Source organism: Flagellimonas crocea (genome assembly GCF_033441595.1).
Lineage (GTDB): Bacteria > Bacteroidota > Bacteroidia > Flavobacteriales > Flavobacteriaceae > Flagellimonas > Flagellimonas crocea.
The window spans coordinates 57672-115342 of sequence record NZ_JAUZVX010000001.1; the positions used below are offsets into that span (position 1 = coordinate 57672).

Below are 57671 nucleotides of genomic sequence, written 5' to 3' on the forward strand. Positions count from 1 at the left end.
AGGAACTCTGGGCCTGCACAACCTGTAACGCATGTGTACAAGCCTGTCCCGTAAGTATAGACCCATTGTCCATAATCGTGGAAATGCGAAGATACTTGGTGATGGAACAATCAGCCGCACCCATGGAGCTGAACAATATGATGTCCAACATAGAAAATAACGGCGCACCTTGGCCCTACAACCAAATGGACCGTTTAAACTGGGTTAACGAATAAATCAAAAACTATGAGCGAACAATTGAAGGTCAAGACCATGCAGGAGTTTATGGCGGAAGGCAAGCAACCGGAAATATTGTTCTGGGTCGGTTCCGCGGGTAGTTATGATGATCGGGCCAAAAAAATTTCAAGGGCTTTCGTAAAATTACTGAACAAGGCGAATGTGGATTTTGCCGTTTTGGGTACGGAGGAGAGCTCTACCGGGGATGTTGCCAAACGGGCCGGTAACGAATTCTTGTTCCAGATGCAGGCCATGATGAACATTGAACTGTTGAACGGATATGAAATCAAAAGAATAGTTACTTGTGATCCGCATTCCTTCAACACCCTTAAAAATGAGTACCCTGGTTTGGGCGGGAGTTATGATGTGGTACACCACACCCAATATCTAAAGGAACTGATAGACGGTGGGCGCCTGACCCTTACGGGCGATGGATATAAGGGAAAGCGAATTACCTTTCACGACCCGTGCTATTTGGGCAGGGCCAATTCTGTTTTTGATGCACCTCGGGAGCTACTTGCCAAGACCAATGCGGAATTGGTAGAAATGAAGCGACATAAAAAAACCGCGCTGTGCTGCGGAGCAGGAGGAGCACAAATGTTCAAGGAACCGGAGAAAGGTGATATGGATGTCAACGTGTTGCGTACCAAAGATGCCCTTGAGACCAATCCAAATATTATTGCAACAGGCTGTCCTTATTGCAATACCATGATGACGGATGGAATAAAGGCACACGAAAAGGAAGAAAGTGTCACTGTATTGGACGTGGCCGAGATTTTGGCCAACTCCCAAGGATTATAAACCAAATATAAAAATGTCAGGTCGAGCGAAGTCGAGACCGAAATACATAAAAATATGCTAGTGGATTTTAATGAGTTGCCCGATAATTCCAGAATTTGGATCTATCAGGCCGATAGAAGTTTTACCGAAGAAGAACTGCAGGAGTTGGAAGGGAGTCTTACGGAGTTCTTAAAAGAATGGACGGCCCACGGCAGTCACTTGCACGCTGGGTTTGAAATTAAATATAAGAGATTCATTGTGATAGGTTTAAATCAGACCAATGCAAGCGCATCCGGCTGCTCCATTGATGCTTCTGTACATTTTATCCAAAACTTGGAGCAAAAGTACAACGTGCAATTGTTGGACAGAATGAACGTTTCCTTCAAGCAAGGCGAGTTCATTACCTACAAACCCCTGAAGGATTTCAAGAAAATGGCCAAGGCCAAATCCGTTTCCGCAAGTACCATTGTATTCAACAATTTGGTGGCGACAAAACAAGAGTATTTGGAGAATTGGGAAGTGCCGGCAAGCGAAAGTTGGCATTCCAGATTTGTATAGGATATTCTTAAATTATCTTAATTTGTATGCTTCCCTCGATGAAATGCAATATTTTTATCAGCAAAAAGTTCAAGTCCTAGACTAGATTTTTATGCGGATAAAGCTCCTTTTCCCCCTTTTTATATTATTTTGTTTTCATGCAGCTGGGCAGTACAACCCTTTGATTGTCAAAGACTCCGTAGCACAAATGGCATGGGTCGAAAATCAGTATAACAAGATGTCCTTACAAGAGCGTGTAGGGCAATTGTTCATGGTAAGTGTTGCATCGAACCAAAATAAAACCGCGACGGACAAGGTCAAGAATCTTGTTAAGGAAGAGGGAATCGGTGGTGTTATTTTTTTGGTTGGAGGACCTGTGCAGCAGGCCCAATTGACCAATGAGTACCAGGCGGCATCAAAATTTCCGCTGTTGATCGGTTCCGATGCTGAATGGGGGATGGCCATGCGACTGGATTCTACCTACGCCTTTCCGTGGAACATGACCCTGGGTGCCGTTCAGGATAGTTTGATTATTGAAAAAGTGGGCCATCAAATTGGAAAGCACGCCAAACGCCTCGGAGTGCACATCAATTTTGCTCCAGATTTGGACATCAACAATAATCCACAAAATCCCATTATAGGAAACCGTTCTTTTGGTGAAGACCCCAAAAATGTGGCCAGAAAAGGTAGGGCATTTGTTCGGGGAATGGAAAGAGCCGGTGTGCTTTCCAGCGGCAAACATTTTCCGGGACACGGCGATACCGCGACAGATTCCCATAAAGCCTTGCCCATTATAAATTCTTCCGTTGAACGCTTGGACTCTATTGAACTTTATCCCTTCAAAAAAACAATGGAAAGCGGACTGAGCTCCATTATGGTGGCACACTTGGATGTTCCCAGTTTGGAGAGTAGGGAAGGGCATCCCTCCACACTTTCCAAAAGTATTGTGACAGGGGTCCTTCAAAATCAAATAGGCTTTGAAGGCCTTATCATCACTGATGCCCTGAACATGAAGGCCGTTTCTCAATTTGCACCGGAAGGCAAAGTGGAACTGGAAGCCTTTTTGGCGGGGAACGATATGCTTTTAATGCCGGAAAATGTCCTCAAGGCCAAAGAGACCTTGATAAATGCCTACGAACAGGGAGAGATTACGGAGGAGCGATTGGCCAAATCGGTCAAAAAAATATTGATGGCCAAATACAAAGCAGGGCTATACAATTACCAACCTGTTGATTTAAATGATTTATACGAGGATTTAAACGGGATTGAAAACGATGTAATCTATGAAAAAACCATTGAAGCGGCGATTACGGTGGCCAAGAACAATTTTTCTTTGATGCCCATTAAAAAACTGGAGAACAAAAAGATTGCGTACGTGCATTTTGGGGATGATTCCGGAACCCCATTTTTGACCGCTTTGAACAAGTATTACAAAGTAACCCATATTGAGGCCAAGGATATATCGGAATACCGGGATAAACTGTCACAATTCAATCTGGTTATTATTGGATTGCACAAAAACAATGATAGTCCATGGAAGGATTATAAATTTTCCAAAAATGAGCTTTTTTGGTTAGAGGAAATATCTAGGCTTAGAACCAGCAACACGATTTTGGCCCTGTTCGCCAAACCATACGCCTTATTGGATGTCCTCAATTTTGATACTATTGATGGAGTAGTGGTAGGTTATCAGAACAGCAAAATTGCACAAGAGAAGGTAGCCCAGGTCATTTTTGGGGCCATCGGTGCCAGTGGCAAACTTCCTGTTTCTGCCCATGGGGAGTTTCCTGTGGGAACCGGGGTCCAGTTGGAACCAATACAGCGTCTGGGGTATAGTATTCCGGAAAGCGTGGGAATGAGCTCCGAAATGTTGGCCGAAGTGGATACCCTTGTGCAGCAGGGGCTGGATTCTTTGATGTTTCCTGGAGCACAGGTGCTCGTGGCCAGAAGGGGAAAGGTAATCTACAACAAAAATTTTGGGAAACCGACCTATGAATCCGACAGAAATATCACCGAGGAAACCATTTATGATCTGGCTTCCCTGACCAAGATTCTTTCCACCTTGCCCATGATCATGAAAATGGAGGAGGAGGGAAAAATAGCATTGAACGATACCTTCAAAGACTTGATTCCTGCGTATGCCGATACCGATTTAAAGGATGTTACCGTGCTCAAAGCATTGTCACATTATGGTCGATTGCCATCTTGGATAGCCTTTTATTTGGATACCTTGACCAAGGATCGCAAACCATCATCGGAATTTTACAGGCAAAACCCTTCGGATGCCTTTCCATACAAAGTGGCGGAGCATTTGTATCTTACAAGGTCCTATAAAGATTCCATATATAGCAGAATTGGAAGACAAAGCCTCAAATCCAATCGATATAGATATAGTGATGTGGGCTACTATGTTTTCAAAGAATATATAGAAAAGACTTATGGAAAGCCCATAAACGAGCTGGTAGATGAGTTTTTGTACAAACCCATGGGATTGCAGCGAACCACTTTCAACCCGTTAAAAAAATTTAGCAAGGAGGAGATAGTTCCTACGGAAGAGGACGACTATTACAGATATCAAACAGTGCAAGGGTACGTGCACGATATGGGTGCGGCCATGCAGGGTGGTGTAGGCGGCCATGCAGGCCTTTTTAGCACTGCAAATGAGGTGGCCAAGATTATGCAGATGTACCTGCAGGGAGGGTATTATGGAGGAGACCGATTTTTTGATGCGAGGACGGTAAAAAGATTCAATACCTGCTATTTTTGTAATAAGAATGTGCGAAGGGGCGTTGGATTTGACAAACCAGAGCTGGACGAAAAAGGGCCTACCTGCGGATGTGTTTCCAGAAAAAGTTTTGGACACAGTGGTTTTACAGGGACGTACACATGGGCCGACCCGGATGAAGAAATAGTTTATGTATTTCTCTCGAACCGAACCTATCCTTCCGCAACCAATACACTATTGATTAAATCCGGTCTGCGAACACGTATTCAGCAGGCCATTTATGATTCTATTATTAATTAGGTAATAAATAATTGCCTTAGATTTGTTGTTATGAAAATAGCGATTGTGTGTTACCCAACCTTTGGAGGTAGCGGTGTGGTTGCCACAGAATTGGGAATTGCCCTTGCCGAGCGGGGTCACGAAGTACATTTTGTTACCTATCGTCAGCCCGTACGATTAGAGCTTTTGGGCAACAACATACATTTTCATGAAGTGCATGTTCCAGAGTATCCCTTGTTCCATTACCAACCTTACGAGTTGGCACTATCCAGCAAGTTGGTGGATACCATCAAAATGTACGATATCGAGTTATTGCATGTGCATTATGCCATTCCACATGCCTATGCCGGGTACATGGCCAAAAAGATGCTTCAGGAATATGGGATTTTTATACCTATGATCACTACCTTGCACGGTACGGATATTACTTTGGTGGGCAAGCACCCGTTCTATAAGCCGGCGGTCACTTTCAGTATAAACAAATCAGATGTAGTGACTTCAGTGTCCGAAGCTCTAAAGAATGAAACCTTGAAGTTGTTTGATATTGAAAAGGACATTGAAGTAATCCCCAACTTTATCGAAACTACCAAGTATCGGAACAACTATACGGACTGTCAACGTACGATGATGGCCAAGGAAGGTGAGCGGATCATAACCCACATCAGTAATTTTAGAAAGGTAAAGCGGATTCCTGATGTGATCAAAATATTCCACCGTATCCAGAAAGAGATTCCCGCAAAACTTATCATGGTAGGCGAAGGACCTGAAAAGGAAAAAGCGGAAGATTTGTGCGATTCATTGGGGATAAAGGATAAGGTCTTGTTTTTAGGTAACAGCAATGAGATTGACCGTATTCTTTGCTTTTCCGATTTGTTTCTTTTGCCCTCCGAGACAGAAAGTTTTGGTTTGGCCGCATTGGAGGCCATGATCAACAAGGTTGCCATAATTTCCAGTAATACGGGTGGTATTCCAGAGGTGAATATTGACGGCGTTTCCGGGTATTTGGCGAATGTGGGCGATATTGATACCATGGCTGCAAAGGCCATCGAAATCTTGAAGGATGACGATGTATTGAAGAGGTTCAAGGAAAATGCATTCAATGTAGCGTCCAAGTTTGATATCGTGCATATACTTCCGTTGTATGAAGACCTTTATGAAAAAGCATTTAAATCCCGTTTTAAAAACACATTTTAGTCATTAGGTATATTTTTTTCATAGCGTTGACCTGCCTGCTTTCATGCAAGGCACAAAAAAATGGACATTCACCCGTTGGAGAACACATTGATGACCTAACGTTGGTGGATCAAGATGACTTTATCAATATTGATTCTTTTGAAACTCGGGTCATCCGCGATACGAAGTCATTGAACAAGTTTTACAAGGAAATCAACAAAACCCGAAAACCGGGCTTGCCAACACCGATGGTGGATTTTTCCAGGGATATGTTGGTCTTGGTTTGTTTGGGCGAACAAAAAGGGAAAAAGAATCCGGTTTTGTCCAAGTTAAAGGAAACGGATGAAGAAATTTCTGTTGCCGTTGAAATCGTGGGCAACGATGAAAACGAAGAAATCAAGGATTCTCCCACCTACTTTCCGTTTTATCTCTACAAAATGCCGTTGGTCGATAAAACCGTGGTTTTCCAAAAGATTGAGGAATAATCATTTCAAAATTATTCATACTTCTTATCGATAAATAACGCACTTGAAAGGGCAAAGTTTCATTTTGGTAAAGCTTCATCTAGCTTTGAAGTCGATTAACCTCAAATCAATAAAAAATGAATACTTCAAAACCTACAATGTTGATCATGGCATTGTTATTTTCCGCCATGGCGTTCGCCCAGGATCTAGAATTAACAAAAAAGGACAGTCTAGTACAGAGCTACTGGTTGGTTACTTTGGGAACCAATATCGTAGATGATTCCGGAGACGAATTTGGTGAACTCTTTGATTTCAGTGAAGGCTGGAACATGGTACCATATCCTTCCAGGGTAAGTGTTGGACGTTATTTTAAGAACGGCCTGGGTCTGGAGGCAATCGGGTCATACAACCGGTACAAGGAAGGCAAAGTAGTGGACAACAATATTAACCCTGAAGATGTTGATTATTGGGGCCTTGATTTTAGGGTGAGCTACGATTTGAACATGATTTTGGGAGAAACCGGTTTTTTTGATCCCTATATTGGAATCGGTGCCGGGTATACGGATGCCAATAATCAAGGTAGGGGAACCTACAATGCGGTTATCGGTTTTAGAACGTGGTTCTCCGACCACTGGGGATTGGATTTTAACTCAACCGGAAAATGGGCGATGGATACCGAAAACGCCACCAACCATATCCAACATGCTTTAGGGGTGGCTTATAGGTTCAACGTGGAAAAAGGTCTTTCCAGAAAAGGTCAAGAAAAATTGGCCATGTTGGAAGAAATGGAGAAAGAGCAGCAACGGGTACAGGACTCCATTGCAAAAGCCGATGAAGAAGCAAGATTGTTGGCCGAACGTTTGCAAAAGGAAAAAGAGGCAGCTGAACTTGCTGCTGCGGAAAAAGCCAAGAAAGATGCCGAAGATGCGAGAAGAGCCAAGCTTCAAAATCAAATCAACAATCTAGGAAATGTTTATTTTAAGTTGAATTCTTCTTATTTGACTTCGAGAGATCAGGATTTGTTGGATCAATTGGTGGCCATTATGGAAGATGAGCCTAGCTTGGCCATTAAAGTCACTGCACATACCGATTCCAGAGGAACGGAAAAATACAATCAGTGGCTTTCTGAACGAAGAGCAGAGCGCACTGTTGAATATGTTTTGTCAAAAGGTATTGCCAAAGATAGAATCAGCCATGAAGCATTTGGCGAGACCAAATTGGTAAATGAATGTAAAGATGGGGTGCGATGCACCGAAGAGCAGCATTCGAAAAACAGAAGGTCGGAGTTTATCATAGTAGAATTTTAAAAGACATAGCAACCATAAAAAGGGCCAAGCATATATGCTTGGCCCTTTTTATATCCATCAATAGATTGTTACTTTTTTCTAGGAATCTCTCTGGCCGGATTGCCAACAACAGTGGTGTTTGGTTCCACCTCTCGTATTACAACGCTCCCAGCCCCGATAAAACTGCCTTTACCAACTGTGCCGATACCTGTCATAATGGTGGCTCCAATACCGACATAGACGTGGTCTTCGATATTTAAATTGGCACCAACATTTACACCGGAAGACATAAAAACACCGTTGCCGATATTTACGTGATGTCCTATTGTGGTGGACATGTTGATCATAAAAAAGTCACCGATTTTCGTGTGGGGCATAATGATGCTTCCCGGGAGCACGTAGTTGGCTTCTCCCATTGATGCATCCGGACCTATACAGGCTGTTCTATGAAAAAAACTAGGGGTTTCATAACCCATGTTTTTGCACTCGGTCAAATAACGCTGTCTGAGGGGATTGTTGCCAATGGGACAATAAATGCGATGTGCCATGCCCTTAAGCTTGCTACCTTGCAAATCCTGAAAAGTTCCCAAAACGGGAATACCGATAATATCCTTGCCAAACAGGGATTCGTTATCATCCACAAAACCTACAACATTTATACCTTCTTCCCTCAGATAGGATGCATAGATTTGACCATGGGTGCCAGCACCTATAATTATGGCGTTATTGTTCATGGGATGTATTGTTTCCTGTGAAAGGTACCATGCCTATGTTTTCTTCGCTGTCAATATCTTTTCTTGTAAGCACTTTTTCAATGGTTCGCAAAATGATGGTTGTATCAGTTTTAAATGAAATATGGTTTACATACCACACATCCAGTTCAAATTTTTTGTCCCAAGAAATTGCATTTCTACCATTTACCTGTGCCCATCCGGTAATCCCAGGCCGAGCTAGGTGTCTCTTCTTTTGTTCCTCGTTGTATAATGGCAGGTATTTTGGCAATAATGGCCGAGGTCCTATCAAGCTCATTTCACCTTTGAGAACGTTGAAAAGCTGGGGCAGTTCATCCAAGGATGTTTTTCTGATAAACTTGCCGACCCGTGTAATTCTTTCTTGATTGGGCAACAATTCCCCATTGGAATCCTTTTTATCGTTCATCGATTTGAACTTGATCAACCTGAAAATTTTCTCGTTCATTCCTGGCCGTTCCTGAAAAAAGAAAGGTTTTCCATTATTGGCGATAAAAAGTAAAATGGTCAACACCAAAATTAGTGGAGATGCAATGCAAATCACTAGAAAAGAAACTACAATGTCAATAAGTCTCTTGAAGAATGATTTGTACATAGTAATAGCGGGATTATGAAGGGTTAAAATTGAAATAAAAATTTAAAAGGGAAAAGGATTGTTCTGAAAAATTCATGGGTTTTCCTCTAAGTCAAGACCTTAAACCTATTTTTTAACGTTTTAACTTGAACTTTATTTTGAATTTAATTTTCATGCAGTTGAAAAACTTAATGTCATAGTGCAGTCAAAGTGTTTTTCATACGTTTCGTCGATATTTTGATTCATTTTCTCCTAATCTTTGAGTGCTGGTATAACTTTGTTATAACCTACGCCTTAGCAAACTAAACACCTGACCTCGATGATCAAAAAATTACTTTTTCCTTTATTTTTTATTGGAGCTTCCATTGCCTTTGGACAAGACTTGCATACAGATTCCAACGCTGTATCCGTATCAAACGAATCTAATAGTACGGCAGGTTGGAACGCCGAAGCTGTTCTAACTACGGAGAGCACCGATGTACAGTCGGGAAGCTTTTCTTTTCGAGTGGTTTCTACCAATAACAACGGCAGATTGTTGGAATACAACTTTAACGCAGTCGTAGGGACAGATTATACAATTCGTATTTGGGCCAAACAGGGTGCTACTGCCAACAGTCCTGCTTTCGCAAACTGGGTTGGTTTAAATGGTTTTGGAACGACTCCTATTGTGGGTACTAACTGGACAGAATATGTATTTAATGTGACGGCTTCTTCCACCACTCCTGCAATTAGAATTTACACTAGTCCTTTTTCCCAAAGATTTGTTGCAGGTAACACGGTACTGGTAGATGCAGTCTCCATTACCGCAGACGGTAGTGACACTGAAGCGCCTAGCTCTGTCACTTCATTGATTTCCTCCAATACCACGTTAAATTCCACTCAACTTTCTTGGAGTGCCTCTACGGACAATGTTGGGGTGACCAATTATGAAGTGTTTCAAGATGGTGTAAGCATTGCCAATACGGGAACTTCGACAACTTTTAACGTAACCGGGCTATCACCTGACACCAGTTATAACTTTACGGTGACTGCAGAGGACGCAGCTGGGAACACATCCACCCCAGGAAATACGTTGGGGGTTACCACGAATGCGGACAATCAGGCCCCTAGTTCCGTTACCGACTTATCATTTTCCAATACATCCACTACGGGTACTCAATTAAACTGGAGCGCTTCCTCCGATAACATAGGAGTGATCAACTACGAGGTTTTTCAAGATGGAGTTAGTATTGCCAATACTGGAACCGCAACCACACTTTCTGTAACTGGTTTATCACCGGATACAACCTATGATTTCACTGTTGTTGCCGAAGATGCTGCAGGAAATACTTCTGCTGCGGGAAATACTGTTAATGTAACTACAAACTCCAATATAGATACGGAAGCACCATCGACTATTACGGATTTATCATCTTCCAACGTAACTTCAACGGGCGTAAATCTGTCATGGAGTGCAGCCACCGATAATGTTGCAGTTGTCAATTATGAAGTTTTTCAAGATGGACAGAGCATAGCGAATACAGGAACAACAACTACGATAAATGTTACTGGTTTAACACCTGAAACAAACTATGATTTTACGGTTTTTGCCGAAGATGCGGAAGGAAACACCTCTTCCGTAAGTAATGTGGAAACGGTTCTCACATTAGCCGCACCGGATATTGAAGTACCTTCAACCGTTACGGATTTATCTTCCTCCAATATTACTTCAACATCCGTGGATTTGACATGGAGCCCTTCCACTGACAATGTTGGTGTTACCAATTACGAAGTGTTCCAAGATGGTGTTAGCATTGCAAACACGGGAACTACAACGTTTTTGAACGTTTCCGGCCTGGCACCTAGCACCAGCTATGATTTTACGGTTTTTGCCGAAGATGCAGCTGGGAATGTTTCAGCGGTCAGCAATACAGAAACAGTAGTTACTACAGGTACCCCAGATACGGATGCTCCAACAGCCATTGTTGACCTTTCTTCATCAAACACTACCGCTACGACCACACAACTTAATTGGAGCGCATCAACGGATAACGTTGCTGTGACCAATTACGAAGTATTTAGAAATGGCGTGAGTATTGCCAATACAGGAACGAGTACCGGGTTTAACGTAACGGGACTAACCCCTGAAACAAGTTATGATTTTACCGTTTTTGCTGAAGATGCGGCTGGGAACGTTTCTTCCGTGAGCAATACGGAAAGCGTTACCACTTCTTCGCAAGGTGTGGGAATCGTAGATTATACCTCGGAGAATTCAAATCTGCCCACAGTGGATTGGACCGCTGGAAACCTTTTTGCAAATCAAAACATAGGTATTGGTACTACAAATACCCAAGGATATCGTTTGGCTGTAGCAGGAAATGTTATTGCCGAAGGCGTTCGCGTGGAACTTCAGGCCAATTGGCCCGATTTTGTTTTTGAAAAAGATTATGAGTTGCCACGACTTGAACAGGTAAAGGCATTTATTTTGGAGCACGGACACTTGCCCAATGTGCCGAGTGCGGAAAAAGTGGAGCAGGAAGGAATTGATCTTGGCTCGATGAATGCCAAACTCCTTCAAAAAATTGAAGAATTAACGCTATACATCATATCTCAGGAGTCCGATATTCAGGAAATGAAGAAGGAGAATGCCAGAATAATGAACGTCCTGGAAAGGTTACAGAACCAGATTGATAATCCTAAGAAATAAGTATTTGCCCTGACTTAATACCATGAAAAAAAATTACTTTGTTGTTATCGTTTTAATATGTCAATTCTTAGTTCAGAATAGTTTTGGACAAAGCATTAGGAAAAGTTTTGACGAAATGACGGATTATGAAAAATCCGAGCTGGTCAATGCTTTTTACGAATTAAGAAATGGCCCGGACCTTTTCAATGACCTTGCCCAATTCCATGGACAATTTTTCAATTTTGACAATACCGCGGACCCAACGCGACTGGATCTGCACTTTAATTTACCGGATGAAGCGGAAAGGGAAATCTTTCTTGCTTGGCACAGACGCCAAATGTTCGAAATGGAACAAGCGGTGCAGGAAATCAATCCCGAAATAAGTTTGGCCTATTGGAACTCTTCCATATACCAAGACCCTAACGATGCCTTATGGGACGATGATCTTTTGGGAACTTTTGATGCGAATTGGAATTTGAATCGTAACCTAGGTGGAGATGGCCCTTTGCCAACCCCGACAACAGTAAGCAACCTATTGGCCGAACCCGATTTTTTTGAGTTTTCTAATGATTTGGAGAGACGCTCCACCCACAGAGGGGCACACGTTTGGACAGGAGGAGCAATGCCTACGCCACTTTCTCCCCGTGATCCCGTGTTCTATTTCCACCACTCATTTGTTGACAAGGTCTGGCACGAGTGGGAGGAAATCCATCAAAGCTCCGCGTTTATCACTACATCCATGTTAAGATACGACGGTACTTATGTTTTTGATGGGGAAACCCTGCCATTGGTAGACCCCAACGATATTACTGATACCAGGGTCTATGGTGTATTCTATGCAGAGAACGGACAGGCAGACATGGATAACTACATTGTGAGCAACACGTACAACCCAGAGGAAATATTTTATTATCAGTTCGCCATCAATGCGGGTGACAATTTTATAGTTCCAGCTGGTGCCGTTGCCAGGTTTGAATCGGTAAACGAAATTAATTTGAATCCAGGGTTTGAAGCTTCACCCGGTTCGTCTTTTCAAGCAACCATTGATACCGAAAATGCAGGGATCGTTTCCAAAGGAAACCTATTGGCAACGACGACTTCAAGAAAATATAATCCTTACCCATATTCGGACAAAATAAATGAACCTATCGTATGGGAAGAAGGTGGGGACTTATTGGATGATAAGCCTATTATTATTACGGCTACCCCAAACCCATTTGCCGAGAAAATAACAATCAGACTCAACAAAAAGAAAGATTGTGTTATAGAAGTATTCAACATGATGGGTATGCTTGTAAAGGAAGAAGCATTTCAGAATACGGATACCATGGTCATCAACGATCTATACGGGCTTGCATCCGGGTTCTATGTAATTAGGGTCACGGACGCCAATGGGGAAATTTTGGTGGTGAAGAGGATTGTTAAGCTCTAATCAATATTAGGGAAACCCAAACTAAATGTGATATAAAATAAAAAGGTGGGCAATTTGCCCACCTTTTTATTTGCTCAATATTAATTGGTAGATCACTTCATTTTATTGTGATCCATATGTGCAGTTTTTGGGTCCCGGTATTTACAGCACTCCGGCAGGCCGTCGTAAACCTTGTCGGGAGCTGTGAAACCTTCGGAATCATGACCAACTTCTGCAATTCTTTTTTGGATGTCTGGAACGGCTATTTTTCGTTCATCAATAATCGCTTCAAATATTTTGGTTTCTGGGCTCCATGAAGCAAATTTCACGCCTTTTAGTTTTATCGCCGCTTTTTCAATGCGGCTTTTGCACATACCGCAATTGCCCCTTACCTCAAAATCAATGGATTTGTTCTTGTCCTGTCCATGTACCAAAACCATGGTGAATAGGGCAAGAAAAGTAAACATAGTTGTTTTCATTTGTGTTGCTTTATAATTAAATTTTATATCTAAATCCTACGTAATATAGACTGCGCAAAACGGGTCCATATAAAAGTGTACTATCAAAATAAGGTCCAAAAGGATCGTTACTGGATAAAATTGGGTTGTTTTGGGTAAAATTACCGATATTTTCACCTCCGACATATAACTCAAATGTGTTCGAAAAAACCCGGGTTATTTGGGCATTCAACAACATGTAGGAAGAAGACCATTCCGGTAGCTGAAAGGCTTCGGGGTTGGTCGACGTATCGGGTATCCTTTGTCTGCCCAACCAATTGCTGGTAAAATCAAACCGCCATTGTTTTTCCCTTAACTTTTGGGTTTCATAATTAAGGTTGATGAAAAAGCGATAGTTTGGCTGTAGTGGTTTTTCCAGTCTCCCAGCATTGTAATCCGTTACGACGTCAAAATACTTGTAAGTGGTTCTCAAGTGAAAATTTTGCAATACTTCGTAATTGAGGTCAACCTGGATACTATTGGAGTAACTTTTACCATCAAGATTGTAAAACGAGATTTCCCTTGGGTTTTCCCAGTCTACCACAACCTGATCTTCAAATTGCGTACGATAATAGTCAATGGAAAAATCCATCACTCGGTTCCACAGATATAATTTTTGAATAAAACTAACCCCGTAGTTCCACGCTTTTTCGGGCGATAGTCCATAATAATTTCCATTGGTCGCTGAAATGTTTATGTCCCTGGCGGAAGCAAACATTTGTTGGTTTTCAGCAAAAATATTGGCTCCACGCTTGCCCCGACCAAAGGATGCCCTAAAACTGGCCTTGTCCCAAAGGGAGTATCGCAAATGGAGCCTCGGTGTAATAAAATTTCCCAAGTTATTGTGACTATCCGCTCTTAAACCTGCCACAAAGCTCAAACCTTCCAGACTGTCGTAGGTGTATTCAAAAAAAGCGCCAATGGAATTATCTGTTCTAAGATAATCTGTGCTGTTCACCTGCTCATCATAGGCATCGTGTGTATAGCTCAGCCCAGTTTTGAACTTGTGTTGGGTGCTTCCTATGATACTATTGAATATAAAATTGGAATAGAAAGAGTTATGGTCTATGTCGTATTGGTTCAGGCCATAAAAGGAATCTTGATCGTGCGAACTATACGCCGTTTGAAAACCGAAACTCTGATAGGGCAATTCGGGAAATACATATCCTGCTTTGGCGGAAACATCCAAACGAGAGGTGTTGATCTCGCTTCCCCATGCATTGGTAGTGAATTTATCCTCGTCAATATCAAAATCTGTCTGTCCCAATTCTTTGGTGTCGGCGAGATACTGTATGTTAGCATAGCTTACCCAGCCACTTTCAGGATCCATAAATTGCCAACGGTTCATAAAGTTGACCTGTTTGGCCAAAGGAGTATCGTAAAAAGAATCCGCATTGTCATCAATATATCCATTGCGCAAGTTGGCATGGACATACAATCCCACCCCAAGTTGATCGGAAATGTTATGGTTTAACCTTGAATTGAATTCGTACCGTTCAAAATTATTGGCGTATAAATTCAGGAAAAGCCGTTGGTCCGTCAATGGTTTTACAAGTTCACTGTTGATATGCCCGGAAATGCTCTCAAATCCATTTAACACGCTCCCGGCACCTTTTGTTATTTGAATACTTTCTATCCAAGATCCAGGGATAAACGAAAGGCCAAACACTTGGGAAGCACCTCTTATCGAGGGCATGTTTTCTTGTGTAAACATCAAGTAAGGACTGTTAAGCCCCAACATTTGTATTTGTTTTGCTCCCAGAACCGCGTCGGAAACATTGACATCTACCGCAGGGTTTGTTTCAAAGCTCTCAGAAAGATTACAACAAGCCGCTTTCAGCATTTCCCTACTGTCCACAGAAACCACATTCTGAACTTTGAACAATGATTTTTGTATGGGAGCAACTTCTTTCTCAACGATTACCTCATCCAAAATAACGTTGGGATACAATATGATATTTCCAAGATTGGGCCGGTTTACGGGAATAGTATCGGAGCGATATCCTACGGAGCTTATCACTAATTTTCTGGAATCGGAATTATACGGAATTTTAAAGTCGCCTTCCATATCCGTAGTGGTCCCCATGGAGGAAGAAAGCCAATAAACGTTGGCATTGACCACAGGTGTCGGTTTTTTATTTTCTTGGTATTCAACTACTTTGCCCACTACTTGTAATTGGGCATTGCAACACATGCTTCCAAGAAAAAAAACAATGCAATAGGAAAAAAAATTCATTAGGGCGATAAGAGGTTTAGGTAGAATTAAAATTAATTCATTCTCCTTGAATCAGGCGTTAACCATAGTTATTTTAACACTAGGATGTAGTTCATAGATTTTTTTGGAAGTTAAAAGATTTAAAATCCAGAAAAGCAATGCTTTGTGCTAATTTTAGAAATGTATAATTCCATAAAATGGTAATGGGTTGAAGGTATTTGTTTTAAGTGCCATTTTTGTTTTAGTGTTGAGTACAATTACTACAAAGATGGTTTTTACCTCAACATCAGAAAAAACATGTCCACCCAAAATTAGGGTGGTCAACAATAGTGGGAAAACTTTAAGCTACGTTTCTTTGTTTTCAATGAAGTTTAAAGACTTGAAACCTCAAGACACCTCTGAATACCATTTGTTAAGATACGACCCTTTAAAGGACGACCCTTTAATGTATTGCGTTTACGAGGGGAAAAATTTTGGGAGGTACTTAACAATACCTGATAAAGACCAAAAGAGGGCAACTTATGTGGTGGACAGTATCTATGATGGAATATTATACGTAAGATTATCGACATCAAACACTAAATGAAAGGAAAAACGAGTGAACTCTCAAACGGGAGTTTTTATTATTATGGCTAAATTAACCGAGCAGCTTCGCAACTTAGTATTTTGGAGTGTTGATATGTTCAAGGGTGGAGATATCAGAAAACACTATAATGAAATAAAAAAGGTTCAGAACAACCCATCTTCCGAATTTTCGGAACAAATAAGGGCTGAAAACCTGGCGAAGCTATTGCAACACGCCGTAAATACTGTACCCTATTATTACGACCTAGGACCGGATTCTTTGGATTTGGATAGATTCCCGATCATTGATAAACAGACTGTTCGAGACAGGTTTGAGCAGTTTAAAAGTTTGAATTATAGGGATAAGCACAACCACGAGGTCATGACCAGTGGTTCCACAGGTAATCCTTTTAAAATATTGCACGACCCTAACAAAAGGTTGAGAAATACGGCTGACACCTTGTTTTTTGCCCAGCGTGCAGGGTATCAAATAGGGTCTAGACTATACTATTTGAGACTTTGGGACAAACAGTACAAGAAAAACAAATTTCTTTCTAAGGTTCAGAATATTGCCATGTACTCGGTGGACGAACTTACCGATGACAATGTTAAAAAGTTAATAGAGGAGCTTGAGACGGATGGTTCAAACAAGAGCCTCTTGGCATACAGTTCGGCATTGGATACGATTTGTGCCTATTTTGAAAGGAACGATAAAAATAAAATCAATGTACCGATAGATTCCATAATAGCCATCGCAGAAAGTTTGAACGATGAAGTAAGGAAAAAAGTAACCAAGTATTTGGGCACGGAACCTATTTCCAGGTATTCCAATAGTGAGAATGGTATTTTGGCACAACAGGAGAAAAACGGTGGAATCGTAAAGCGTTTTGAGATCAATTGGGCCAGCTATCATATTGAAATTCTGGATTTGAACAATGATGAACCCGTTGCACTGGGTACTCCTGGAAGAATTGTGATTACGGACCTGTTCAACTACTCCATGCCCATGATCAGGTACGATACTGGAGACGTCGGTGTAATGGAACAGGATAGCGATACAGGTGAGCTGTTTTTCTCCAGGATCGATGGAAGAAAAATGGATATGTTCACCAATACCAAAGGAGAGTATATATCATCACACATCATACACCACATTTTACAGTTCAAGGGTATTGAGCAGTTTCAATTTATAGAAGAAGAAAGTGGCGAATACCTGATAAAACTAAAAGTTTCCAATTCTTTCGACAAAAGCGAGGACGAAGAGGGAATAAGGAAGAAATATCAGGAGTATTTTGGTGATGATGCCATTATCAAAATCAATTATGTTGATAATATTCCACTGCTACAATCCGGAAAAAGAAAATTGGTGATCAATAACAATATCCATAAAAAGCAAAAATACGTGGCCCACAAAAATGTGGAGGGAAGGATAAATATTGCAAGCATTACCAAACTACCTTAAGGCAGAAAAGTATTTTTAGCTATGGAATAAAGTTCTTAGCGTTCGTTTTCTGGATGATGAATTTTTTACTTAGGAAGTACAGTTAGTTACCTTACATCTACCATTGGCCTGCCTTTTCCGTAAAACCCATGTAAAAAATGATTCTTATCGGATACCTTTCAAGTATTTTTTAAAAATCAGAAGCTAAATTTCACAAATATTTTTGAGCGGTTTCCTCTACCGTTTTCACAAATTTCTTGCAAAGGATGGATTTGTCGAACTTATGCTCTGCAAGTAATCGTGCGTTTCTGCCAAATCTTTCACGTTCCTCAGGATTGTTTTTAAAGTTTAAAATGGCCTGGGCCATTTCTTCTGGACGATTAGGGTCTACAAAAACCCCACAATCGTCCTCTTCCACCATGGTTTTTGTCCAACCTGGTGAGTTTACGATCAATGGCTTTCCCGCTGATAGCGTATCAAACAGTTTGTTGGGGGAATTGGTGGCCAATATGGGCAGGTCCGCAAAGGTGACAAGTGAAACATCACTTAGATTAACGGTTTCGGAAAGTTGTTCCATTGGCATTTTTCCATAAAAACGGATAAAATCCAGACCTTCATTTTTACAGCGCTCCTCCAAAACCGGTTTGGTAGAACCATCACCTACAAATAGGAATTCGATGTCTTTTTCATTCTTCAAGAAATTTGCGGCATCAAGTATATATTCCATTCCGTTGGCCAATCCCATGGTGCCAAAATAGATCACTTTAAACGAATCGGGACGAAGTCCCAATTTTTCCATCCATTCTTTATTTTTCTCTCTGGGCCAAAACTTATCAATCTTGGACATATTGGGTATGGTGGTTATTTTATCCTCGGGTGTTCCGGCATCGCGAACACCATCACGCATACCGGGCGACAAAGCTACCACATGAAGCGCATTCTTATAAATACTCTTTTCAAAACGATAAAGTAATTTGATGAGGAGTTTGTTTTTGACCCCTCCCATTTGTACGGGAACTTCTGGCCAAAGATCCCTCACTTCAAAAATATAGGGTATGCGGCGAAGTTTCTTGCCCACAAGAACAGGAAATCCTACGGTGAGTGGGGTAGAGGTCCCTATCATTAAATCCGGTTTTTGGGTTCGAAGCACATAGAGTGAGGAAAGGAACATGAACTTTACAAACGCGATAAGCCTTTTAAAGAGACTCATTCGATTATTGTAAGGAACGTTCAAATAGATGACCTTGATGCCGTCTATCATCATTTCCGACGGTTTGCCCTTGCCTTTGGTGGTTGTTAGCATGGTGACTTCATGCCCATTTTTTATAAGCTCACGACTGATCCAATATGATCTTGTGCCCCCTGGTTCTTTAGGGGTAACAAAATATTGGTGTATATAGAGTATTTTCATTTATTTACGGATAGTGTTTCTGCTTAGGGCTTTTTATTTAAAAACGCATTTTAACATAAAGATTGGGAAAAAGTACCTTAAACCAACCCATGACAAAAAAGAAAGGTACCCGGTAAGGAAAAAACCTTCTCATAAAAAGCAATCTTGACTTGAATGCAATTCCCGTGGGTTTGTACAGATGTTCAATGCGCTCTTTTAGGCTTTTTGATTCAAAATTATGGTACAAGCCTTTATTGTCCCTTTCACAGAGTCCACAATAATTCCTTGTAACTAGGACCGGGATGTCCTTTTTTCTACATTTTAGGGTGTAATCGTAATCGGCCAGCCCGTGTTCATAACCTTTGGACAGGATGCCTACTTGCTCCACCACAGAGCGGTCCACGAACATAATGTTTGCATTGCCCAGGTCACATTCTTGAAAAGACCCATTAGGTTCAAGGATTTTGAACCGGTACATAAACTTGCTCATAAGTCGCCCGCCTCCATAGGAAAGCTTTCCGGTATCCGGATCTTTTGTTGAGCCGATGTAAACGCCTTTTTGACCGAATTTTTCGACAGCATATTTTTGGGCTTCAGAAAAATCCCCGAATACATTTTCCAGTAAAAATGTGTCATCGTTCAACAGCAAATAGCTGTCATGTTCGTGTTTAACGGCCTCTGCCCAAGAATTTATCATACCGTTGGCCCAAAAAAGATTACCGTTTCCTTGAAGAACAACGGTATCGGGAAATTTGTTTTTAACAGCATCGGCTGTTCCGTCCGTGGAACCATCATCGGTAAGGTAGACGGTTATTTTGAGGTCTCCTTTAAAAGCGTTGTGGGCTTTTTTAAGAGATTCCAACGACCGGATAGTTTTGTTTTTTCTGTTATGGCACGTGAGCAAAACTGCTAAGTTCTCCATTTTGGCTGGCTGGGGCTAGGTTAAAATAGATTGAATTCTACCGTAAAATTATGCAAGAGCGGCTTTAAAAAAAATAAAAACTCGACCAATTGCGATTTAACCCGTTTTAAGATGCTTGAATCATTTCTATGGAAAAGGGCAGAACTCCCAAAAAACTGTTAAAATCATACTTCAAAAGTCCGGATATGAAATTTGACCGTATTTCAAGCTAATACTTGTTTTTTTTCGTTTAAAGTGTTAATAACTATGTTGAAAAGTAATATGATGATGGAAAAAGGTACTAAAATTGAATTCAAACAATGCATTTCATCGAAAAAAAAGCCCTTTTCAGCTAATTTAACAAATGACGACTTATTTTAGCTTTCATAGAGAGCAATGTTACCCCATTAATTTTTAACCCAGATTATCAAAATTATTAAATTGCTATGAAATTTCTAAACCCCACCTCTAGATTTTCTATGCCTATTTTGCTCTTTGTTCTTCTTTCCATAGTGTCTTGTGCTAAAGACAATGACCTTTTCTTAGAGGCTATTTTAGAGGAAGAGGAAGTAATAGACGAAACTGCCGAAGAAGAGGATACCGATACTGAGAATCCTACAGATGAGGAACAGACCGACCCTGAAACAGACAACGAAGGAGACACCGGTGAGGAAAAGCCGGAAGACACCACGCCTCCGGATATTCCAGAAGCTACAGCTCCCTTTACTGTAGATGCGGGCAATAGTATTCCCTTAAACCCGGTAAGCCCAAATAGGATTATTTATGTAGCCGTAAACGGTTCAAGCGGTAACGATGGCTCATCAATGAGCAATCCAATCAATATTGACAAGGCTTTTGACCGCAATTTTGTTCAAGCTGGAGACGTCTTTTATATAAAGGCGGGAGAATATAGTTATGGCTCCAATCCAAGTGGAGGATCTCATTATGATATGTCAAACCTACCCTGTAACCCATCAAAACCATGTTATTGGATAGGATACAGAAATACTCCGGGAGATATTGGAACATCCGAATATGCTTCAGTGTCTTGGGATGATTACAAGTCTGGAACTAGGAACTCCGATGGGACACATGACCTTGACCCTTCAACAATGCCTACGTTTACTGGAAATAAGTCATCTGGTAAATATATAGATAACGAAAGCCTGTTCTCAACCGATGGTGGCGAAGAAGGCTTTGTGTTCAGAAATATACAGATACAATATTTTAGAAGAGGCTTTGATTTTAGAAATTTAAGCTATTCTGTATTTGAGAATGTAGTTCAGGCCAATCACGGGTGGTTTACCGAAGTGGAAGGTCAAGGAGGTTCAAATACGGACCTTCAAGGAACTGGATGGTTGATTTATTCCACCTCGAGTAGCAGTTGGAGCTCAAAAAATGTAATCATGAATTGTGCTTCCTATAATATGGCCTTTAGAGCGTTCACTATTGGGAACAGCAGGGAAACCTTGGTCGCTTATAGTGAGGCGGTAAGTGATATAGATAATGGAAACCCACAAGATTACTACTTCCATACCATAGGAGCGAACAATTTATTTACGAATCTTAAGGCAAAAAGATTGGTCAGTAGCAATCACAGTGGTCATGGTATATGCTTTAATCAGCTCTCTGAAAGAAACATTATGCAGTATAGCGAAATATATGGAACCAATGTTCATTTTGACGGTGCCATCGAATGCTATGCAAACAACATCTCTGTTACTGGTGACAGTAGTTATGGATTGTATGACGGCGGCGGAATCAATATAATGGACGGCGCCGAGTATAACTTGATAGAAAACTGTACACTGAAGAATGGAGGTTCCGGTGTCAGCTTTTCAGATAGTGGCAAAAACCCTTATCCAGAACATTCAGGACAGAACAATGTATTCAGGAATTTGACCGTTACGAATAAATCGTCGTCAATCATCAGCTTGAACTGGTGGGCGGAATCAGAGGATTTATGCAGCAACAATTCATTCCAAAACTGTACCTTCTCGGATTCTCCATATTTATTTTCAATCGCGAGGTCCAACAGCAATTTCTCTATAATCGACAGCAATATATCGGATGTGGACCAGTTGGAAGAGCTGGATACAAGAAATGGCTATTATGAGCTAAATTCGAACACCCAGTTTTTGGATTCCAATTTTTGGAACAGTGAAATGCCATCAGAAAGCAGGTTCATTGTCAGTAATTTGACCAATGATCCCAATTAACGAACAAAGCGGATTTATATATTAAAAAAGGGAGCGATTTATCGCTCCCTTTTTATTTGGAAAATACCGCCCATGTATCAATAAATTCGTAAACTTTGCGTTTTTGTTCAAAGCATACCCACAAACGATGAAAGTTTTACACCTCAACTCCTATTATATTGACAATCACCTATATTCCCAATTGTATGGTTTTTTTGAACCTTATGTGGAACAAAAGGTCTATATACCCATAAAACAGGACAGAAAGCCTGAAAATGTAGTAGAGTTCAAGCGAACAGAACTGATTTTTGAGAAGGTCATTACACCATTGCATAAATACAACTACTTCGGGAAGGTCAAAACAATAACCAAGGATGCTATTGCCAAGAATATCCAAAAAGATGTTGATTTTGTTCACGCCCACAATCTTTTTACCGATGGTGCCCTTGCATACCAATTGAAGAAAAAGTTTGGCCTGGAATATATTGTTGCGGTTCGCGCAACCGACATAGGCCTGCAGTATAAGCTAATGTACCACAGGCGCCCCTTTATTAAAAAGGTACTAAAAGAAGCGAAGCATATTATATTTATTTCGCCTACCAATAGGGACAAGATGCTCCAAATGATGCCCTCAAGCTTTATCCAGAAGATAAAGGATAAAATCAGGGTCATCCCCAATGGCATAAATGAAGTGTGGCTGAACAACACCAAGGAACCCAGTGGAGTTACCTTGGCAGATGAGAGAAACCTTATTTATGTGGGGCAGATTATGAGGAGAAAAAACCTCTTTGCACTCATCGATGGAATAGAGCTATTGCGTAGCAAGTCGGGCAAGGAATATCGTTTGACCGTGGTCGGTGGGGCTAATGTTTACGAAGAAGCTTATTACGAAGAGTTTTTGGCCAAAATAGCAAATTTGGACTGGGTATTCTTTAAGGGCAAAATAATGGAGAAGGACAAGTTAATGCAGGAATACAGACAATCCGATATTTTTGTGATGCCCTCCAAGTCAGAACTTTTTGGATTGGTATATATTGAGGCCCTTTCACAAGGATTGCCCGTCCTATACTCAAAGAATGAGGGTATCAATGGATATTTGGAAGGTAAGGACGTTGGGATGGCAGTTGACCCAGACAACATCGAGGAAATCGCTACGGGCATCGAAAATATTGCCGATAATTACCAAGAATACAAGAATTTCGAAGCTATTATCGCTCCGTTCAATTGGGGCGAGATTGTAAATCAATACCTATCAATGTATGGCCATGAATAAACTGGAAAAACTGGTGTACGATGCAGTAAAGAAGAATCCGAACATCAAGTTGAAGATTCGTAATGCGTACCAATCGTTTTTCGACCTATTGCCCAACAAACCAGACTTTTCAGTAAACGAAATCCAGGCCAAAGAAGGATATTTTTTTGGCTTCCACGATGTTTGTCCATTTTCTTTTGATGACACAAAGCTTTTGGCCAATCACTTGACCATCCCTTTTAGAATGCCGCAGAGAGGCGATATTTTGGAGGTTGGTTATTTTCATTTTGATGGTAAAATGAAGGATTATGTGAAAATTGGTGAGTGCCATGCCTGGAATTATCATAAGGGATGCAGGCTGCAATGGGCAGGTGAGGACCATATCATTTATAATGATGCAGTGGATGAGGACTTGGTTTCCCAAATCTACAATATCAATACCAAAGAGACGCGAACAATACCGTATCCTATAGATAGCGCATCCTTTTGTGGGACCATGGCAACTTCGTTCAGTTATGGCAGACTTGAAAAACTAATGCCAGGCTACGGTTATTCCTATGAGGACGAAACATTCAACGATATCCAGATCCCAGAGCAAACTGGACTTTTTATTGGAGATTTGGTTAAGGGTACGAGAGAACTTGTGGTCACTTTGAAGGAATTGAGCAAAATGGGCGGGTTGAACGATTCGGACCTGAACAGCCATCACTATGTCACCCATTCACTTTTTTCCCCGGATAACCGATATATTTCGTTTTTGCACCGATGGGTCAAAGTGGATGATGTACTTAAAAGATGGTCCAGATTGGTCGTTTATGATAGGGAGACCAAAAAATGTCATATAGCCCCGACCAACGATATGGTTTCTCACTATGTTTGGAACGAGAACAATCAAATTGTGGCATATTGTAGGGTAGGGGACACTGATAGTCATGTGCTGTTTGAGGAACCTACACTGCAAAAATACCGAAGGGTCGCCTATCCTAAATTAAATTCTGATGGGCATCAGAGTTTCTTGAATACGGAGGCTTTTGTTACGGATACTTACCCGGATAAATATCGAATGGCCAATTTGTACAAAGTGGACAGCAATACCAACGAAACGACCTTGCTTGCAAGAATAAACTCCTTAAAAAAGTTTCAGTCCAGAACCCGCAAGCATTGGTGCTGCGACCTTCATCCCAGAATGAACCGAAAAGGAGATGTGGTTTGCTTTGATTCGGTACATACAGGCCAAAGGGCACTTTGCACCATGGATATAAAGGGCATATAGTGGTATTCTCCATGGTAAGTTCTAATGAAACATATAGGTATGTCCAAAAATAGCATCACCAAAAAGCCATTTTTATGGTCCTTTCACTATTTTAGGGCTTTTGCCATCCTTAATATCATATTTATTCATACGTGGCGGTTTCCTCCAAAAACAGAGTATACCGGAAGTTCATCTTTTGTTGATGCTACCCGTGACATGTTGTTTCATGGCAGTACCATATATTTCTTGTTCATATCCGGATTTTTGTTTCATTATTTAAGCACAAAATTTAACATAAGGGGGTATTACGTCTCCAAAATCAAAAATGTGGTAGCTCCTTATGTCTTTATTAGCATATTCCTCATTTTTGCGGAGGATTTTACAGGGGCAAGGGCCAATCTTCCATGGTCCGAATATTTTTTTAAGATTCCACGGCAGCTTATCAACGGAACGGCATCTTTCCAATTCTGGTACATTCCCTTCATAATTCTGGTGTTTGCTATTAGTCCACTGTTCTTAAGGTTAAAAGAAAGGGATTTTGTTCGGCTGGCTCCGTGGATTTTTGTTTTGCCCATCTTGGGAACACGGACCCAGGTATATATTACATTGGGTCAATTCATGTATTTTTTGCCCGTTTACCTCTGGGGTATCTATGTGAGTATGCGCTATGCCCAAGTTATGGAAACAGTAAAGCGGTATAAGCTTCCTTTGCTTTTAACTGCGGTCGCCACCTCTGTGATACTGTTGTTCGTAAATCATGAGTATCAATATTTGGGTATCTTCAGTCCTAGGGAATCTTTGGTTTACCTTCAAAAAATGAGTATTACCTTCTTGATTTTATATATCTCCAGAAACATACAAAACAATAAATACTGGATATTGGATATTATAGCCAAGATCAGTTTTGCCCTGTATTTTTTACATGTGATTTTTGACCGACATTTAAAAAAGATTTACTTCGTTGTGGCAGATTTTACACCGCAAGCATTACAGGTTCCCGTTTCAATAGTTTATGTACTGTTTTTATTGACCGTCAACACACTCTTCTGCCTCTTGGTCAAAAAAATCTTGGGAAACCGTTCACGGTACTTTATCGGATATTGATATTGTCCAAATTATTCCTGGACTAAAGGACTTTGCTCAATTTTTCGATTTTCTTCCTTGTTGGAATACTCATTGAGCAGTCCTTGAATAAAGCAATAGAAAACAAATAGAATAAAGAGCGATTCCAATGCAGGTTCCACAAACAACTGGGAGAATATAGCCACGTTGTATATTAGGATAAGGGAATTGAACAATATGGCATTTTTATTGGCCCGTAGGGCCCTTCGAATATTCGAAATTGATTTTATGGTCACGATTACTAGGAGGATAAAAGAAATAGTTGTTCCATTTCTTGCGGCATCGAACCACATATTGTGTGAGTAACCGAATTCATCCACACTCCAGCCCAATGGTTTTTCATAGAGATTTATCAAAGACTTTTCCCAGCGTACCGTACGTCCACCGGCACTGGCGGCATTCTCACTGTCCTGTAATCTTTGCCCTAGGGATGATAGGTATTCCGCATCCAAATCAACCGACAAATAATTGATGCCGACCGCAACGATGACCACCATTACCAGAATGAACTTGAAATTCGAGACCACACTCTGGCTTTTGATACGATAGGCAATGGCAATCAAAATTCCAAGCAGGACGAGGACCAACTGTGTTCTACTGCCCAATCTGAACACACAGAGCATGGATATTACAAATATGCCAAGGGCAATTAAATTAAAGATTAAGGGCAGCTTTCTTTTGGAGGCTATCAAAAGCCCTGGAATACTCATATTAAAAATAAAAAAGGCTCCCATGGCAGTGGCCAGGGTCTCTTTGCCCGTCCAAAAATTGGGTATGGTCCTTCCCAGCTGTACAAAACCTCCCTCCAAAAGATTCAATCCAACCGATATGAGCCCCGTTACGGAATACAACGTCCCAAATACAAAAAGCAAGTAAAAGTGATTTTTTGGTGTACTTGAATCAACAACCATTCTTTTGCCCAAGAGATAAAAAGCTTGGGGAAAGAAAGCATAAATAAAAAGCCATTGTACCCCTTGTTCTAGATTAAAAGCATAAAAGGCCGCATAGACGAAAGAAAAAATGGTCAACAACAAAAAGGTAGTGTCCACCTCCTTTTTTAAGGCATTCTTATTCAAGAAAACAATCCCCAGAATTATATAGCCGGCCAAAAACCCTTTGTTGAACGGATTTATAAAGTAAAGGGAAAGTAATAGGAATGCAGGAAGACCAATCGTTCTTAGATATTTAAAAGCCTGTTTCATATTGCATTTTAGAGGTCTATCTTTTTTATAAACTTTGCAGGGTTGCCGCCCCATATTTCATTTGCAGGAACAGATTTGGTCACCACCGACCCTGCACCTATAATCGAATTATCTCCAATGGAAACCCCTTTCAAAATAATACTGAATGCACCGATAAAGCATGAATTACCTATGCTTACGGGCCTTGTTTTGGCAATATCCGTCTTTACTTCTTTTCTAAGGTCAGGATTTAAAGAATGAAAATCAGTATCGTATATTTTAACGCTTCCCCCAATTTTAACATGGTTACCAATAGTAATTTCATCGTGGCAAATAATTGCACTATTGGATATCCCGCAATCATCGCCGATTCTTAAAGTGGCATTAGGGTAGACGCGCAATGTTGTTCTAGTATCGCCGCCAATAGGATTTGCCGAAGGGCTACTGTTGAATTTTACTTCTTTTCCAAGAAAAACGGCACCTTGTCCCCTCATGAACAGTCTTCCATTGATGGTTGGATAACTCGTATAGGAAACCTTTTTATACTTCAATAGCAGCCAGTTATAGAGTTTGTTGTGTAAACCAAACAAGGACAATATGAATTTTTTAAACCTTATCATGATAAAACAATTGGTTTTAAATTACACAATACTTTTGTAGATGGACAACAATTGGTCAAGATTTGCTTGTCTGTCATGCCGTTTTTTGGCTTCTTTATGCCCATTTTTGGACAGATGAATTGCCAATTCCTTGTCTTCGATTAACCTTTTTATGGATATGGCAAGCATTTCAACTTCTTCAAAACGGTATAAAAGACCTGTTTCCTCATGAGTGACCATATCAGCGACCCCGCCCACATAGGAGGCGATTACCGGAACTCCAAGCAATTGGGCCTCTCCAAGCGAGTTGGGACTATTTTCTATACTTGAAGGACATACAAACATCGAAGCATTTGTGTATTCCTTAATCATTCCAGCTTCATCCAACGGGCCGGTAAAAACAATCTGATTGTCCAGGCCATATTGTGAAATTAGTCCACGAATGTATTTTCCATATCCCGAAATACTCAGTTTTTGCTTAAGATTGTCACTTTTAACAATGTTTCCTCCTGCTATTCTGAGCTTTAGGTTGGGATAAGAATCTTTTAGCAAGTAGGCCGCCTTTAATACTTGGTGCAACCCTTTCAGCGGTCTTGAAGCTTGTGACAAGAAAATGGTCGGTTCAACATGATCTTGCTTAGGTTCCCATAAAGGGGATTCATAAAAAGAGTCGCGAAGTGATTCGTTGCAAAAATGATATTGGACATTAGGGTTTACAATTTTCGTATGGGCATAATCCCATTGGGTCCTTCCGATTACATGCTTTGTCTTTACTAGGTACTTTTTTTCAATGGATTCTCCCCTTTTTAAAAACTCCTTTTCTTCTTGTTTCAGTGTTTGTCTCTTGAGAATATCCCTTAGGGATAGACTTTTTCGTAAATCGGAATTGCTAAGGTTGGCCAAGAAATATCTCGAGTAAACACTGATCAATCCCTGAATGGAGATAACATAATTTAGTTGAGGACAGGCGTTCATCAATGAAAGGCCATGGGCATATTCCGTTCCGTGAATATGAACAACGTCAGGATTTACCTTTTCAACAATCGATATCCATTTTTTTTCAAGTGAAACATCATATTCATTGATGGATTTCTCACCCATCAAATGAAAATAGGTAATGTTGTTGATTTTCTTCTCGTCATCACTTTTAGCATCTCTTGCGGTAGCTACAAACAATTCTATGTTTGGACTATGGGAGAGGCTTTTTGCCAAACCGTACATCCAACCACCGACTACAGGAGGTCTTTGGCCAAGGGCTATTGCCAAATCAGGAAAAACAGTGTTGGTTACCCACAATATTTTCATTTTGTTTCTTTTTTGTACCATTGGTTATTCGTTGGAAATGCTTTGCTGCACGGCCCTTCCAAAATTAAATCGTCTTTGGAATTCATCAAGTTGTCGCACAACCGTAAAAAATTGTCGGCGGCATTTTTTGGCGACCAACTATGGTTAATGTCATCATAGGCATTCTTGACCAAATCTCCCCAAAGCTTCTTATCGTTCATCAGACTTTCCATCAATTGCGTAGCGTGATCAAGGTTTTCGGATTGAAAGACCATTCCATTATTGAAAGGTTTTACAAGGTAAGGAATTGCACCAATTTTGTGACTTGCTACCAATGCACATCCGTTGGCCATGGCTTCATTGGCCACTGCACCCCATCCCTCATTACGGTCACTGCTAAAAAAGAACGAATGGGAGTTCCTCATCATTTGAAGAACCTTTTCATTCTCGATGTTCCCTAAAAAATGGACACAATTTTCCAGATTGAGTTCTTTGCTCATGGAGGTAAGTCTTTCGAGCATATTGCCGGAACCGACGATATTCATTTTAAACTGATGTCCTTTTTTCTTTAAACTATTGGCCAGCATAATGGCCATTTCTGGATGTTTCCAATCTATCAGCCTGGCTACATAAAGAATGGTGAAAACACTATTCTTTTCTGCTAAAACTTGATCAATGTCCAGTTTTGGTGTTTTGGTGAAATATCCCCATTTGTACATTTTGCCCGGATATGCATTGATCCAATTTAAATCGTTGGCAGTGTATGCACTTGAACAAAGCATATGCAGGTTTTTATTTTTAAATCTCGTATGCTTTTTATACTGATGAAAAAATGCTCTGGGGTTAAATTTTTGAAGTGGACTTTTTTTAAAGATTCGTTCCGAATAGCGAAAAGTAAGCTTATCCTTTTCAAGCCTATTTTTCAGGTAGCTATCAGGTGCGGCACCATGCACTACAACATCAGAATCCGTAGCAAGTTGAAGTGCCTTTTTATGGTCCTCCTCGCTTTTATACGCAGGAAGCACATAGGGAGTATCCTTAAATGGATTGTACCCGGAATCCTTGAAAACTTCGGGCATAGCACTTGTAGCCACGAATGTAAAGTTGTTTCCCAATTTTGCATACAGCTCATCGGCCAATGGTTTTTGGTGATGGTTAAAAAAATTGGAAAACAGGGTTATGGTCATGGTGTTTCGTTTTTACAATAGCTATTTCTTTTTGGGCAATAGTTTGATGAACTTTTTAAAAGGTCCCATAAATTCTGGTACTTTAAAATAGTAGTTGCCCAACATGTAGCAACTGGCATAAAAAAGAGGCCCTACTATAAGTTTTGCAATATCGTTCTCAATGGGAATCAAAAGTAAATAGGTACAGACTCCCAAAATAAGATTGAACCCAACAATTTTATAAAGATCTTTCAATTGGCTTTTGGAACCATAATCCATGATTTTACCGGGATAAAAGGAATCGATAAAGTAATGTATTGCGGTGGCCAATAACTCGGCAAGGGCAACATAGACAATCCCGAATTTTAATGCGGCCAATAATAGAACAAGCCGGATAGGTATTTTAATATATTGCTGTTTCAAGGCCAAATCGGTTCTACCAAGAACGTAGAGCAGGTTTACATTGATTCCACAGATGATGGTAATCAGTCTAGCTACTGCGAAAAGCTGCATGACCGGGACCACGGGCAACCATTTTTCTGTGAGCAGTACCTTTATCATTGGCTCGGCAACCACAATCAAGATAAAGAATACGGGCGCCACAAAAATGGTCACAATCTTTATGATGTTCTTGGAATATTTGATCAAAACTTCCTTTTGATCCTGAATATTGGCCAATCCCGGTAAAAGTACTTTTTCCACCATGGAGTTCACAGTCTTGAAGATCAGGTCTGTAAACTGTGTACCTTGAGTGTAATATCCCAATTCTTTTGCATTGATGACCTTGGCGATCAATAGTGCAGAGACATTGCTCACCGAGGTGTTCATCAACGAACTGATGAGTAGTTTGGAACCAAAGGAAAAAAGTTCTTTGAACGATGATTTTGAAAAGATCCATTCAGGTCTCCATTTGGTCCATAACCAAAGTAGAAGCCCAGTAATAAAAGCCTTTATCAAAGTTTGATAAACCAAGGACCAAGCTCCATGCCCTTGATAGGCAAAATATATGGCCATAGCCCCGGAAACCAAGACTGCAACAAAATTCACCTTGGCAAAGATTTTAAAATCAAGCTCAATGGTGACCAGCGTGGCAGGGACGGTAAACAAAGCATTTAATATAAGCGATAGCGCCAAAACCCGGAGCATGCTCTCAAGCTCTGCTATCTCGTAGAAATCTGCCACATATGGGGATGCAAACCATAATAGTACATAACAGACAATACTGATCAGAAGGTTGAAAACAAAGACTGTTGAAATATCTTCGGCAGTCCTATTTTTTTTTTGGATCAAGGCTTTGGTAAAGCCACTATTGATAAAGACCTGTGAAATTACAATGAACACCAGAAGCAGGCCAATAAGGCCATAATCTTTTGGGGTAAGCAATCGAGCCAAAAATATTCCAAGAACAAACTGTACGGCCTGCGTAGAGACCCTTTCAAAAAAGCTCCATAATGCACCGGAAAAAATTTTGTCCCCTAAACTCAAAGTATATGTTTGTTAATGGGTTCTAAAACTATGAAAGCTTAATTCGAAGTTTGGCGGTACCAATCGTACATTTTGGCCACACCTTCTTCAATATCGATTTTATGTTGCCAACCCAAAGCATTCAGTTTGGAAACGTCGGTCAATTTTTTCATTGTACCGTCGGGTTTTGAGGTGTTGTATACAAACTCACCTTTAAAACCAATTTCTTTCTTTATCAAATTGGCAAGATCAGCAATGGAAATATCCTTTCCGGTTCCGATATTGATGTGTGTGTTCCGGACTTCGTTTGTATCATCAAACGTGTCTTTAAAATCGCGGTTTTCCATAATAAAAACACAGGCGTCCGCCATTTCCCTAGACCATAAAAATTCCCGCATCGGTTTACCGCTGCCCCAAATTTCCACACTTACCGTTTCCGAGGTTTTGGTTACACCGTATTTGTTCAAAATGGCCAAGATTTGATCTTGTCCGCTATTTCCGGTCACACCTTCAATGGGCAAGTAGTCGAGGTCTTTCTTTAGGATTTCCCAATTGTCCTCTTCCAAAGCTTTTCCCAAATGAATTTTTCGTATGAGTGCCGGTAGTACGTGTGATTTTTCCAAATCAAAATTATCGTTGGGTCCGTACAAATTGGTGGGCATCACCGATATAAAATTTGTCCCATATTGGATATTGTAGCTTTCACAGGTTTTTATTCCTGCAATTTTAGCTATAGCGTACGGCTCATTGGTATATTCCAGAACATCTGTCAGTAAATAGTCCTCTTTCATGGGTTGGGGGCAATTTTTGGGATAGATGCATGTACTGCCCAAGAACAGGAGTTTTTTTACTTTGTGAATATAGCTTTGATGAATCACATTGTTCTGAATCATCAAATTTTCATATATAAAATCCGCCCTGTAGGTATTGTTGGCCACAATGCCACCCACTTTGGCAGCGGCCAATATCACATAATCCGGTTTTTCTTCTTCAAAAAACCTTTCCACCGCTTTGGTGTCCTTGAGGTCCAATTCTTTACGGGTGCGAACGACCAAATTACTATAGCCCTTTTTGCTGAGGTTGTCCACAATGGCACTTCCCACCAACCCACGATGGCCAGCTACAAAAATCTTGTCAGATTTGTTCATTTACTCAAAGTAATTAAGAATTCTGTACCCGCCTTCTTTAAGGTATTGATCTTTTTGCATTAGTTTAAGGTCGCTTTGCATCATATCTTTTACAAGATCATTTAAATCATACTCCGGTACCCAGCCTAATTTGGTTTTAGCTTTTGTTGGGTCTCCGATGAGCAAATCAACCTCAGTGGGTCTAAAATATTTTGGATCTACTGCCAAAACCTCTTTTCCAATTTCCAATTGATATTCGGGAAGGCTACAGGATTTAACGTAAGCTTTTTCATCCACACCTACACCTTTAAACTCCAATTCTATACCTACTTCGGCAAAACTCATACGAACAAATTCCCTTACCGGGGTTGTCTTACCAGTTGCAATGACCCAATCTTCCGGCTCATCAGCCTGCAAGATCATCCACATCATTCTTATGTAATCCTTGGCATGCCCCCAATCCCTTTGTGCATCAAGATTTCCCAAAAACAGTTTATCCTGTAGGCCCAAAGCAATTCTAGACGTTGCCCTTGTGATTTTACGGGTAACAAACGTTTCTCCTCTTATCGGCGATTCGTGGTTGAACAATATTCCATTACAGGCATACATATTATAGGCTTCACGATAGTTTACCGTTATCCAATAAGCGTACATTTTGGCAACTGCATAGGGGCTTCTGGGATAGAAAGGTGTGGTTTCCGATTGCGGTATTTCCTGTACCTTTCCGTACAATTCGGATGTGGAAGCCTGATAAATTCTTGTTTTATCGCCTAAACCGAGCAATCTTACAGCGTCCAATATGCGCAAGGTGCCGATGCCATCAGCATTTGCCGTATACTCAGGTGTTTCAAAGGAAACTTGGACATGGCTCATGGCCGCCAAATTATAAATCTCGTCGGGTTGAATTTCTTGAATAAGCCTGATCAAATTGGTGCTATCGGTCATATCACCGTAATGCAGGATAAATTTTCTGCCTTCGACGTGTGGGTCTTCATACAGGTGATCTATACGATCGGTGTTAAAAAGGGAGGACCTTCTTTTAAGGCCATGTACTTCATACCCTTTTTTTAATAAAAATTCACTTAGATAGGCGCCGTCCTGACCCGTAGCCCCAGTAATCAATGCTTTTTTCATTTGATGGTTTCTTATAATATGTAGAGGTTTTTAAAAATAACGAGCGAATATCCATATTCGTCTCGTTGGGTCAAAAATAGTTCTTTAAAATCACACTTTTTTACGATTAGCGAATAAGTAACCCATCAAATTGTGATTGTATGGATGAAATAAATTTTATTTGCAATGGAATTTTAGGATTTATCTTCTTCATTGCTTTTGAAAGTGCCGGAGATAAAAATATTTCAAAAAAAATATCGTTCCAACTAAGCCAAGCCTTTTAGTGTTATATGTTATTTAACTCTTTTGATTTTGCGGTTTTCCTCCCTGTTGTTTTTTTCCTGTACTGGTTTGTTACCAAAAAAAGTCTAAAACTTCAGAATCTGTTGATCGTATTCGCCAGTTATCTTTTTTATGGCTGGTGGGATTATCGATTCTTGTCCTTGATTATCTTCAGTTCTTTGGTGGACTATACCATTGGCAGGGCACTGGGCAAAACCAATGATGAAAAAAGAAGGAAGTTTCTGCTTTGGTTGAGTATTGTGGTAAACCTTGGTTTTCTTGGATTTTTTAAATATTATAATTTCTTTTTGGAGAACTTTAGGTCGGCCTTCAGCTTCTTCGGTCATGAGTTTGATGGCTATACTTTGAATATTATCCTGCCCGTTGGAATTAGTTTTTATACGTTTCAGACCCTAAGCTATACCATTGATGTGTATAAACGGCAACTAGAACCGACAAAGGATATTGTTGCCTTTTTGGCCTTCGTCAGTTTTTTTCCACAGTTGGTTGCCGGACCCATTGAAAGAGCGACGAATCTTTTACCACAGTTTTATGATAAGAGAAGCTTTAGCTATAGGAATGCCGTAAATGGCACAAGACAGATTTTATGGGGACTTTTCAAAAAAGTGGTGATTGCCGATCAGTGTGCTGAATATGTTAACTTGATTTTTGACAATTCAGCGGACCATGGGGGAATCACGCTCATTTTAGGGGCATTCTTATTCGCATTTCAAATTTACGGTGACTTCTCTGGTTATTCGGATATAGCCATTGGTACATCAAAACTTTTTGGGTTCGATTTGATGCAAAACTTTGCTTATCCCTATTTTTCCCGAGACATTGCGGAGTTTTGGAGACGCTGGCATATATCCCTATCTACATGGTTTAGGGATTATCTCTATATTCCCCTTGGTGGAAGTAGAGGGGGGCTATGGATGAAAGTGCGCAATACATTTATTATTTTTCTGGTGAGCGGCTTTTGGCACGGCGCCAATTGGACTTTTATTGTATGGGGTGGACTTAATGCAATTTACTTTTTGCCTTTACTTTTGTCCAAAAAGAATAGGGCGAACATTGACATTGTTGCAAATGATTCTGTTTTTCCAAGTTGGAAAGAAATGGGACAGATTTTGGTCACATTTATCCTTACCATTTTGGCATGGGTATTCTTTAGGGCAGAAGACCTCAACCATGCCTTCTCCTATCTTTATGGAATATTTTCACAGCTGCAAGCCCCGTTGGATTATGCGCCGTGGTCACTTTTTATTTTTCTGTTATTTTTCCTGTTGGTGGAATGGATGGGCAGAAGGGAAAAGTTTGCACTTGAAAGATTGGGCGCAGACTGGAAACTTGGGTTTCGTTGGGCGTTCTATTTTGTAATATGTCTATGTATTATTGGTTGTATGGATAATCAGCAAGACTTTATTTACTTTCAATTTTAAGCTATGAGAAAGTTTTTGGTACAACTTGGTATTCTTTCCAGTATTGTTTTACTGGCCTGTTTTTTGTTGTCCGAGGTTACCTTTTCAGATGATTTTCTGGTTTATAAAACAAAAGATACGGCCTTCAAAAAAATAGGATGGAATCTGAATTTGATCAATAATGAACCAAAAAGGCTTGAAAATAGTATCGTTTTCTTGGGATCTTCCCTTGTCCAAGGCGGAATAAACGATTCCTTACTACAGCAAAGCGGTATTAGTGCCATCAACATGGGAGTTCCCCACAACGGGAACGAAATCGGTCTTTATTTTTTGGAGCGTATAAAGGATAAAGACCCCAAGGAGGTTATATTTTTAAAAGGAAAAACCCCTTTCAATGGTCTTCATAAAATGACTCCTCTACTATACACATCGAGTGAACTTTTTGAAGGTGGTCAACGATTTAATCCAGATTATATCAGTTTTGTGTTCAAAAAAACAAAACTATGTTTGGAATATATCTTTTTCAAGATGCTTCAAAAACAACCGAAAGCCGACCTTGAATATTCTAATTTTTTGTCAAGGCCATACGGAGTGGTCTATGCAACGGATACGGTATCGACCAAGATTTACAACGAAACCGTATTGGAGAACACAAAGAAGAAAAGCGATGAATACTACAACCTTTACCAGAATGATTTTTTATACCAAGATGAAATCAATGGCAGCGCTTTTTCTAACAACCTAAAAATTGCCAAAAGAAAATTGGTGCTCACGGCATGGGTGGAAAACAATTTTATCACCAATATAAAATCGCAAGAAAGTTTTATTGAGTCAGCGATTCAAATATGCAAACGGAACGAAATTAAGGTGGGTAAAATTTATATTCCAAAATTGGTGGATGTCAAGAACTATTCAAATGTGCCCTACAATAGAAATTTTTATAAGCCGGTTCCCTCAGATTCCATCGGAGTATATCATTTGGATTCGTTCCAATTTCTGAAAGCAAAAGAACATTGGGCGGATTTTGACCATTTGGATGAAAGTGGCGCAGATTTGTTCACCAAAGAGGTGCTAAAAACATTACAAAATTAAGATTGTGAAGATTTTTGACTCTTAAGAACTGAGTCTAAATTTTTTAATTCTCTATCAAAACATAGTTCTTGTACCAATCCACGAATCTTGGAATTCCTTCAGAAATAGTGGTGTTGGGATGGTACCCATACTTTGACTTTATTTGACCGATATCTGCCCAGGTTTTTTCCACATCCCCTTTTTGCATGGGCATAAATTCTATTTTAGGCTCTTTTTGCAATGCTTTTCCTATTTCGGTAATAAAATCCATCAATTTCACTGGATTTCCTGCACCTATGTTATACACTTGGTACAGGGATTCCGTATTGATTTTTTTACCATGACCTTCGATAATCGCCAAGATACCGTTTACGATATCGTCAATGTAGGTAAAGTCCCTTTCCATTTCCCCTTCATTGAATACCTTGATAGGCCTGTTATTGTAGATGGCATCCGTAAAAAGATAAATTGCCATGTCCGGTCTGCCCCATGGTCCGTAAACGGTAAAGAATCTGAGCCCTGTTGTTTTTAATCCGTACAGGTTACTATAGGCATGGGCCATGAGTTCGTTGCTCTTTTTGGTGGCTGCGTATAAACTTACAGGCCTGTCTGCCTGTTGGTCCACAGAAAAGGGTATGGAATCGTTAAGGCCATATACGCTTGAACTACTGGCGTAAATTAAGTGTTCTATGTGGTTGTGACGACAACATTCCAAGATATTCAGAAAACCCACAATGTTGCTATCCACATAGGCCTCTGGGTTTTCTAAACTATATCTGACCCCTGCTTGCGCCGCAAGGGAACATACCACGGTAAAATTTTCTTTTTCAAAAAGCTTTGGCAACTCTTCCCTGTCCTCTAAATTCATTTTTACAAACCTGAATTGGGAGCCATGGATACTACTTTCTGTTAAAGTATTATATGCTTTGGTATTGCTGCCTTCTATCCCTAATTCCGATAATCGAGCATATTTTAAATCAACACTATAGTATTCATTGATGTTGTCAAGACCAACTACATCAAACCCTTTTTTAATCAATGAAAGGCAGACATGAAAGCCTATAAATCCCGCTGCGCCTGTGACTAATATTTTCAAAGTTTGATTTTTTTTTCTTGGCTTAAATATATTGCTTTTTAATAAGAACGCCCCGAGAATAGTTGCTATTACTCGGGGCGTTACTAATATTCTGATGAACGGTCTAGGATTCTCCGATTTTATAAAAATCAAAGCCCAATTCCTTCATTTTTTCTGTATCGAGAATACGTCTACCATCAAAAACAAATGCCGGTTTGAGCATATTCTTATAAATTTTCTCCCAGTCGTACGATTTAAATTCGTCCCATTCCGTGAGAATTGCTATGGCATGTGCATCTTCCGAAGCTTCAATAGGTTCCGAAGTAACCGTAAGCAAGTTTCTGTTTTCCGCATCGCTTCTGGTACCCAGATAGTTGAGGTCTTGATATACTTTTTCTTCAGAGACCTGTGGGTCATACACAACCACATTTGCTTGTTCTTCCATAAGAAGGTCTGCAACATAAATTGCAGCGGACTCTCTGGTATCGTTTGTGTCTTTCTTAAAAGCCCATCCGTAAAAAACAATTTTCTTACCAGCTACGGTATTGAACATGGTGGAAATCATTTTATCGGTAAACCTGGTTTTTTGGTAATCGTTCATGATGATTACTTGTTCCCAATAGTCGGCGACCTCTTGCAACCCAAAAGTTTTGGCAATGTATACCAAATTCAAGATATCTTTTTGAAAACAGGAACCTCCGAATCCAACGGACGATTTAAGAAATTTTGGCCCAATTCTACTGTCAAAACCGATGGCATTGGCTACTTCATCAATATTTGCATCCGTTTTTTCACAAAGTGCAGAGATGGAATTGATAGAAGAAACCCTTTGGGCTAGAAATGCATTGGCCACCAATTTGGATAGTTCTGAAGACCAAACATTGGTCTGCAAAATACGTTCCTTTGGCAACCAGTTTTCATAGACACTGCTCAAAAGGTCTTTGGCCTTTTGACCTGAAGGAGTATCATCCCCACCGATCAAAACCCGATCCGCATTCAATAGGTCTTCGATTGCGGTTCCTTCAGCCAAGAACTCAGGGTTGGACAACACCTCAAAACTTACATTGTTCTTTGTATTGGTATTATGGAGGATACTTTTTATGGCTTCAGCTGTTCTTACGGGTAGGGTTGACTTTTCCACTACAATTTTATCACTTGTGGCTACACGGGCAATATTTCTTGCGCATAGTTCAATATACTTTAGATCAGCAGCCTGTCCTTTGCCCTTACCGTAAGTTTTAGTAGGGGTATTGACAGAAATGAAAATCATATCTGCTTCGTCAATTGCTTGATCTATAGCTGTGGAAAAGAATAGATTCTTCCCTCTGGTTTCTTTTACAATTTCCGCAAGGCCAGGTTCGTAAACAGGTAGCTGGTCAAGGTCTTCATGGTTCCATAGATCGATTCTTTTTTCATTGATATCGACCACGGTCACCCTTATATCGGGGCATTTATTGGCGATTACCGACATTGTGGGACCGCCAACGTATCCGGCTCCAATGCAACAAATAGATGAGATTTTTTTCATTAATGGCAAGTTAAAATTCCTGAACAGTTTGCAAATATCAAAAAACTAACGGCAATGCTGTATTTATATTTTAAAAAAAACAATTCATCCCCAAATCTCTACCATTTAACCGATAATAGGAGGTGTTTTCCCACAACTTTTAGAATAGTAAAATTGTTGAGTGGACGAATTAAAAATGAAGCTCATCGAACTGGCTTTTTTTGGGAAATCCTTAATTAATACAGCATTTGAACACTTAATCGAATTTTTCAAACCTTCGGCGAATTGTGATTGCAAATGGAGTGTGGGCCAAGTTTAACTATGTACTTTTACTCTAGAGCATTAAAGCTCTCCTACTTATAACCCTAAACTAATAAATGGAAACCACAATCTCAGAAAAAATCTGGTTATCCCCCCCGCACATAGGAACGCATGAGCAACGCTATGTGCAGGAAGCATTCGATACCAATTGGATTGCCCCACTGGGACCCAATGTTCAAAATTTCGAAAAAAGCATCACTGATTATATTGGAAACAATTCGTACGCTGCCTGTTTGAGCTCTGGTACCGCGGCAATACATTTGGCACTGGAACTTTTGGGAGTAGGTCATGGAGACGAGGTCCTTTGTCAAAGTTTTACGTTTTCGGCATCTGCCAATCCAATCGTTTATCTGGGCGCAACACCCATTTTTGTGGATAGTGAGGTCAAAACTTGGAACATCTGTCCCGAGTTACTGGAGGATGCCATAAAAAATAGATTGAAGGAAGGTAAAAAACCCAAGGCCATCGTGGCGGTACATTTATATGGTATGCCGTATTCAGTAAACGAAATAAAAGCCATTTCCACCAAATATGATATTCCTGTAGTGGAAGATAGTGCCGAAGCTCTTGGCAGTAGTTACAAAGGTTTTAAGTGCGGTACCCTAGGAGAAATGGGCATCTTATCCTTTAACGGAAACAAGATCATTACCACTTCTGGTGGCGGCGCGTTGATTTGCCGGGACCAAAAAATGAAAGAAAAAGCAGTTTTTCTTGCCACCCAAGCAAGGGACAATGCTCCACATTACCAGCATTCGCATATTGGATATAATTACAGGATGAGCAATGTTCTGGCCGGTATAGGGAGGGGACAGATGGAAGTACTGGATGACCGGGTCGAAGCAAGGCGGAACAATTTTGAATATTACAAGGAAGCATTAAAGGATATTGAAGAGATTGCTTTTCTAGATGAGCCAGAAGGGTCTTTTTCCAACAGATGGCTCACCTGTATCTTGACTCCTTCCTTTGCAGTAAGGGAAAAACTAAGAAATGCTCTCGAGCAAGAGAACATAGAATCACGACCATTATGGAAACCAATGCATTTGCAGCCAATCTTTGAAAAATCACGATCATTTGTAAATGGGGTAAGCGAGAACCTTTTTGAAAAGGGTCTGTGTTTGCCAAGCGGTTCCAATCTTTTAAAGGATGATGTAGAGAGAATTTGCAACATTATTAAAAACCAATTGAAATGATCAAAGAATACTTTTATAGAAAGGGCAGACGATATGCATCCAAATGGACGGTGTTGATGATCGATCTTTGTATTGTTGCCGTTTCATTCATTTTGGCCTATTTCATTAGGTTTAATTTGAGTTTCAATTTTGAAGTTCAACATTTATGGACCCAGTTGCCCGTTGTGGTGCTATTATTTTTAGGGGCCTTTTTGATCTCTGGAAGTTACAAGGGAGTTGTAAGGCATACCGGAATAAAGGATGTTTACGCCATTTTTAATGGGGTGTGTATGGCCAGTATAGGCGCCATAGCCGTGGTCTTGGTGAACAGGTATCTTAACGTAGTGGATGGATTTACCATTCCATTGTCAATTATTATCATTAATAGTTTATTGACCTTCATTACACTTGCTACTTCACGATATGTTTTTAAAATATGTTTTGAAGCAATGATGAACACTGGTCAAGCACCATCAAAAAATCTGATAATTTACGGTGCCGGAGAGTCAGGAATCATTACTTACAATACATTGACCAATCACTCCAAAATGGGGGTCAAGGTCATTGGTTTCGTGGACAATAACCATCAAAAGGTAGGAAAGCAGATCAACGGGGTAAAGGTTTATGACAAATCTATCCTTACCGAGGATTTTATAAAGTTCAACAACATTTCCGAGGTAATTTTTTCCATTCAAAGTATTAGCCCAAAGCAGTTGAGAACTTTGGTAAACGGTGTTGTTGACCTTCCGGTCAAGGTGAAAATAGTACCACCTGTTGAAGATTGGATAAATGGGGAACTAAAGGTGTCCCAGATTAAACGCGTACAGATAGAAGATTTGTTGGACAGACCGCCCATTGAGATAAAGAATAGCAAAGTCATGAAGGATTTTGATGACAAGGTCATCATGGTTACTGGCGGCGCAGGTTCCATAGGGAGTGAGCTTGTAAGGCAGATATGCAAATACAATTATCGTTCGTTGATTGTTATAGATCAAGCAGAGTCCGCCCTTTACGACCTTCAACAAGAGCTTAAACAAGCGGGCTTTTTCAATTTTATACCTATTGTAAGTGATATCCGCGACAAAAATAAAATGCGTGTTTTGTTCGAGCAGCACCAACCGGATAGAATTTTCCATGCTGCGGCCTACAAACATGTACCGTTAATGGAACAAAACCCATACGAAGCCGTAAAAATAAATGTTGCCGGAACAAAGACCATAGTGGACCTATCTGTGGAATACGATGTGGAGAAATTTGTTTTTGTATCGACTGATAAGGCTGTTAATCCCACCAATATAATGGGAGCGACCAAGCGTATTGCGGAAATGTACATCAGTTGCAGACAGCAAGAGGGAAAAACCAAGTTCATTACCACCCGTTTTGGGAATGTACTAGGTTCCAACGGATCTGTGATACCATTGTTTAGAAAGCAAATTGAGAAAGGCGGACCGCTTACCGTTACCCATAAGGACATTACAAGGTATTTTATGACTATTCCGGAAGCATCTCAGTTGGTGTTGGAAGCAGGAGCCATGGGCAAGGGAGGTGAGATTTTTATCTTTGATATGGGCGAATCCGTGAAAATTATGGATTTGGCCAAAAATATGATACGGCTTTCCGGATTGCATTATCCAGATGATATCGATATAAAGATAACAGGCCTAAGACCGGGCGAGAAGCTTTATGAAGAACTTTTGGCCAACGGGGAGAATACTTTGCCCACCTATCACGATAAGATAATGATTAGCAAGGTAAGGGAGATCGATTACCCTAAAATAAGGACAATGATAGACGAATTGTGCATATCAAACCTTTTCTTTAAGGACAATGTGGTGCAGCTAATGAAAAGTATAGTGCCCGAATACATTTCAAACAATTCCGATTTTTGTAAATTGGACAAAAAGAATCCAACCGAAGAATTAAAAAAAACCTCGGACATTGGACTTCCTCAATTCAACAACTAAATTATGTACAAACCAATGAACCAATTTAGATTCATTTGCTATTTGGGAATCGCATGTTTGCTTTTTTCCTGTACCTCGTCCAAAGATGTGGTATATTTTCAAGATGCCACCCAGTTTGAAACCTTGGTGGACGACAACACTTTTTCCACAAAATTTAAAGTAGACGACCTTTTGAGCATACATGTTTCCGTACTGGATCCAGAAGCCAGTGCCCCGTTCAACTTATATCGAGGCGCACAAGAAGGCGGAATGAGGCCGGAGCAGGTGGATTATTTGGTAGACAAAAATGGTGAGATTGATTTTCCGGTAATTGGCAAGATCAAGATAGCCGGACTTTCTCCCGCTGAAACCCAAAAGCTTTTGGAAGAGAAATTATCTGATTATTTGGTCAACCCCATAATCAATATTCGCATCAAGAATTTTACCGTAACAGTTTTGGGGGCAGTGAACCGTCCAGGAACGTATCCAATAAACGGCGAACAGATTACGATAATGGAAGCCTTGGGATACGCTGGGGATATCAATATCAAAGGTAGGCGCGACAATATTATGGTAATCAGGGATTTTGATGGTACCAAAGTGTACAACAGGATAAACCTGAACAGTAAGGAAGCCTTGGAGTCACCGGTATATTATCTTACCCAGAACGATGTGGTATATGTGGAACCCAACAAATCCGGAAAGACCGCATCCAATCTGGACCAAAGAGCCTCTATTGCGGTTTCAATAATTTCGGTACTGGTTACCTCGACTGTTGTACTTTTGACCAGAAATTAAAAACAGCTTAAGCCCCAAATTAAATCATTACATGAGCGATTCAGCAACCAACAGTTCTGGTAGAGAATTTGATTTAAAAGAAACCATCTCCGTTTATCTTAAAAAATGGAAATGGTTTGCCATATGCACCATTATTGCATTGGTGCTTGCCCACTTGTATTTACGGTATGCAACACCGGAATACGTAGCTTCCGCCAAAATCCAAATTTTGGAGGATAGAAATGCATCTTCCGAGCTCAGCGTTTTGGAAGACTTGGATATTTTTTCGGGTGGTAAGGCCAAAATTGAGGATGAGGTCGAAATTCTGAACGCAAGGGACAATTATGTGAGCTTGGTAAGAAGACTAAGGCTTAACATTAGGTATTTTGTTACGGGCAATATAAAAAGTAAAGAACTATATGGTGAGAAAGAATACCCGTTCACCATAAACTTTATCGCAGCCGATTCCATTGTGAACCGATCCAAACACGAATTCTTCATTGATATTATCTCCGAAAACGATTTTGGATATGCGGAAGAAGAGGATGCATCCTTCAAAAAGTATACGTTCGGAAGCAATATTCATACAAAAATCGGGGACATTATATTGATTCCGACCGATGAGATAGCACGTTATAAAAGGAAAAGACTGAGGATTATCGTAAACCCGATTCCTTTGGTGGCCGATGCCTATAGAAACAGGATGGTGATCAATGCGGCAGATAGCAAGTTCTCCAATATCATAAACATCTCATTGACCGATCATGTTCAGGAAAGGGCCGTAGATGTAATCGATAATCTTATCGAAATCAACAATACAAACGCAGTCAACGATAAGAAAGAAATAGCGGACAGGACCACCCAATTTATCAATGACCGAATCAGTGAGATCTACAGTACACTTTCAAGTGCGGATGAGACTGCCGAAAACTTTAAATCGAGTAGGGGGATTACAGATCTTGGATCGCAGGCCAATGTGACTTTTGAACAAAGTACAATTGGAGAACAACAACTGCAGGATGCAAGTATCCAGCTGAATATTGCCAGTTCCATGAAAGATTTGATTTCCAATCAAGAAGGTTATGAAATCATCCCTTCCAATGTTGGAATTTCCGATCCCGGGATAGCAAACTCTGCGGAGCAATATAATCAATTGGTCGCCCAGCGAAAACGAATGTTGGAAAGTTCCAATGAAAAAAACCCCGTGATCGTTCAATTGGACCAGCAGTTGGAAACATTGAAAAAAGGAATGCAGTCCAGTTTGAACAATGTCACCAATAATCTCAATCTCCGGGTCAACAGTTTGAGCAAACAGCTATCTCAGATCAATTCTAGGATATATGCGGCCCCTAGCAACGAAAGAGCTTTGAGGGACATATCAAGAAAGCAACAGACCACGGAATCACTATATCTTTACCTGCTTCAAAAACGGGAAGAGTCACAAATAACCTTTGCATCGGCTTCTCCAAAATCCAAGATAATAGATTCGGCATATGGCTCCAATAGGCCAGTATCGCCCAATGGTAGAATGGTATATTTAGCAGCCATAGTATTGGGTATGCTCTTGCCCTTTTCCATTATTTATGCAGGTCAGTTATTGGACAACAAAGTGCACAACAAAATGGATCTTGAAAAACACGTTCAAGGAATCCCGGTTCTTGTGGAAATCCCAAAGCTTGGCAAAAAGGAAGCAAAATTGGTGAAGAAAGAAGATCGCTCTGTGCTGGCGGAATCTTTGCGTATACTCCGAACCAACATTAATTATGTTCAAAGGTCCAAGAAATCGGCTACGGACAATATCATATTTGTAACCTCCAGTGTGCCTGGGGAGGGTAAGACTTTTGTTTCGTCCAATTTGGCTGCCATCTATGCAAATACTGGTAAAAAGGTGTTGCTCATTGGAGGTGATATACGAAATCCAAAACTGTACAACTTCTTTACGGAAGACTTAGGAAATGAGGGCAACTCAAAAGTAAAACCAAAACGAACCGTCAAAACTGGGCTAACGGAATACTTGTACGATGATACCATTGGATTGAAGGACATTATTGTCCCCACCCAAGTAAACTCGAACGAAATAGACATTATCTTCTCCGGTAAAATACCACCGAACCCAACAGAGTTATTGATGAGCGAACGGATTGAAAAACTGTTCAAGGATGTTTCGGAAATCTATGACTATGTGATTGTTGATACTGCTCCTTTGATGGTGGTAACAGACACTTTGCTGATAAGCGAATATGCAAGTCAAGTACTCTATGTGGTAAAGGCAGGGGTGACCGAAACCAAAGTTTTGGAATTCCCAAAACGATTGAAGACAGAAGGCAAGCTTAAAGGATTGTCATTTGTGGTAAACAATGTAAAGCAATCCAATCTTGGTTACGGTGGAAAGTATGGCTACGGTTACGGCAAGACAATCAAAAAATGGTGGAATTTTTCGTAGCTAGCTAGATCAATAGAAAGATTGAATGGTATGATCGATAATCGGAAGCAATCTGTTCAATACTTTTTTGGAAACCTTAATTTCCTTTAATAATTGTAGTTGCCTCATATTGTGGACATCGGTCCCTACATAATCGATAAGGTCATCCTTCAGCATTTTTTCCGCTATTTTTTGGACCTCTGGCCCATAGGATTCGGATGTAAGGGAAAGTAAATTTAGCTGGAACAAAATCCCACTGTTTTTCATTTTGTGGTACTTGCCATATTTTCCGTGATAGTACACGTACCGTTCGGGATGGGCCAAAATCGGAAAATATTTATGCCTTGCAATCTTGTCAATAGAAAGCTCAAAATTGAAAGAAGGTTGCAAGTACGACATTTCCACAAGCAAGTATTCCTTTTTGAGAGGGACCACTTTTCCGTCGGCCAATATGTTTTCAAAATTATCATCGATCATATGTTCCGCAGAGTATCCTAAATTGATGGTGGACAATCCCTTTTTTTTCAAAGCTTCCGAAAGCTCAACATAGGCCTTATGGATGGTCCTGGGAGTATTATCATAGTGATTGTGCATAATATGTGGGGAACAAATAAAATTGGTGACCCCGAATGCGGAAAAAGCTTCGATAAGTGCTATGGATTCCTCAACAGTCTTGGCGCCATCATCAATACCGGGCAGAATATGGTTATGGATGTCCACAAGACCGTGCAAGTAATCGGCCAAATAAATTTTCTTTTGAAAAAAACTTATCATGCATAAAATTTGGACTGCAAAGATAGGGGATATGTCGACTTTATAAATGCCAATGTCCTTAAATAAAAAACACCGAAGTGCCCCAAAGCAAAAACCGGCCTAAACAGGCCGGTTTTTGTTGATTCGCTACTAAACTTGTTCTAACTAAACTCGGGTACTAATATAGGGGCTAGTTTGATCCGTAGGGATTAACGAAAGATCAAAAAGATTAATGAAAGACTAATAGGGTTAACCATTCTGTAAATAGCTGATGATTTTTTGTTTATTTAGCGGTATGCTGACCAAGAGGACCCTATACGTTGTTGTTTTTGTGATTGCCGTTGTTGGCCTTTTGGTGGTCCAATACCAATATTTGAGGGTGGGATTGGTCTTGGCAAAAAATCAATTTTCCGATAAGATAGACAAAGCACGCGAAAACATCAATGGCGAACTATCGGAAGTGAACACGCTGACCTATACGTTGGGAAAAGCCATAAGAAAGGATACGTCCGAAGTAAAAATAGGGCTTGATAGTCTGGAAAAGGCTTCCCAGTACTACTTGAACGATTACATCTCCTACCAATTGGGTGTTTCCGGAATCGATGCCCCTTTTTCATATACTCTGTATTCCAGGGATTCCATTACCTATTTAAGTTCAATAAGGCCACACGTGGACTCAAAGGAGGATTTGACCTTTCCTATCGTAGTCAGTGGCTACTTGCCCAATTTGCTTCAAAAAGAAATAGTTTTGGAAATTGGTTTTGAGGACCTGAACAATTATTTTTTGGGACAGTTACGCGGTTTGATTATCCCAGGGCTTATTTTTTTATTGACCATCATTGTAATAGTGATATGGGTTCTTAAATCCTTCTATTTACAAAGAAGTGTCATAACCACGACCAACGACTTCATCAACAACCTGACCCATGAGCTCAAAACCCCGGTTTTTTCTATTGGATTGGCCAGTAAAATCTTGGAAGAAGAAGTTCCAGAAGACAAGAAATCCGTGGTGCAGCTCATCCGCACAGAGTCCGATAGGCTTAAAAAACATATTGATAAAGTCTTGGAATTGGCCAGTATGGAATCGGGTAAAAATCTGCTGCAGTTTCAGGTGATTGATTTTAGGCCCGATTTACAGCGGATCTGTGAGGGCTTTGCCCTGCTTGCCGAACACGATGGGATTTCTTTTGATTTCCAATTGGATGAGGGCCCATATCCAATAAGGGCAGAGAAGTTCCATTTGGAGAATGTAATCGGAAATTTGCTGGAAAATGCCCGAAAGTATTCGGAACAGCCTGAAATTTCGCTAAAAGCCCATACCCGAAAAGAAAGACTTCTCATCAGCATATCGGACAATGGTCAGGGTATTGCGAAAGAAGAGATCAATAAAATCTTCCGAAAATATCATCGGGTAAAGAACGGGGACCTACATAAGGTAAAAGGATACGGCCTAGGTCTGTACTATGTAAAAAAAATCATTAAAATGCACCGTGGAACAATAACGGTGGATAGCGAACTGGGACACGGAACCACGTTTACCTTGTCCCTAAAATTGACCAAAAATGGATAAAAAGTTTAAATTGATTTTGGTAGAGGACGACAATGCCTTGGGATACCTGTTATCGGAATATTTAGGGATGAAGGGGTTTACGGTAACGTGGGCCAAAGATGCAAAAGAGGCCATCATCAAAACTAAGACCAATGTTTTTGATCTAGCGATCTTGGATGTAATGCTCCCGGATATGGACGGATTTGAACTGTCCCAAAAAATTAAGAGCATCAACCCAGAGCTGCCCTTTATTTTTTTAACGGCCCGTTCCCTGAAAATCGATGTTTTAAAAGGATTTTCGTTAGGTGCCGTAGATTACCTTAAAAAACCGATTGACGAGGAGGAACTCGTAGTACGTATCAATGCTCTGCTATCCCGGTTGGTCAGTGACAGGGAGGAGGAAGAGCATGTTTCCCAATACCAGATCGGGGATTATGTACTTAACATGGATAATTTTGAACTCAATTATAAGGGAACTCCCATAAAGTTGACCGGAAAGGAGTTTGACCTTTTGGCCCTATTGGCAAAGAACAAAAACCAGTTGTGTACCCATAAGGAAATTTTGACCACGATATGGGACAAGAACGATTACTTCAACAAAAAAAGTCTTAATGTTTTTATATCCCATTTGCGCAAACATCTGGGCAAAGACCCTAGGTTGAGCATTGTAAATGTAAGCCGTAGAGGATTCATGCTTCGCGAGGAAGACAAGTAAAGCAAAAGCTTGTGGCTTGGTTTTTGAGGAAACTTTAATGAATCCTGTTATTCGTTTAGTTTTTATGTTCAAGTTGTTTAAAAATAGTTCCCCAAAACCCAGTTTGCACCAATTGGATCATCTGTATGGCAATACCATATGCAAATGCCCCTTACCAGAGCAGATATCCTATTGCCAAAGACTCATTGAAAGTTCTAAGTTCCAATTGGCCCAATCATGCCCTAAAAAAGACTCCAACCACTTCAAAACACTTATTGAAGCCGCCGATACCGAACTCCAAAGACTTTACTCCAGAAAAACAGCTTGAGTTATGCTGCCAAAACGGGTTTTAATATCTTTTCTGACCTAAAAAAAGCACAAAAAACAGTAAGTTTAGGATTGAAAAAATAATCACCATGAAAAAATCAATCCTCATTCTTGCATTACTTTCAATTTGTTTCAAAGTGTCCGCCACGGAGACCAAACTTATGGTACGGGCCAAGGCCAAGGATGCCAAGTTTGTTGGAAGTTCCATAGGAGGGGCATATGTGATTGTTCGCAATACCCTGAACGGTGAGATCATGGCAGAAGGAGAGACCACGGGCAGTACTGGCAATACCAATTTGATCATGAAAAGTGCCCATGAAAGGTACACCCAACTCACAGATGATAAAACGGCAGGCTTCTTGGCGGTTTTGGATTTGGACGAACCCACCTTTGTAAGGGTCGAAGTGCTATCGCCGGCCCACAGGAAAAATGCACGGGTACAGGCCAGCACAGAACTTTGGATGCTTCCTGGCAAGGATATTTTGGGTGATGGTCTTGTACTGGAAATACCTGGCTTTGTAGTCGATATATTGAGACCCAACACACATCAGTATATTCCTTTGGAATCCGTCTCCAAATCAGGTTTGCATATAGAGGCCAATATTGTGATGATGTGCGGTTGCCCAATCGAAAAAGGCGGTATTTGGGATTCCGATCTTACGGAAGTAAAGGCTCTTGTGAAAAAAGATGGTGAATCCTTTGGGGAAATAACTCTTAGCAATCCAGCACAGAATACTTTTGATGGCCGTTTGGAAATCCAAGAAGCAGGATATTACCAAATCACGGTCTATGCCTACAATGCCAAAACAGGAAATACGGGTGTGGACAACATCAATTTTGTGGTACGGGACTAAGAAAAACATATCACTGGAGCACCCGCTATATTTTTATGGATTTGACAGGGTAAATTGGTACCTTTTGACTTTCAAAACCAACCCAAAGCTTATGAAAAATGGCTTAATATGCTCAATGTCCATTTTGATGTTCTTTGCTTCGTGCGGAAAAAATACGAACAACGACTTATTGGAAGAAGGTATACCCCTTAAAATGGCCACCTACAGGAAAAAGCAGGTTTCTGATGTGGTATATGCCCTGTCCTTCGATATTCCTTCCCATAAAGAAGACCCCATACCAGCAAATTTAAAGCTGAATTTACAGATTACGGACCTATCACGACCGCTCTATCTTGATTTTAATGCCGACGCATCCTTGCTTAAAGGCATCAAGGTCAACGGTCAACCACATGAAATTGACCATCAAATGGAACATGCGATCCTCAAGGATAATCTTCAAAAGGGTGCAAATAGCATTGAGATTTCTTTTAATGCCGGTGAATTGTCCTTAAATCGCAACGAAGACTTTTTATACACATTGTTGGTCCCAGATCGGGCCAGTACTTTGTTTCCATGTTTTGACCAACCCAATATCAAAGCAAGTTATATTTTGGAAGTTACGGCTCCGGAAGGGTGGCAGGTATTAGGTGGGGCACCGCTCAAGGAAAGCAAAAAAATGGGTGATAAGGTCCGCTATAGTTTTGACAAAAGTGACCCCATGAGTACCTATCTGTTTTCCATGGTGGCCGGAAAATTTGAATCGGTGACCAAGAACCCAGGCTTGTTTGATATGACGCTCCTATATCGGGAGACAGATTCTACCAAGATAGCATACAGCGTGCCCACTATTTTTGATCTGCATAGCAAGTCCGTAGAATTCCTAAAAGGCTATACCCAATACGAATTTCCTTTCCAAAAGTTGGATTTTGCAGCAATCCCCGGTTTTCAATATGGGGGAATGGAGCATGTGGGGGCCATCCAGTACAGGCAATCATCCGTTTTTTTAGATGAAAGCGCAACAGAACGGCGCCGTATGGGCAGTGCCAAACTGATCGCCCATGAAACATCCCACATGTGGTTTGGTGATTTGGTGACCATGGAATGGTTCAATGATGTATGGATGAAGGAAGTATTTGCCAATTTTATGGCCGATAAGATCATAAACCCTTCCTTTCCGGATATCAACCATAGATTACAATTTATGGTGTCCCACTATCAAGGGGCATATGGCGAAGACAGGACCAAGGGGACCAATCCAATCCGTCAAAGTTTGGATAATCTAAAAAATGCAGGTAGTCTTTATGGTGGAATTATTTATAACAAGGCACCGATAATGATGCGCCAGTTGGAAGCTGCCATGGGAGAGAATGCATTTCGGGATGGAATACGGGAATATATTGCGAACTATGCTTACGGAAATGCCACTTGGAACGACCTGATCACCATTTTGGACGAGCGCACCCCGCAAAACCTTAAAGAGTGGAGCGAAGTGTGGGTAAACCAATCCAGTCGCCCCATATTTCAGGAAGAAATCACCTATAACGAGGGAAAAATCTCAAGTTTTACCATTTCACAGCACGCTGAAGATGGAAGTGATAAAATCTGGCCCCAATCCTTTGAAATGACCTTGGTGTATCCCAATAACCAGCGGATTATTCCGGTAACCGTTTCCGAAAAAGAGACGAATATAGATTTGGCAATAGGATTGCCAAAGCCGCAGGCGATAATATACAATTCGGATGCTTTTGGATATGGAGTTTTCCCATTACAGCCCTCTGATTTGAACATTATTCCGAATTTAAGCGATGAGGTCTCCCGAGGATATGCCTACTTGAATACTTATGAGAATATTGTTGCAGGGAAATTGTCTGCCGAGAAAGGCCTTGAGCTATTTTTGAAAGCACTGCCCCAGGAACAAATTGAACTGGTCAATGGATTGGTTTGTGGTCAAATAGGGAGTGTTTATTGGGGTTATCTTTCCACGGAAGCGAGAGCGGAGCTGCAGCCTGCCATCGAAAAATTGTTGTGGGATGAATTGATCAGTGAAAATCATGCTCCCAATATCAAAAAGAACATTTTTGGTCTGTGGAAGAAAGTGGCCTATGGCGAGAACGCCATGGAGAAGTTGTACCAAATTTGGAACAAAAGCATCAATATTCAGGACCTACGATTAAATCAAGATGACTATACCGATATGGCCATGTTACTTGCCGTGTACGACCATGAACTGGCTGCGGAAATACTGGACACTGCAAAAGCCCAATTGGACAATCCTGATAAAATAAAACGATTCGAGTTCCTATTGCCTACCCTGTCATCCGATGCATCGGTGCGGGATGATTTTTTTGAATCCTTCCAAAATCCAGCTAATCGTGAAAAGGAATCGTGGGTAATCGATGCGTGTGGCTACATCCATCATCCGCTCCGTCAGGCTTCCGCAACTAAACATTTGCCATTGGCCTTGGATTTGCTTGAGGAGATACAAAAGACTGGGGATATTTTCTTTCCCAAAAGATGGCTTTCTGCAACGGTAGGGCAATATCAGTCCAAGCAAGCCTTGAACATTGTTGAAAATTATCTGAAGCAGCACCCAGACCTTGAACCCTCTCTAAAGGGAAAGGTTCTCCAAGCTTCGGATGATCTCTATCGATTTGTAAATCAGCAATAAAGAAAAAAGTAATCGTACTATGTAACCAAAGTTACCGTAGAATGATTATAAAACACTGTTTATCAGTGTTTTGTGATTAAAATCATAGAATTTGAACTAGCCCGCACCTACCTTGGCCCCGTAATTTTTTAATACGAGTACCATGAAAAATTTTTTAATGCTGGTGTTCATAGTTCTGGGAACAGTGACACTTATGGCACAGGACAGGGATAGGGACAGGATCCAAGATCCCGACCAAGACCGGGACCGACTAATGTTGGTCGATGGCGATGTAATTCAAATTCGTGATCGAGACCAAGTTAGACTGCAAGACCCAATTACACTGAATGATGGAACGGTGGTAAACCCCAATGGAACTTATTTTACACGTGACAGGGACAGGCTCAGGCTTAAGGATGGCGAATGTTTGGACAACGACGGAATAAAGTACCGCAATGAGTACCAATATCGCTATAAAACCATGCAATCGGACAAAGGGCTTACCAATGGCCAGATTCAGGAGCGTAATCAAAATAGGTTTCAATTAATGCTGATTGATGGGGAGGTATATCAAATAAGAACTCAATTTCAAAATAGATTACAGGAACGTCTGGAGCTGGCTAACGGAATGACAATTAATCCAGATGGCTCTTATATGGCCCAGAATCGCAGACAAATGAGACTTCAAGATGGGGAATGCTTGAATTTGGCCGGTGAAAAATTCACCAACATGTACAACCACCGAAAAATGATGGTCAACAAGAACATGAAGTCCATGAAGAACATGAAATCAAAAAAAGCTATCAATAAGGCCGCTCTTAAGAGAAAAGGAGGTCAGGTCATGTGATGGAGTTGGAATCGTAATAGGGCTTGGCCAAGAGGTTGTGCCAAGCTCTTTTTCTCATCTAAATATGATTGGCCATGAAACGTTTTCTTTTGCTTCTAGGGCTATTTGTTACAATGTTCCAGACTACGTTTTCCCAAAAGGCGGATAAGGATAAATCGGATAGGGAGGAGTCATACATGTTATTGGACCTCAGCTATACTAACGATGCTGTTTTTATGGGACGGAAGGATTCCATTGCAGCGCCTTACATTTTGCCCTCCATTGGGTATTATGATAAGTCGGGTCTCTTTGCAGATGCGACGGTTTCTTACCTTACAGGCTCGGAAGAATGGCGGGTAGATCTTTTTTATTTTACAGGAGGCTACCTTTTTGATGTTAAGAATTGGAGCGGCGGTATTTCCGGTACCGCATATTTTTATAACAATGCCAGTTATAATGTGCAATCTGAGGTCGTAGCCGATATTACTGGCCTACTCAGTTATGATTTTAAAGGGGCCGAACTTTCTCTTTATGTGAGCTCTTATTTTAACAAGAACAGCTCACCGGACATTTTTATTGGTACAATTCTGGACAGGACTTTTTATTTTATGGACCGACGCTTATTGATTTCCCCTAGAATATCAGCTTTTGCCGGTTCCCAATATTTTTATGAAGAATATTATACCACTAGCCGATTGGGAAACAGAAAAAGTGCAAACAGCGGACAGGGTAGTGGCCAGGGAGGTATTTCGGACCCGGTTTTGCAAGTAAGCTCCGTTCAGATTTCAGAGGCATCTGAATTCAATATTCTAAATGCAGAGCTCAGTATTCCGGTCCAGTATCAGTTTGACCAATTTATAGTATCCTTTACGCCCACATGGGCATTTCCACAAACAAGTGCGACCCTTACAACGGATACGGATGTTTTTGAAGAGAATTTGAAAAATGTTTTCTATTGGTCCCTTGGACTTAGTTATTGGTTCGAACTTAAATAATAACCCCCTGTTATTTGCCGATACAGAAATTGGAAAAAATGTTGCCCAAAAGGTCATCCGTGGTAACGCTTCCCGTAATTTCCCCTAAATGATAGAGTGCCTGTCGAATATCGATGGCCATCAAATCACTGGAAAGCTCCATGTCCAAACCTTCTTTTACTTTTTGGATTTCTTCCAAAGCTTTCAATAGCGCATCGTAGTGTCGACTATTTGTAATGATGGTGGTGTCGCCGCTCAATGCTCCTGAATCCACCAAAGAAAGAAGCGTGCTTTCAAGTTCGGGAATCCCCTCTTTGAATTTTGCCGAAAGGAATAGCACATTGGGTATTTCAGATGTTATTTTTTCTTTTTGCTCAGGGCTCAGCAAATCCATTTTGTTACAAATGGGCAACAACTGCTTGTTAGGGTACTTTTTTTGAATGAGCTCTAGTTCAGCTTTGTCGAATTCCATCCCATCAAATAGGTAAATAATGAGACGGGCTTTTTCTATCTTGTCGAAGGTGCGTTCAATCCCAATTTTTTCAACAACGTCCACGGTTTCGCGGATTCCTGCGGTATCGATAAACCTAAAATTGATGCCTTTGATGCTGATATGGTCTTCGACTGTATCTCGAGTGGTACCTGCAATCTCGCTAACAATGGCACGTTCTTCGTTGAGCAGCACATTAAGCAAGGTCGATTTTCCTACGTTAGGCTGTCCCACAATGGCCACGGGTATTCCGTTTTTGATGACGTTGCCAAGGGCAAAGGAATCAATCAATTTTTTAAGCACCGTACTTATGCGATTCAATAATTCGTTGAACTGGGTTCTATCGGCAAACTCCACATCTTCTTGGGAGAAGTCAAGTTCCAGTTCAATCAATGATGCAAAATTCAACAACTCTTGTCGCAATTCCTGAATTTCGTTGCTGAATCCGCCACGCATTTGCTGCATGGCAATATCGTGGGCAGCTTCACTGTCGCTGGCAATAAGGTCGGCCACAGCTTCGGCCTGGCTTAAATCCATCTTACCGTTCAGGAACGCCCTTAAGGTAAACTCCCCGGCCGAGGCGGAACGACATCCATTTCTCAGCAATAGCTGAATGATCTGTTGCTGAATAAAGGGGGATCCGTGGCAGGAAATCTCGACAACATTTTCGCCTGTATAGGAATGTGGCCCTTTAAAAATGGAGACCAAGGCCTCATCCAATATTTTATCACCATCAACAATATTTCCTAAATGAATGGTATGACTTTTTTGCTCGGCCAACTTTTTTCCCTTTATGGAATTAAAAAGTTTGTCCACTAGGATAATTGCTTCCGGCCCAGAAACCCGAATTACTGCAATGGCCCCGGTTCCCGAGGGAGTGGCCAAGGCTACGATGTTATCTGTATGCGACATGGGCACAAAAGTACGAATTCATAGCTGTCTGTAACATTTTTACGTTTTTGACTACTAATATTGTGAATCATCAAAATCAATCAAAAATGGAAGTTATTAATCAAAAAGCAGCTAGAACGGACAACACATTGTTGGCTGTTACCCACCTTACACAACTTTTATCGTATGTGACGGGTTTTGGAAGCCTTATTGTTCCCTTGATTATTTGGTTGTCATCAAAAGATAAGGTCGAGGGCATGAACGAACATGGGAAGGCCATTATCAATTTTCAGATTAGCCTTATACTTTATATCATTATAAGTATTCCAGCTATTTTACTTTTGGGCTTGGGAATTTTAGGGTTGATCGCTACCGGTATTCTAGGTTTTATCCTGCCTATCGTTAATGCAGTGAAGGCGTCGAATGGTGAGTCACCTTCATATTTTATGACGATTAGGTTTATAAGCTAGGTTTTTATCCAATCCATTTTTCCCACAATCTTGTGCAATTCTATATATTAAATCTTTAATATTGAATTGGTTATCCAGTTTTGATACTTTTATAAAGGTGATTTTTCAAGGTTTTATTTAAATTGGAAAAATCTTTACATATAAAATCATCTTTTTTTTCGTTATTATCACAACAATAACAGTTTGGTATTAATTATTTAATTGTTTGACCATATTTATCAGGTTAAATGAAAACACATTTATGGCATTGCTCAATGCTTTAAGAAGACAATTATTTTGGTACTTGGATGGTATCAAAGGGGCCAAAATCAAAAAACATTACTCCGAAATAAAGGACATACTAAAAGATCCTTTGAGTGATGGTTCCGTTAAAAACATGGAGCGGGACTTAAGCAATATATTGGAGCATGCCATTGCGACCACACCTTTTTACCAGAATTTTAGAGGATACGAATCACTCCAGGATTTTCCAATTATTGATAAATCATTGGTGTTAGAGCGTTACGATGATTTCAAATCCAATCTATTCAAAGAATCGGAACTAGTGCAAGTATTCAGTAGTGGATCTACCGGAATCCCTTTTCGAATTTTTCAGGATAAAGAAAAAAGAAACCGGAATACTGCCGATGTTATTGTTTTTTTGGAATTGGCCGGTGGTGTTTTTGGCGATAGACTTTTTTTTCTGAAACTCTGGGATGACAAAAATAGAAAGGGAGAGCTGACTTCATGGATTCAAAACATATATGCGCATAACGTTATGGATTCTTCCGATTCGGATATGGAAAAGTTGTTGTACAAATTAGAAAAATGCAGGTTTTCTAAGAATATAATGGGATATCCATCTTTTTTCGAGGAGTTATGCTGTTATCTCAATTCGTCCGAAAATAAGCCGGAAATAAAAGGTGTGAACACGATTATTTCCTTTGCTGAAAGTCTCAAGGAAAATGAGCGGAAGCAGATGGAAGAATTTTTTGGTGCTCCCGTTTACGAGCGCTACTCCAACCAAGAGAACGGAATATTTGCCCAAAAAACAAAACTTGATCCCAATCGTTTTGTATTGAATGTTGCAAGTTATCGTTTTGAAGTACTGAAAATAGGCTCCGACGAGCATGTGGGTCCAGGGGAAGTTGGTCGACTGGTAGTGACCGACCTGTTCAATTTTGCCATGCCATTGATAAGATATGATACAGGGGATATGGTGCTTTATGAGCAAACTGAATTGGGCCGACCTTTTTTTTCCTCGATTTTTGGTAGGCGAATGGATACTATTTATGATACTGCTGGGAAAATAGTTTCCCCGCATATTTTTTACCGCGTTTTGGATTATGGACAAATGGAGCAATTTCAATTTGTTCAAACCGAGGAGAAATCATACAAGTTTAGAATAAATGGAGCCCCAAAAAACCTTCAAGAAAACAAGATTATAGAATTTTTTAGAACATATTTAGGTGAGGATGCACAAATCAATTTTGAGTATGTGAAAGAGATTCCCTTGCTTTCTTCTGGTAAACGAAAAAAGATTGCCAGTGAATATAAAAAAAGCTAGAGTTTTTGCTCTAGCTTTTTCTTTTTTGGAAGGTACTTTCAATTAGTCCTTGCAAACT

Annotated in this window: 46 protein-coding genes (2 of these 46 cut by a window edge); 28 read left to right on the forward strand and 18 right to left on the reverse strand. The window is 40.5% G+C overall.

Annotated elements, in window-relative coordinates:
* The 7 genes from SD449_RS00220 to SD449_RS00250 form a co-directional block, all read left to right on the forward strand.
* Positions 1-215, forward strand: the 3' portion of a protein-coding gene (locus tag SD449_RS00220) for a (Fe-S)-binding protein (RefSeq protein ID WP_318308084.1). The gene continues 1111 nt to the left of window position 1, outside the view; 215 of the gene's 1326 nt are visible here — the last part of the coding sequence; its start codon lies off the left edge, out of view; its stop codon occupies positions 213-215.
* Positions 216-225: 10 nt separating this feature from the next.
* Positions 226-1017 (forward strand): (Fe-S)-binding protein, encoded by a 792-nt coding sequence (locus tag SD449_RS00225; protein WP_318308085.1) that lies wholly within the window; start codon positions 226-228, stop codon positions 1015-1017.
* A 54-nt stretch (positions 1018-1071) separates the two neighbouring features.
* A complete protein-coding gene (locus SD449_RS00230; RefSeq protein WP_318308086.1) occupies positions 1072-1554 on the forward strand; it encodes an ABC transporter ATPase in 483 nt (160 codons plus the stop codon).
* Positions 1555-1645: 91 nt separating this feature from the next.
* The gene (locus SD449_RS00235) at positions 1646-4558 is read left to right on the forward strand and encodes a glycoside hydrolase family 3 N-terminal domain-containing protein (RefSeq protein ID WP_318308087.1); all 2913 of its coding nucleotides are present in this window, start codon (positions 1646-1648) and stop codon (positions 4556-4558) included.
* 30 nt (positions 4559-4588) lie between these two features.
* Complete coding sequence (gene bshA, locus SD449_RS00240) at positions 4589-5731, forward strand: N-acetyl-alpha-D-glucosaminyl L-malate synthase BshA (RefSeq protein ID WP_318308088.1); 1143 nt, start codon at positions 4589-4591, stop codon at positions 5729-5731.
* A 26-nt stretch (positions 5732-5757) separates the two neighbouring features.
* Positions 5758-6195 carry a hypothetical protein gene (locus SD449_RS00245; RefSeq protein ID WP_318308089.1) on the forward strand — a complete coding sequence of 146 codons (438 nt, stop codon included), beginning with the start codon at positions 5758-5760 and terminating at the stop codon, positions 6193-6195.
* 116 nt (positions 6196-6311) lie between these two features.
* Complete coding sequence (locus SD449_RS00250) at positions 6312-7481, forward strand: OmpA family protein (protein ID WP_318308090.1); 1170 nt, start codon at positions 6312-6314, stop codon at positions 7479-7481.
* A 68-nt stretch (positions 7482-7549) separates the two neighbouring features.
* Here the strand turns inward: SD449_RS00250 and SD449_RS00255 are convergent, their stop codons facing one another.
* Both SD449_RS00255 and SD449_RS00260 read right to left on the reverse strand, forming a co-directional pair.
* Entirely contained in the window at positions 7550-8194 is a 645-nt protein-coding gene (locus tag SD449_RS00255) for an acetyltransferase (RefSeq protein WP_318308091.1), read from the reverse strand.
* Positions 8184-8804 (reverse strand): sugar transferase, encoded by a 621-nt coding sequence (locus SD449_RS00260; protein WP_318308092.1) that lies wholly within the window; start codon positions 8802-8804, stop codon positions 8184-8186. Before SD449_RS00260 ends, SD449_RS00255 begins: the two co-directional genes overlap by 11 nt.
* 298 nt (positions 8805-9102) lie before the next feature.
* Between SD449_RS00260 and SD449_RS00265 the strand changes: the two genes are divergently transcribed.
* Together SD449_RS00265 and SD449_RS00270 are read left to right on the forward strand one after the other, a co-directional pair.
* On the forward strand, positions 9103-11469 hold the full coding sequence (locus tag SD449_RS00265; protein WP_318308093.1) for a fibronectin type III domain-containing protein: 2367 nt from the start codon (positions 9103-9105) through the stop codon (positions 11467-11469).
* A 115-nt stretch (positions 11470-11584) separates the two neighbouring features.
* Positions 11585-12880: a tyrosinase family protein gene (locus SD449_RS00270; RefSeq protein ID WP_318308094.1), complete on the forward strand. Its 1296-nt coding sequence runs from the start codon at positions 11585-11587 to the stop codon at positions 12878-12880.
* Between the two features lie 92 nt (positions 12881-12972).
* Here the strand turns inward: SD449_RS00270 and SD449_RS00275 are convergent, their stop codons facing one another.
* Both SD449_RS00275 and SD449_RS00280 read right to left on the reverse strand, forming a co-directional pair.
* Positions 12973-13338 (reverse strand): heavy-metal-associated domain-containing protein, encoded by a 366-nt coding sequence (locus SD449_RS00275; RefSeq protein ID WP_318308096.1) that lies wholly within the window; start codon positions 13336-13338, stop codon positions 12973-12975.
* 16 nt (positions 13339-13354) lie between these two features.
* Entirely contained in the window at positions 13355-15523 is a 2169-nt protein-coding gene (locus SD449_RS00280) for a TonB-dependent receptor (protein ID WP_318308097.1), read from the reverse strand.
* 676 nt (positions 15524-16199) lie between these two features.
* Between SD449_RS00280 and SD449_RS00285 the strand changes: the two genes are divergently transcribed.
* Positions 16200-17597 carry a phenylacetate--CoA ligase family protein gene (locus tag SD449_RS00285; RefSeq protein ID WP_318308098.1) on the forward strand — a complete coding sequence of 466 codons (1398 nt, stop codon included), beginning with the start codon at positions 16200-16202 and terminating at the stop codon, positions 17595-17597.
* A gap of 190 nt (positions 17598-17787) precedes the next feature.
* On the opposite strand, the gene SD449_RS00290 is transcribed toward SD449_RS00285, so the two are convergent.
* Positions 17788-18987 (reverse strand): glycosyltransferase family 4 protein, encoded by a 1200-nt coding sequence (locus SD449_RS00290; RefSeq protein ID WP_318308100.1) that lies wholly within the window; start codon positions 18985-18987, stop codon positions 17788-17790.
* A 37-nt stretch (positions 18988-19024) separates the two neighbouring features.
* Positions 19025-19888, reverse strand: a complete 864-nt coding sequence (locus SD449_RS00295; RefSeq protein WP_318308101.1) for a glycosyltransferase family 2 protein — start codon at positions 19886-19888, stop codon at positions 19025-19027.
* 425 nt (positions 19889-20313) lie between these two features.
* On the opposite strand from SD449_RS00295, the gene SD449_RS00300 reads away from it, so the two are divergent.
* From SD449_RS00300 to SD449_RS00315, 4 genes are all read left to right on the forward strand, one after another.
* Entirely contained in the window at positions 20314-22086 is a 1773-nt protein-coding gene (locus tag SD449_RS00300) for a hypothetical protein (RefSeq protein ID WP_318308103.1), read from the forward strand.
* A 127-nt stretch (positions 22087-22213) separates the two neighbouring features.
* A complete protein-coding gene (locus SD449_RS00305; RefSeq protein ID WP_318308104.1) occupies positions 22214-23338 on the forward strand; it encodes a glycosyltransferase family 4 protein in 1125 nt (374 codons plus the stop codon).
* Positions 23331-24590 (forward strand): hypothetical protein, encoded by a 1260-nt coding sequence (locus SD449_RS00310; protein WP_318308105.1) that lies wholly within the window; start codon positions 23331-23333, stop codon positions 24588-24590. Before SD449_RS00305 ends, SD449_RS00310 begins: the two co-directional genes overlap by 8 nt.
* Before the next feature lie 39 nt (positions 24591-24629).
* On the forward strand, positions 24630-25673 hold the full coding sequence (locus SD449_RS00315) for an acyltransferase family protein (protein WP_318308106.1): 1044 nt from the start codon (positions 24630-24632) through the stop codon (positions 25671-25673).
* An 11-nt stretch (positions 25674-25684) separates the two neighbouring features.
* Here SD449_RS00315 and SD449_RS00320 read toward each other — a convergent pair whose 3' ends face one another.
* The 7 genes from SD449_RS00320 to gmd all read right to left on the reverse strand — a co-directional run bounded on the left by SD449_RS00320 (position 25685) and on the right by gmd (position 33646).
* Positions 25685-26893: an O-antigen ligase family protein gene (locus SD449_RS00320; RefSeq protein WP_318308107.1), complete on the reverse strand. Its 1209-nt coding sequence runs from the start codon at positions 26891-26893 to the stop codon at positions 25685-25687.
* Between the two features lie 8 nt (positions 26894-26901).
* A complete protein-coding gene (locus SD449_RS00325; RefSeq protein ID WP_318308109.1) occupies positions 26902-27423 on the reverse strand; it encodes an acyltransferase in 522 nt (173 codons plus the stop codon).
* Positions 27424-27513: 90 nt separating this feature from the next.
* Entirely contained in the window at positions 27514-28776 is a 1263-nt protein-coding gene (locus tag SD449_RS00330) for a glycosyltransferase family 4 protein (protein ID WP_318308110.1), read from the reverse strand.
* Positions 28773-29942, reverse strand: a complete 1170-nt coding sequence (locus tag SD449_RS00335; RefSeq protein WP_318308112.1) for a glycosyltransferase — start codon at positions 29940-29942, stop codon at positions 28773-28775. Before SD449_RS00335 ends, SD449_RS00330 begins: the two co-directional genes overlap by 4 nt.
* A 21-nt stretch (positions 29943-29963) precedes the next feature.
* Positions 29964-31406 carry a lipopolysaccharide biosynthesis protein gene (locus tag SD449_RS00340; RefSeq protein ID WP_318308114.1) on the reverse strand — a complete coding sequence of 481 codons (1443 nt, stop codon included), beginning with the start codon at positions 31404-31406 and terminating at the stop codon, positions 29964-29966.
* Positions 31407-31444: 38 nt separating this feature from the next.
* Positions 31445-32533 carry a GDP-L-fucose synthase family protein gene (locus tag SD449_RS00345; RefSeq protein WP_318308116.1) on the reverse strand — a complete coding sequence of 363 codons (1089 nt, stop codon included), beginning with the start codon at positions 32531-32533 and terminating at the stop codon, positions 31445-31447.
* Positions 32534-33646 (reverse strand): GDP-mannose 4,6-dehydratase, encoded by a 1113-nt coding sequence (gene gmd, locus SD449_RS00350; protein ID WP_318308117.1) that lies wholly within the window; start codon positions 33644-33646, stop codon positions 32534-32536. It abuts the gene before it with no gap.
* 269 nt (positions 33647-33915) lie between these two features.
* Here gmd and SD449_RS00355 point away from each other — a divergent pair, with 269 nt between their 5' ends.
* Together SD449_RS00355 and SD449_RS00360 are read left to right on the forward strand one after the other, a co-directional pair.
* Positions 33916-35349, forward strand: a complete 1434-nt coding sequence (locus SD449_RS00355) for an MBOAT family O-acyltransferase (protein ID WP_318308118.1) — start codon at positions 33916-33918, stop codon at positions 35347-35349.
* 3 nt (positions 35350-35352) lie between these two features.
* Positions 35353-36420: a hypothetical protein gene (locus tag SD449_RS00360; RefSeq protein WP_318308119.1), complete on the forward strand. Its 1068-nt coding sequence runs from the start codon at positions 35353-35355 to the stop codon at positions 36418-36420.
* Between the two features lie 43 nt (positions 36421-36463).
* Here the strand turns inward: SD449_RS00360 and SD449_RS00365 are convergent, their stop codons facing one another.
* Positions 36464-37495 carry an NAD-dependent epimerase/dehydratase family protein gene (locus tag SD449_RS00365; RefSeq protein ID WP_318308120.1) on the reverse strand — a complete coding sequence of 344 codons (1032 nt, stop codon included), beginning with the start codon at positions 37493-37495 and terminating at the stop codon, positions 36464-36466.
* A 103-nt stretch (positions 37496-37598) separates the two neighbouring features.
* Positions 37599-39002 carry a nucleotide sugar dehydrogenase gene (locus SD449_RS00370; protein ID WP_318308121.1) on the reverse strand — a complete coding sequence of 468 codons (1404 nt, stop codon included), beginning with the start codon at positions 39000-39002 and terminating at the stop codon, positions 37599-37601.
* A gap of 356 nt (positions 39003-39358) precedes the next feature.
* Between SD449_RS00370 and SD449_RS00375 the strand changes: the two genes are divergently transcribed.
* From SD449_RS00375 to SD449_RS00390, 4 genes are read left to right on the forward strand one after another with little or no spacing between them, the layout of a single operon-like run.
* Complete coding sequence (locus SD449_RS00375) at positions 39359-40492, forward strand: DegT/DnrJ/EryC1/StrS family aminotransferase (protein ID WP_318308123.1); 1134 nt, start codon at positions 39359-39361, stop codon at positions 40490-40492.
* Positions 40489-42435, forward strand: coding sequence for a polysaccharide biosynthesis protein (locus SD449_RS00380; protein WP_318308124.1), 1947 nt, complete (start codon positions 40489-40491; stop codon positions 42433-42435). The genes SD449_RS00375 and SD449_RS00380 overlap by 4 nt, the downstream gene beginning before the upstream one ends.
* Before the next feature lie 15 nt (positions 42436-42450).
* Positions 42451-43212, forward strand: a complete 762-nt coding sequence (locus SD449_RS00385) for a polysaccharide biosynthesis/export family protein (protein ID WP_318308125.1) — start codon at positions 42451-42453, stop codon at positions 43210-43212.
* 31 nt (positions 43213-43243) lie between these two features.
* The gene (locus SD449_RS00390; protein ID WP_318308126.1) at positions 43244-45634 is read left to right on the forward strand and encodes a GumC family protein; all 2391 of its coding nucleotides are present in this window, start codon (positions 43244-43246) and stop codon (positions 45632-45634) included.
* Between the two features lie 9 nt (positions 45635-45643).
* Here SD449_RS00390 and SD449_RS00395 read toward each other — a convergent pair whose 3' ends face one another.
* The gene (locus tag SD449_RS00395; protein WP_318308127.1) at positions 45644-46387 is read right to left on the reverse strand and encodes a tyrosine-protein phosphatase; all 744 of its coding nucleotides are present in this window, start codon (positions 46385-46387) and stop codon (positions 45644-45646) included.
* A gap of 250 nt (positions 46388-46637) precedes the next feature.
* Between SD449_RS00395 and SD449_RS00400 the strand changes: the two genes are divergently transcribed.
* From SD449_RS00400 to SD449_RS00425, 6 genes are all read left to right on the forward strand, one after another.
* Complete coding sequence (locus SD449_RS00400) at positions 46638-47936, forward strand: sensor histidine kinase (protein WP_318308128.1); 1299 nt, start codon at positions 46638-46640, stop codon at positions 47934-47936.
* Positions 47929-48630, forward strand: coding sequence for a response regulator transcription factor (locus SD449_RS00405; protein WP_318308129.1), 702 nt, complete (start codon positions 47929-47931; stop codon positions 48628-48630). The genes SD449_RS00400 and SD449_RS00405 overlap by 8 nt, the downstream gene beginning before the upstream one ends.
* 395 nt (positions 48631-49025) lie before the next feature.
* On the forward strand, positions 49026-49790 hold the full coding sequence (locus SD449_RS00410; protein WP_318308130.1) for a hypothetical protein: 765 nt from the start codon (positions 49026-49028) through the stop codon (positions 49788-49790).
* A 91-nt stretch (positions 49791-49881) separates the two neighbouring features.
* Complete coding sequence (locus SD449_RS00415; protein WP_318308131.1) at positions 49882-52437, forward strand: M1 family metallopeptidase; 2556 nt, start codon at positions 49882-49884, stop codon at positions 52435-52437.
* A gap of 142 nt (positions 52438-52579) precedes the next feature.
* The gene (locus SD449_RS00420; RefSeq protein WP_318308133.1) at positions 52580-53263 is read left to right on the forward strand and encodes a DUF6799 domain-containing protein; all 684 of its coding nucleotides are present in this window, start codon (positions 52580-52582) and stop codon (positions 53261-53263) included.
* Positions 53264-53337: 74 nt separating this feature from the next.
* Positions 53338-54237, forward strand: coding sequence for a hypothetical protein (locus tag SD449_RS00425; protein ID WP_318308134.1), 900 nt, complete (start codon positions 53338-53340; stop codon positions 54235-54237).
* 10 nt (positions 54238-54247) lie between these two features.
* Here SD449_RS00425 and mnmE read toward each other — a convergent pair whose 3' ends face one another.
* On the reverse strand, positions 54248-55618 hold the full coding sequence (gene mnmE, locus SD449_RS00430) for a tRNA uridine-5-carboxymethylaminomethyl(34) synthesis GTPase MnmE (RefSeq protein ID WP_318308136.1): 1371 nt from the start codon (positions 55616-55618) through the stop codon (positions 54248-54250).
* An 86-nt stretch (positions 55619-55704) separates the two neighbouring features.
* Here mnmE and SD449_RS00435 point away from each other — a divergent pair, with 86 nt between their 5' ends.
* Both SD449_RS00435 and SD449_RS00440 read left to right on the forward strand, forming a co-directional pair.
* The gene (locus SD449_RS00435) at positions 55705-56067 is read left to right on the forward strand and encodes a DUF4870 domain-containing protein (RefSeq protein ID WP_318308137.1); all 363 of its coding nucleotides are present in this window, start codon (positions 55705-55707) and stop codon (positions 56065-56067) included.
* A gap of 241 nt (positions 56068-56308) precedes the next feature.
* On the forward strand, positions 56309-57613 hold the full coding sequence (locus tag SD449_RS00440; protein ID WP_318308138.1) for a phenylacetate--CoA ligase family protein: 1305 nt from the start codon (positions 56309-56311) through the stop codon (positions 57611-57613).
* Between the two features lie 42 nt (positions 57614-57655).
* Here SD449_RS00440 and SD449_RS00445 read toward each other — a convergent pair whose 3' ends face one another.
* On the reverse strand, positions 57656-57671 hold the 3' portion of the coding sequence (locus tag SD449_RS00445; RefSeq protein WP_318308139.1) for a hypothetical protein. The gene runs 1046 nt beyond the window's last position; only the last 16 of its 1062 coding nucleotides appear in the window; its start codon lies off the right edge, out of view — the gene reads right to left on this strand; the stop codon is at positions 57656-57658.

Bases quoted from the DNA above. Each gene is read 5' to 3' on its own strand.
- SD449_RS00225 (WP_318308085.1), top strand. From the start codon at position 226: ATGAGCGAACAATTGAAGGTCAAGACCATGCAGGAGTTTATGGCGGAA.
- SD449_RS00230 (WP_318308086.1), top strand. From the start codon at position 1,072: ATGCTAGTGGATTTTAATGAGTTGCCCGATAATTCCAGAATTTGGATC.
- SD449_RS00235 (WP_318308087.1), top strand. From the start codon at position 1,646: ATGCGGATAAAGCTCCTTTTCCCCCTTTTTATATTATTTTGTTTTCAT.
- bshA (WP_318308088.1), top strand. From the start codon at position 4,589: ATGAAAATAGCGATTGTGTGTTACCCAACCTTTGGAGGTAGCGGTGTG.
- SD449_RS00250 (WP_318308090.1), top strand. From the start codon at position 6,312: ATGAATACTTCAAAACCTACAATGTTGATCATGGCATTGTTATTTTCC.
- SD449_RS00255 (WP_318308091.1), bottom strand. From the start codon at position 8,194: ATGAACAATAACGCCATAATTATAGGTGCTGGCACCCATGGTCAAATC.
- SD449_RS00260 (WP_318308092.1), bottom strand. From the start codon at position 8,804: ATGTACAAATCATTCTTCAAGAGACTTATTGACATTGTAGTTTCTTTT.
- SD449_RS00265 (WP_318308093.1), top strand. From the start codon at position 9,103: ATGATCAAAAAATTACTTTTTCCTTTATTTTTTATTGGAGCTTCCATT.
- SD449_RS00270 (WP_318308094.1), top strand. From the start codon at position 11,585: ATGACGGATTATGAAAAATCCGAGCTGGTCAATGCTTTTTACGAATTA.
- SD449_RS00275 (WP_318308096.1), bottom strand. From the start codon at position 13,338: ATGAAAACAACTATGTTTACTTTTCTTGCCCTATTCACCATGGTTTTG.
- SD449_RS00285 (WP_318308098.1), top strand. From the start codon at position 16,200: ATGGCTAAATTAACCGAGCAGCTTCGCAACTTAGTATTTTGGAGTGTT.
- SD449_RS00290 (WP_318308100.1), bottom strand. From the start codon at position 18,987: ATGAAAATACTCTATATACACCAATATTTTGTTACCCCTAAAGAACCA.
- SD449_RS00295 (WP_318308101.1), bottom strand. From the start codon at position 19,888: ATGGAGAACTTAGCAGTTTTGCTCACGTGCCATAACAGAAAAAACAAA.
- SD449_RS00300 (WP_318308103.1), top strand. From the start codon at position 20,314: ATGAAATTTCTAAACCCCACCTCTAGATTTTCTATGCCTATTTTGCTC.
- SD449_RS00305 (WP_318308104.1), top strand. From the start codon at position 22,214: ATGAAAGTTTTACACCTCAACTCCTATTATATTGACAATCACCTATAT.
- SD449_RS00310 (WP_318308105.1), top strand. From the start codon at position 23,331: ATGAATAAACTGGAAAAACTGGTGTACGATGCAGTAAAGAAGAATCCG.
- SD449_RS00315 (WP_318308106.1), top strand. From the start codon at position 24,630: ATGTCCAAAAATAGCATCACCAAAAAGCCATTTTTATGGTCCTTTCAC.
- SD449_RS00320 (WP_318308107.1), bottom strand. From the start codon at position 26,893: ATGAAACAGGCTTTTAAATATCTAAGAACGATTGGTCTTCCTGCATTC.
- SD449_RS00330 (WP_318308110.1), bottom strand. From the start codon at position 28,776: ATGAAAATATTGTGGGTAACCAACACTGTTTTTCCTGATTTGGCAATA.
- SD449_RS00335 (WP_318308112.1), bottom strand. From the start codon at position 29,942: ATGACCATAACCCTGTTTTCCAATTTTTTTAACCATCACCAAAAACCA.
- SD449_RS00345 (WP_318308116.1), bottom strand. From the start codon at position 32,533: ATGAACAAATCTGACAAGATTTTTGTAGCTGGCCATCGTGGGTTGGTG.
- gmd (WP_318308117.1), bottom strand. From the start codon at position 33,646: ATGAAAAAAGCATTGATTACTGGGGCTACGGGTCAGGACGGCGCCTAT.
- SD449_RS00355 (WP_318308118.1), top strand. From the start codon at position 33,916: ATGTTATTTAACTCTTTTGATTTTGCGGTTTTCCTCCCTGTTGTTTTT.
- SD449_RS00360 (WP_318308119.1), top strand. From the start codon at position 35,353: ATGAGAAAGTTTTTGGTACAACTTGGTATTCTTTCCAGTATTGTTTTA.
- SD449_RS00370 (WP_318308121.1), bottom strand. From the start codon at position 39,002: ATGAAAAAAATCTCATCTATTTGTTGCATTGGAGCCGGATACGTTGGC.
- SD449_RS00375 (WP_318308123.1), top strand. From the start codon at position 39,359: ATGGAAACCACAATCTCAGAAAAAATCTGGTTATCCCCCCCGCACATA.
- SD449_RS00380 (WP_318308124.1), top strand. From the start codon at position 40,489: ATGATCAAAGAATACTTTTATAGAAAGGGCAGACGATATGCATCCAAA.
- SD449_RS00385 (WP_318308125.1), top strand. From the start codon at position 42,451: ATGAACCAATTTAGATTCATTTGCTATTTGGGAATCGCATGTTTGCTT.
- SD449_RS00390 (WP_318308126.1), top strand. From the start codon at position 43,244: ATGAGCGATTCAGCAACCAACAGTTCTGGTAGAGAATTTGATTTAAAA.
- SD449_RS00395 (WP_318308127.1), bottom strand. From the start codon at position 46,387: ATGATAAGTTTTTTTCAAAAGAAAATTTATTTGGCCGATTACTTGCAC.
- SD449_RS00400 (WP_318308128.1), top strand. From the start codon at position 46,638: ATGATTTTTTGTTTATTTAGCGGTATGCTGACCAAGAGGACCCTATAC.
- SD449_RS00405 (WP_318308129.1), top strand. From the start codon at position 47,929: ATGGATAAAAAGTTTAAATTGATTTTGGTAGAGGACGACAATGCCTTG.
- SD449_RS00410 (WP_318308130.1), top strand. From the start codon at position 49,026: ATGAAAAAATCAATCCTCATTCTTGCATTACTTTCAATTTGTTTCAAA.
- SD449_RS00415 (WP_318308131.1), top strand. From the start codon at position 49,882: ATGAAAAATGGCTTAATATGCTCAATGTCCATTTTGATGTTCTTTGCT.
- SD449_RS00420 (WP_318308133.1), top strand. From the start codon at position 52,580: ATGAAAAATTTTTTAATGCTGGTGTTCATAGTTCTGGGAACAGTGACA.
- SD449_RS00425 (WP_318308134.1), top strand. From the start codon at position 53,338: ATGAAACGTTTTCTTTTGCTTCTAGGGCTATTTGTTACAATGTTCCAG.
- mnmE (WP_318308136.1), bottom strand. From the start codon at position 55,618: ATGTCGCATACAGATAACATCGTAGCCTTGGCCACTCCCTCGGGAACC.
- SD449_RS00435 (WP_318308137.1), top strand. From the start codon at position 55,705: ATGGAAGTTATTAATCAAAAAGCAGCTAGAACGGACAACACATTGTTG.
- SD449_RS00440 (WP_318308138.1), top strand. From the start codon at position 56,309: ATGGCATTGCTCAATGCTTTAAGAAGACAATTATTTTGGTACTTGGAT.